This is a genomic window from Kribbella sp. NPDC104218, from assembly GCF_055584105.1.
Genome location: NZ_JBVJMQ010000002.1, coordinates 1,234,699 through 1,289,284, shown reverse-complemented (window position 1 = coordinate 1,289,284; position 54,586 = coordinate 1,234,699). Strand labels below are relative to the sequence as shown.

Genomic DNA, 54,586 nt, shown 5'->3' with positions numbered 1-54,586 from the left:
GGCGACGACGTACCGCTGCAGTACGGAGAACACGACCAGTAGGGGCAGCGCACCGAGCAGAGCAGCGGGGAAGAGTGTCGTGGGCTCGACGGTATTCGGGTCGATCAGGGCATAGGCGTTGGCCATGATCGTGCGATTTTGCTCGCCTTTGAGAAATACGAGCGGAACGATCAAGTCATTCCAGACGACCAGTGAGAGGAACGTCGACAGCGTCGCGGTGACCGGAGAGAGCAGCGGGAAGATCACGGTGAAGAACGTCCGGAGCAGGCCGGCCCCGTCGAGAGTCGCAGCCTCTTCGATCTCCGTCGGCACCTGCCGCAGGAAGCTGGTGTAGAAGAAGACGGCGATCGGCAGGTTCATCGCCGCGTAGACGAGGACCACGCCGAGATGGGTGTTGAGCAGCTGAAGGTCGCGCATCAGAAGATAGAGCGGCGCGATCAGCACATAGACAGGGATGGTCGTTCCGATGATGAAACACCGGTACACCGCAGTGGTCCAGCTCTTCGTGATCCTGGAAAGCGGGTAGCTGGCCATTGCCCCGACGACGATGGTGACAATGCAGGAGGCGGCCAGGATGACGACGGTATTGAGAACACTCTGGGCGTAGTCGATTCGGCGGAAGGCCTCGACGGTGTTCTCGAAGGTGAGCCGTCGCGGCCAGGCGAGCGGATCGGCGGCGACGTCGGCCGCCGGGCGAAGCGCCGTGAGAACAGCGAAGGTGAACGGCAGCATCAGCAGCGTCACCCCAACCAGCAGCGCGACGTCACCTGCGCGGCGCTTGAGCGTGTACCAGTGCGGCATGTTGAGCTCCTAGAGTCGCTTCTCGCGCAGGCGCAGAAGCGAGGTGGCGACGGTCCCGAGCGCGGCGACGACGACCAGCAACAACACCGCGACGGTAACGCCGTAGGCGAACTCTCCGGCGCCGCCGAAGATCTTTCGGTAGATGATCAAGGTGAGGGTGGTGGTCGAGCCGGCGGGACCGCCGTTGGTCATGACGAAGGGAAACTCGAACACCTTCAGCGATCCGATCAGCGACAAGGTGATGCTGACGGTGAGGGAGGGGGCAAGGAGCGGCCACTCGATGGACCAGACCTTGCGCCAGCCGGATGCGCCGTCGACATCGGCCGAATCCAGGACGTCACCTGGCAGGGCGAGATAGCCGGCCAGGAAGATCGCGGCCGAGTAGCCGCTGAACATCCAGATGTTCACCAGGGCGATCGCGCCCAGGGCGGTGTCGGGATCGCCGAGCCAGATCCTGGTCAGTGACTCGAGTCCGGCCTGGGTCAGGATCCGATTGACAGCGCCGTCCGGTGCGTACAGTGCCGAGAAGATGAAGGACGCCATGACGGGAGCGACAAGCGTCGGCAGCAGGACGAGAACGCTCACCGTCTTACGGATCCGGGGGCGCAAGTAGAGAGCTCTCGCCATCACGAAGCCGAAAGCATTCTGGACGATCACCACGACGAAGGCGTAAACCACCGTGACCATCGTCGCCCGGATGACCTCGCTGTCACCGAGGAGCCGGGCATACTGTTCAAGGCCGACGAAGTCGGCCCGCGGGCCGCCGCGGCTGTTGGTGAAGCTCAACCAGAGCCCGTTGGTGAGTGGATAGATCAGGAAGATTCCGTAGACCGCGACCGCGGGCAACAGGAAGCCGGCGGCCGCCAGCGGACGTTTGGTGATCACAGAATGCCCTCGAATGTGATGGAGGCGTCAAGGCGTGCGCGGTCGGTTGATCAGTTTGCGCGCTTGGCGACGGTGGCCATCTCTTTGAGGAAGGCGTCAACGCTCAGATCGCCGAGGAACACGGCCTGCAGCCGGGAGCCCAACTTCGACTGCACGTCGCCGGCCATCCAGGTGTTCGTCTGCATGAAGCGGTAGTTGCCCGCGACGTACGACGCGACGAAGAGACGGTTCGCGTCGGTGGTCGGGTGCCTGCCACCCTCGAAGGGAGAGATCGCGTTCTCGGCCTCGAGGAACTGACCGAGGTTCTCCGCTTTCGACCAGAAGTCGACGTACTTCTTGGCTGCGTCCTGGGCCTGGGAGCTCGCGTTGACCGCCCACATGGTGCCGACGAACAGTAGCTCGTTCGGAGGTACGCCGGCCGCACCGCCCGGCCAAGCCGTGAAGCGGGTCTGGAGATTCTTCATCCCCGACAGGTTCCAGGCTCCCTGCAGCCAGAAGCCGGTGTCGCCGGCCTTGAACTTCTCGGCGCCCGCACTCCACTCGTCCTCGCCGAGTGCGGTCTTCCAATCGATCAGACCGAGTCGCTGGAGCTCGAGGAGCTGCTCGACAGCAGGCTTGTAGGCGGAGAAGTCCGCGGCGCCGTCGTAGAACGACTTGTCCCAGCCTGCGTCGACCAAGGTTGCGGCAGCGTTGAGCAATGCGACGGATCCGGTCCAGCCGCCCTTGTTGGGCAGCGCGATCGGAGTGTGGCCGGCGGCCTTGAGCTTCTTGAGGGCGGCTACGAACCCGGGCCAATCAGTCGGAGGTGCACTGATACCAACCGATGCGAGCAGCTTGGTGTTGGAGTAGAGGCCGACGCCGATCGCCTCCATCGGCATTGCGACGACCTTGCCGTCGTGACTGGCGAACGGCTTGATTTCAGGAACGATCTGATCGGCCCAGGCGGAGGCCGAGAGGTCTGCCAGGTAACCGGATTCGCCCCAGGTCCCGAGCAGCCCGCTGTCCACCATGAGGACGTCGGCCGCGTCCCCCGCCAGGAGCTCTGGCTGAACCCGCTGTGAGTACGCGTCGTTGGCCGGAATCGGATCGAACTGGACGTCGATGCCGGGATGCGCTTGCTCGAAGGCCGCGTTGATCTCGGCGACCTTCGCCGGCTCGCCCTTGGTGCCCTTCCAGCCGTAAACCCGCAGCACGGTCTGACCGACGTCGTTCGTGGCGCCGGACTGTGGGGCGCAGCCGCTCAGCAGGAGCGTGCCAACGACTCCTGCTGCGACCATGCCGCGAATCCAGTGGCGAGAGTTGTGCAGAGTCATCCGATGTCCTTGCGATCAGGGGGCGGCTGTAGTGAGACGCAGACCCGTTAGGCAACCGGTTGCCTAACGCTGAAAACCGAGGTTAAGGTTGCGCCCTCAGCCTGTCAATACATCGGATCTGTTTCGGATTGTCGTCTCGAAGGGGAGTCATGTCAGCTGCCATCCCATCCGCGGACCGCTCGCTGCCGTCGTGGTTCCGCGACGCGTCGTTCGGGCTGTTCATTCATTTCGACCACGCGAGTCAGCAAGGGATCGATCTCTCCTGGCCGATGGTCGGCCTGACCTCCGATGACGGAACGGGCGCGCGCCGAGTCGACGTCGTCGACTATGCTGCGACCGAGTCGACCTTTGATCCAGTGAGCTGGGATCCCCAGGCCGTTGCCCGGCAGGCGAAGTGTGCGGGTATGGGGTACGCCGTTTTCACGACCAAGCACCATTCCGGCTGGGCGTCCTGGCCCAGCCGCGCCACGACCCGATCGATCGCGACATCGCCGTACGGACGCCGCGGTGGAGATCTGGTCCGCGACTTCGTCGAGGCCTTTCGTGCGGAGGGCCTACGGATCGGCTTGTATTACTCGTTGTCCGACTGGTCCGACCCCGACTATCCGGCCTGGCAGCCGGAGTTCCAGCCCTACTCCTTCGAGGGATACCCGCGGCCGGCTCCGGACAGCTGGGAACGCTACCTACGCGGGCTGCAGGGGGAAATCGGTGAGTTGCTGACGGACTACGGGCAGATCGACCTGCTGTGGTTCGACGGCGGCTGGGAGCGCAGTCCAGAGGAATGGGGAAGCCGCCGGCTCGAGGAGCAGGTCAGATCGCTTCAGCCCGATATCGTCATCAACAATCGGCTGCCTGGAGTGGGCGACTACGCGACACCTGAGCAGGCGGTGCCGGGGACGCCTGTGCAAGGTCCGTGGGAGACCTGCATCACCATGAACGGGACCTGGGGCTGGAGCCCGGAGGACACTGACTACAAGTCGGCTGCAACGATGGTCAGGACGCTGGCAGAGTGCGCTTCAGGTGGTGGGAACCTGCTGCTCAATGTCGGTCCTGATATGTCCGGCGCCCTGCCGGAGCTGGAGGTCGAGCGGCTTGCGGCGATCAGTGACTGGATGCAGGTCCACCGCGATACCGTGATCGGGACGCGTCCGGGACTTGAACCCTGGCAGTTCGCCGGCCCGACCACCCGCAGGCCGAATCGGATCTTCCTTCACCTGACGGCCTGGCCTCATGAGACGACAGTCGTCCGCGGTATCCCCGCCCGTCGGGTTCGCAGCGTCCGGCTGGTGACGACCGGGGAGGCTTTGAAGTTCCGGGTGGAGATCGATCCGGCCCATGCGCGCTCGGAGGATCCCTTGGGTTCGATCGTCATCGATGTTCCCGCCGCGCGTCCCGACACGCTGCTCCCGGTGATCGAAGTGCTGTCCGAATAGAACGTGTTCCCCGGCTGCTGCGGTTGTTCGATCACGACAGCAACGCCGGCGAGCCCGATCCCGGCGTCCGTCGACGGACTGGCAGCCCCGGGTCGTTTGCCCGGGGCTGCTCATCGTCATTGGCCGATGCCGTAGGAGATGTAGCGGGTTTGGCCGTCGGGCATGCGGAGGTGGAAGCGGCTTTCGCTGGGTCGGTAGATGCCGAGGTCCGTGATGCCATCGCCGGTCCAGTCACCGGTCACGGGGATGTCGCCGGGCGCGCCCCAGCTGAAGTAGGTGGGTTGGCCGTTGGGGAGCCGGAGGTGGAACCGGCTCTCGCTGGGACGGTAGATCCCGAGGTCGGTGACGCCGTCGCCGCCGAAGTCGCCGGTCACGGGGATGTCGCCGGGCGCGCCCCAGTCGAAGTAGCGGGGCTGGCCGTCGGGCATGCGGAGGTGGAAGCGGTTCTGGCTGGGGCGGTAGATGCCGAGGTCGGCGACGCGGTCGCCGTTCCAGTCGCCGGTCACAGGAATGTCGCCGGAGGCGCCCCAGTTGAAGTAGGTGGGTTGGCCGTTGGGCAGGCGGAGGTGGAACCGACTTTCGCCGGGGCGGTAAATGCCGACGTCCGCGACGCCGTCGCCGGTCCAGTCGCCGGTGACGGGGATGTCGCCGGCGGCGCCCCAGTTGAGGTGGAAGGTCGTGGCATCGGGCCGCCGGAGGTGGAAGCGGCTCTCACTGGGGCGGTAGACACCGACATCTGAGACCCGGTCGCCGCTCCAGTCGCCGATCATCGGGATGTCACCTTGGAGGCGGGCGGTCCACCAGGTCGTCTGCTTGCGCGCGCCGGCCCAGCTGAAGGTGAAATGGATGTGGTCGGTGTGTGGGCTCGGGCCGGTGTAGGGCTGCCAGGTGGCGCCCGGGCCGGAGATCTCGATAATGCGCCGGTTCCAGATCGCGTACCTGATGCCCAGCCGGCGGGCCATCGCGAACTGGTTGCCGTACTGGTCGGTTGCCAGCAGCCAGCCGAGTACATCATTGGCGTTGGCAGCGTCCGTCGCATTGTTGACATTGAAGTGGTAGTCGAGGGCGCGGCCCTCCTTGTGCTCGCTGGTGCCGCCATCGGCGCAGGCGCGGACGATGCCCGCGGTGTGATTGCCGTAGGTCTGGTTGAGCAGGTCCCGGAAGTCGAGTACGCCGGGCTTCGCCGTCGGGTCACAGGTGCGCTGCGGCTCGCTCGGCGGGTACGCGTCGATGCTCGGTCCGAAGCGTGGGGTGGCAGGGGCCGCGGCGGCCGGCGAAGCGACGGTCAGCAGCAGGGCCAGAACGATTCCGAGGATGAGAGCTTTCAATGATCGTTTCATGGTGTCCTTGATCGCTAGGACGGACGTTCCCGAGGCCGCTCAGCGTAAGAACGAAGTCACCCCCCGCAAGCGCGCCTGTCCTGAAGATGCCACTACTCCTGTCGGGGCGCCGATCGTCATTGGCCACTTGGCGCGCGAGGCGCGGGAGAACCGTCGTCGAGGGTTTCGAGGAGTTCACGCATGGCGGTGAGGGCTGCGCGGGCCGCGGCCGTCGTGCCGGGGAGGTCGCCGGCTTCGGCGCGGGTGATCAGTGTGTGGGTGCGGGTCAGGACGCTGTGGTGCAGGCCGCCGGCGATTCGCAGCCGTTCGGTGTGGACGTCGTACGCCGTCGCTCGCACCAGCTCCGCGAGTGTGGCGCCCGTCTGGTCCGACTCGCGGAGTCGTCGTCGCCGAATCAGTTCGCCGACCATCCAGCAAAGTCCGAGCGGAATCACCAGCGCGAACGTGCTCAGCAGACCCGTCATGACCGGGAACGCCCAGCTGTCCGGATCATCCGCAGCCGGAGCTACCGCAAGTAGCGCACCACCTGCCTGGCCAACTCCGGCCGCGGCGATGAGCACCGACAGCCAGGTGAGCTTCGGGACGCCGCCGTACGCCGCCACCGCGTAAACGGCGGCCGCTGACGCGAACAGGCTCAGCGCGAGAGCGGAGGCGAGTGCATCGGACAGCCACTCGAGGCCGATCATCAACGGCCACAGCCAACCCGCGGCGGCGACACCAGCCAGCACGGTCCATGGCCGTTGCCGGCGATCGCGCAGGAGCAGACTGGGGATCACCGCTACCAGCAATCCCAAGCTGAACGTCGCCGCGTCGACTTTGGCGTCGGCGAGCATCGCGCCGGTGCCGCCGACCGCGGGTGTCGCGACGGCGAGCAGGACGCCGGTCTCGGGCAACCATCGATCCCGCCATCGCCCGATGCCTTCGCGCGAACCAACGTCGGACGATCCGGCCGCGAACGAGCCATTCGAGGGGGAGCGCAGCCGAGCCTGCACCCGCCAGCTGCCGTCCGGCCCGGGGCCCGCGGTGAGCGTCCCGCCCAACGCCTCGGCTCGGTCCTTCATACCGGCGACCCCACGTCGACTGCCCTGACTGGACGCCGCCTCGGTCGCACGGCCGTTCTCGACCAGTACGTCGACCTGGTCGCCCGTCCGCGTCACCAGAACCCGTACGGCGGCGCCCGGTGCGTGCCGCAACGTATTGGTCAGCGACTCCCGGACAATCCCGAAAACGGCCTCGCCGACCGCTCCGGTCAGCTCTGGCGTGACGTCGACGACGATCTGCTGACCGAGCCGGCTGAACGCCTCGGCCAGCTCGGTGATCCGGCCGACGACCGGCTCCTCCTCATGAGCGTCCCCGGTCTCGAGGATGGCCACGAGCTCGTGCAGTGAACGCAAGGTCTCCCGTCCGGTCTCGGCGGCGTACGTCAGTGCGTCGTCCGACAGATCGGGGCGGGTCGCGGCCAGGCGCTCGGCGGCGCCGCCGCTGACCACGATGGAGGTGAGGTGGTGTGCGCTCACGTCGTGCAGTTCGCGGGCGAGCCGTCGTCGTTCGGACACAGCGGCATCGGCCCGTCGGGCCTCGGCAGCGCGGATCTGCTGCGCCGACTCCGCCTGCAGTGCGAGGCGAGGCCGGCGTCCGAACCCAAGCATCAGAACGAGGCCGTACCCGATCAGGCCGAGCGTGGCTTCCCCGACAAGCGCCAGCCCACCGAGGGAGGCCGCCATGGTCAGGGTGTTCACGACGGTCTGGACACTGACCGCCCACCAGCCAATGGCCGGTCGGCAGCGCGCCGCAACGGAGTACAAGGCAACGATCTCGGCCGGCAGCAGGAACAGGTCCTCCTGGGTGATCGAGAAGTAGGCGACCAGTTGGACTGCGGTCACTACCGCGAAGGTGGCCAGCGGGGCGCGGCGCCGAAAGCCCAGCGCGGCAGCCGTGACTGCGGACACCGCTGCGCCGGTGACGACCTCTGCAGTACTCAGCGGCTGGTTGAATACCTTCGCGAGTCCGGGTGACACCAGGATCCAGGTGATGCCCAGGACGATCGGCAGCAGCCAGTTGCGGACATGTTCCATCAGGGCCAAAGCATAGGCGTCTCTACCCGCCGAGCCTGTTTCTCTACCCAGCGATAGAGGCCGCCGATCGTGCTCCGGACGGACGCGGACGACGCCCGTCCGTCAGCATCCTGAAACCATGACAACCGCCTATGAGGTTCAGCAGGTCGGATACGAACGACTCGCCCGAGTGCAGGGCCGGCACAACTGGTGGCGGCCGATCGTCGGCACGGTCGTCATCGTCGTCGTATTCATGGTCGCGGCCTTCTTGGTCCTCGGCCAGTCGGCGCTGATCGGTTTGCTGCTGAAGATCCCGTTCGGGGATGACGAGCTCCCCAGATTCGATGCCCGTACCGCGCTCGTGTTCGACACGCTCGTGGTCGCGATCCTGCTCCCCGTGCTCGCGCTGACTGTCTGGCTGGTACAGCGGCGCACCTGGGGATCGATCACCTCGGTCACCGGCCGCCTGCGCTTTGCCTGGCTGGGGAGCTGCCTCGCCGTTGCCGCGGTCGTCTCCACACTCACCTTTGCCGTCATGGCGATTGTGGGCGGTGGAGTCTCGTCGGTGGTCGACGCGAGCGGTCCTTTGGTCGGTATTGGGCCGTTCTTGCTCAGCCTGGCTGTACTGGTCCTGCTGGTCCCGTTGCAGGCCGCGGCCGTCGAGTACATCTTCCGCGGCTGGTTCCTGCAGGCCATCGGCTCGTTCGTCCGCCGGCCGATTCTGGTGATCATCCCGCAGGCCCTGCTGTTCGGGGCAGCGGATGGCTGGGGCAGGCCGTGGACCTTCGCGGCCCTCACGGTCTTCGGACTGGGCCTCGGCTGGCTGACCATCCGCACCGGGGGCCTGGAGGCTGCGATCGCCCTGCATGTTGCGAGCAACCTGACCTCGATGACCCTGTCGGCGGCGTACCAGGACGGTCTGACCTTCGAGACCGCAGCCGACCTGCGCTGGGAGTTCGCGCTGCTTGAGATGACGATGGTCGCCGTCTTCGTACTCCTCATTCTTGGCCTCGCCAAGCGCCACAAGCCGGCCCGCTTCACTCCTCGTAGCGCGTCGGCATCCTCGGGCACAAAGTAGGCTCCGTCCGCGGGGCAAGTGGTCGTCAAGTTCGTACTGTTGCGCGAGGATGCTGAGGGAGGGGCGTTGGTGCAACGATGGCTGCCTTCTTCCGGTCCGGTGGGCCGGGTGATCATTTGGGGGGAGCAGTGTCGCCGACCGTGCGGGCAATGTTGCAGGGGTTGCTGATTTATGGCGCGGTTCTGGTGGTTGTGCCGTTCGTGACGCTGGCGTTGATGGCCCTGCTCAGTGGGGTGCTCACGCCGATCGAGAAATGGCAGCGTAAGCGGAAGCACCGGAGGGCTTACCGGCGTCGGAATCAGGCCTCGTAGGTGGGGTCGAGATGGCGGGGGAGTAGGCAGCGCCGGCAGCGGGCGCCGTCGGTGAAGTCGTGGTCCCAGCCTTGCCATTGGACGTAGCCGCAGCGAATGCAGAGCTCGATCTCGGTGCAGGTGTGACGCTTGATCGCAGTTCTCGGTGTCGGTGCGGCCGGCAGTTGGTCGCCGGCGTATCTGTGGAAGTCGTGCTGGGTCGAACGTTCTTGTTCGCCGCAGGTTGTGCAGGTCTTGGTGCTGGCGCACGAGGCTGGGTCGGGGCGTTGTTCGGTCCAGTCGTGAATCAGTGCTGAGCGGAGCTCGTGGCGGCAGCGTCGGCAACGCCGGACCCGGAGGCACGGGTTCGCCTCGTCGGCGGCGATCCAGCCGGGCTCCGGGCTGTGCAGGGTCAAGCGGCACAGCAGCGGCGGGCGGTCGGCACGGGGGACGGCGGCCATTCTCGGAGTATTCACGCGGTGCAGGTCCACGTCCAGCGCTGAACCTGCTCCGCGACTTCTGATGCGGGGATGATTGATCAGCTCGCTGCTGGGCTGCGAGAACTACGACGGCTGCCAACGGATCGGGTCTATCAGCTCAGGCTCCTCGACCGTACCGGTGCAGCGTGCTCGCTCGGACTTGTGAGCGGCGAAGCGACGAGCGACCAGCTCCGGGTCGTCGCCGGCGGAGTAGCCGGCGCCTCGGCATTCAGCCTGACGGTTGAGCCCCGGAACGGCTCGATCGAACCGACGCTGCCGCTGTCTGCCACCGTAGCCCTGACGTGACGTCAGGACGGCAGGTCCGGTCAATGAGGTTACCGCTGGGTTTCTCCTATCCGCGGTGACGAGGGCACCGAAGAAGCGATGAGTCGCCAAAGCCAAAGTTCGGGTGCGAACCCGCCGGTGAGGACCTGAACGGCGACGAGGTGCGGTATCTGTCGAAGGAGAAACTATTGCGATTGCGTCATCCTGCGAGTCGCTAGTCCGGCTCGCGGGGAACTGATCGACCAGCTGCCGGTGCGTCACCCGCGGCCTATCGCAGGCCTGGCCGGAGCCGCTGGTCGGTCGTCACGCCGGAGCGCTGAGGTGCTCCTGAGTGCACCACCGCGCGTACGGCGTGACGAACGCGTGCTTTCCCCGGACGTCGAGCCTCGGGTTCACCACAGCCGGCCTGCTCCCCGAAGGTCAGCCAGAGACGGTGTTGCGCACCGTCGGACCAAGAGGGACGTCCGGGGAAAGCGCCGCCGGACCTGGCCTGGCCGGACGATCCCGCCGGAGCGAGACTCGAGCTCGATGTGAATCTTGGCAGGCACCGGGAGCGAGGCAATCGGGATCTGGCCACCAGGAGCAAGCAGATGGGCGACGAGCGGGAACGTGGCGAAGTACCGCGCGCAACGTCGCAGCGCACTTCCTCGACTGACCCCTGGGCGGCTCGTGGGTGGGCTCTCACACCTGTTCGGCCGGATGGCGGTTGGTCAGGTCGAGGGTCATGACCGTGCTGCGGTAGGTCTTGCCGGGCCATTGGACGGAGTCGACCGGGGTGAAGCCCCCAGCGGTGATAGAGACAGACGAGGTCGGCCGCGGGGACAGCGGTGTCGACACCGATCGTCCGGGCCGAGAGATCGATTGCGGCCTGGCGGCCGATCTCCCAGAGACGGCTGCCGATCCCGGTGCCTTGATAGGGCGGAGCCACGGCGAGCTGGCTGAGCCACGCGCAGCGCGGAGTACGGGCGTGTTCGGTCAGCTCGACCAGTGCTGGTTCTGGCGGCATGCTGATGGTGATCGTCGCGATCAGCTCGCCATCTTGCTCGAACAGCCAGCAGTTGCCGCCTTCGGCTCGGCGTAGCGTCGTCTCGTCGTACTGGTCGACGGCAGTGAAGTTCAGTCCGCGGTGGCCGAGGTCGGCGTACGCGTCGTGCAAAGCTTGGTCAGGCGGGACGTGTCGGCAGGGGCGAAGGGGCGGACGACGGGACTTGCGGTGGTCATGAGCCGGCTCATGGGGACACGATGAGGACCAGCGACTGAGAACGAAGATGGCCGTACTTGTCGTCCCAGACGCCGCTAGCCAGGTCGTCGCGAAGGCGCCGCTCGAACCGCTCGTGCACCTCTGGGGCGACGAAGCTCCACGCGGAGTTGGCCTTGCGGGCTCCGGGGTCGAGTCGGATCACAGGTCAGTACAGCGACCGGTCCGTGGGTGACTCGGCGTACTTCGGCGAGGCCGGCCGCGAGATCGCTCCACTGGTGGACGGTGAATGTGGCCATGGCGGCGTCGAACGGGTTGTCCTCGAAGGGCAGGCTCTCTGCGGTTCCGTCGATGGCCACGACTCGGTACGCCGGACGCTGGGCGCGCATCTTCTCGGACGGCTCGATGGCCGTCACCTCGAGATCAGCGGGCTCGTACGAACCCGCGCCCGCGCCGATGTTGAGGACCGAGCGGGCATCGCCGAGCGCGCTACGGATCGCGGTTTCGAACTCCGGCTCAGGCCGGCGGTACGAGGTGTACCCAGCTCCGATCCGCGCGTAGTCCGCGTCGCCTGCGCTGCCGTCCGTGGAGCGTCTACCGGTCGGGTCCTGGGTGCTCATCAGGCTCCTTTGCTGTGGAGTTCCTGAGGCAGACCCTACGGTAGGACCAGTCCAGTCAGTGGCCTCATGAACGGACCACCGATGGGACTGGCAGACGGACCTCCAGCGCAACACCTAGCCCCGGCGCAGCTCGTCGAGCGCGCCGGGACCAAGCGGACGCCGCGCTCCGCGACCCGGAATTCCCCCGAATCACCCCGGTCCGCGCAGCGCTTGTCCGTACAACGGTCGCCAAGGCGCAGGGTTACGGGCGGCTGATCCGCTCGAGTCCACCGATCCGTCCAATGGGCGGCGGTTTGAGTCAAGCAGATCGTGACTGTACGCCGGTGGGCCGTGCAAGCTCGCGGAGCCGCCTGGTGGCACGCCATTGGAGCTGTTTGATGGCTCCCTCGGTGCGGTTCATGGCAGCAGCCGTTTCGCTGATCGACAGGTTGCTGTAGAAGCGAAGCGCCAAGCACTCACGCTGGTCGGCTGGTAGCAGGTCGACGACTGACCGCAGAGCGGCGGCGTCAAGACTCCTGATGGTCTCCGCCTCCGGCCCGGCTGCATCATCCACTTGCGGCTCGAACTCGTCGGTGACGAGGGTGAATCGCGACCAGCTGGAACGGTGATGGTCGATCACGACGTTCCGTGCGATGGTGATGACCCAGGCCACGAAGTTGAGGGTTCGTCGCGGGTCCCGGCTGACGGCCCGAAGCGCACGAAAGAAGGTCTCACCCGTCAGGTCTTCCGCAACCGCGTGAGATCCCGCCTTGCTGTAGACGTAGCGGTAAACCGTCATAAGGTATCGATCGTAGAGCAGGCCGAACGCTGCTGGATCGCCTTGCTGCGCTCGGCGGACCAATGCCGGCTCGTCTTTGCATCTCGTCCGATCGTCACTCATGTCGACGACCCATTGCGAACCGCAAAATGGCATGGCGGATTGACATGTGCTTCCCAAGCCCCGTTTCTCAGTAAGCGACAAACCGAAAGATCACAAAAAGGTTACCGCGCGCTGCGTTCCGTGTCACTACCAATGCTCAGAGCTACGGATCCACGATCACCAGCGCCGTTGCCGGGCCCGCCCCCGCTCTGACTCTGCTCCTCTGCCGTCCGGTTGAGTTGGGCCACCGAGTCTCTCGCCAAGACCGCGTTGCTCCGGCAGACTATGTCTGCTTACCGACGAGGGGACCTTGATGGGCTACCTGGAACACCGCCACTTCCTCGAGCTGGCGCTTCGCGATTGCACAGCGGCCCTGGTACGTATTCGCGCCGCCCGTGCCGAGCTGACCCCGTTGGCCGTGCAGCTCGATGCATCGAATCTTCTCGATGAAGTGAACCGCGCCCGCGTCGAAGCCACTCTGGTGTTAGTGGCCGCCGGCGACGATCTCGCCACTGCCTACGAGACCCATCTGGCTGGTCTGCTGAATGCGAAGCCTGCGGGAGCACTGGCGCGTGTGCGGCAGCGTCGTGCCGTCGGCAAGGACCTTCAGCGGATCAACACCAATGCCGCCACGGTCGAGGGTGCCCTGGAACGCTTCCGGAAGCTGGCCGATCAACGGTGAATCACCGGGAGTTCCTGCAGAGAGCACAAGACGACTGCCGCTGGGAGCTCGTCCGCATCCGAACCGTGATCGAGGACCTTACGTCCTTGACCGCCCGGCTCGAGGCCAAGCAAGCAGCCCCACCGGATTTCGACGCTGTCGAAAATGCCCTCAAGACGGCCGCGCTCACCGCGAACCTGGCCCTGGCCGACGTCAACTACATCGCCAGCATCCGTGACCGGACCGACGGCCCCCTCGGTCGTGTCCTGGCCCGAAGCGCCGTCCGAAAGAGCCTTCGAGACCTCGCGAAAAGCCGCGCCCGCTGCGAACTGACCCTCCTGGACCTCATCCCCTTGGCTCCGGAATGACCAAGTAGCACCAGCCGCCTCGCCGTTACGAGAGGTCGAAGTCGCCGAAGGCTTCGTCGGGGGTGCAGAGGGCGCTGTCGCGACGCGGTGTCGCGCTTCCTCACCGTCGCCTCCTGAGTTCGGAGGTCAGGACAGGTCGTGGGGTGTGAGATGGCGGCGACGTACGCGAAGCGTGCGGGCGATGAGGCTCGGAGACAGTAGCGCGGAGGGTTCGAGGTCGAGGTTGGCGACCTGGAGGAAGCGCCGGCCGAGCAGCGGGTCGACGGAGGCGGCGGCTCGGTAGCGATCGAGGTAGCGCGCCGCCAGTTTGTCGGTGAAGCTGCGATGGCCTTCGACGGCGGGGAAGCGCAGGTCGCCTCCGGTGGCCAGGGCCCAGGGGGTGTCGATCAGTTTCGCTGCGGAGTGGTGGAATCGCTCGGCGAGATTCTGGGTTCCGGGTGCGAGTAGTTGGGTGAGGAGTTCGGCCTCGAGGGCCGCGACCGTGATGCCTTGTCCGTAGATGGGGTTGAAGCTGCACAGTGCGTCCCCGATCACGAGCAGTCCGTTCGGCCGGGGTTCGGGTGTCTCGAAGTGCCATCGCTTGGACTCCGGGTACCGCATCCTGACCGGTTCGCTGACCGGGATCGCTTGCTCGACGACGTCGATGACCTCGGGTGTGCCTACCTGCTGCGCGAAGGCCTTCAGTCCTGCAGGGTCGGTCGGTACGGTTTCGCCGAGCATTCCGATCAGGAGCACGGCGACCAGGCCGTCTTCCTGACGGATGACGACGCTGCCGCGTGGGTTACCGGGGAAGGGCACTGTGGTGGCGCCGAGACCGCGCCCGTCCAACAGGTCGGCGGCTTGGTAGAGCCTGGTGACGTAGACGACGTCGGTGCGAACAGTGCTCTGGGCCGGCACAGAGTAGCCCGCGTGGCGCAGCCAATGAGCCGTTCGCTCCGATCGGCCTGCGGCGTCGACGACGAGTGCCGCTTCCAGGAACTCTTCCGTGCCGCCGTCGGTCATCGTGTTGATGCCTTTGACTGTGCCGTTGTCGAGGGCCAGGTCCAGTCCGGCGGTCCGAGTTCTGAACGTCACGCCGGACAGTGCGGCGACGCGCCGGCGGATGAGGTGTTCGAGTGTCGGGCGGGTGCCGGCGAAACCCGGGAGCCCGGCCGTCCCCGACGCCATGCGGTGACCATCGAGGTACCAGGTGAAATCCGCTTGTACATCGCCTTCAGGTAGCCCACGCGCCCGCATGTCCTGCCCGATACCCGGCAGGAGCGTTTCCAAGGCTCGAGTCCCACGGTGCAGCAGCGCGTGAACCTGCCGGCTCTGCGGGACGCCGCGTCGGGGTGCTGCGTGCTCGGGCAGCTCGTCGCGCTCCAGCACCACCACCTCTGAGTACGCGGTGCGTAACGCGCAAGCGGTCAGAAGTCCCGCGATACTTCCTCCGACGACGACGGCACGGTCAAGCATGAGACATCCTGTTCTGATCGTTCACGGGCAGAGTGCACCGGAGGGAGTGTCGCCGTACGTACCGCTCGATCAACAGGTCATTGACAGGTCATTCTTCGCCGCTGTGACCGCAACGGCCCCGGGCTGCTGGATGGTGGTGGCGTCGATGACGAACCGGTACCGGACGTCACTCGATCGCAGGCGTGCGTAGGCGGTGTTGATCTGGTCGGCGGTGATCAGCTCGATCTCGGCTCCCAAGCCGTGGTCGGCGCAGAAGTTCAGCATTTCCTGGATCTCTGCGATACCGCCGGTCATCGACCCCGTCAGCGACTTGCGGCTCAGCACGCTGAACAGATTGAGCGAGATCGGTTCTTCGGGTACGCCGACGTTGACCAGTACGCCGTCGGTTCTCAGCAATGCGAGGTAGTCGTCCAGCGGCAGGGGCGCCGATACCGTCGAGATCACCAGGTCGAACTGACCGGCGAGCTTCTTGAAGGTCTCTGGATCGTCGGTCGCCCGGTAGTCCTGGGCGCCGAACGCGAGTCCGTCCTCCTGCTTGCGCAACGATTGGGAGAGCACCGTCACCTCGGCGCCCATCGCTGCTGCGAGTTTGACGCCGATGTGGCCCAGACCGCCCATGCCCACGATGGCCACCTTGGTACCCGGGCCGGCACCCCAGTGTTTGAGTGGGGAGTACAGCGTGATGCCGGCGCACAGCAGTGGCGCTGCGACGTCGAGAGCAAGGTGGTCCGGGATGCCGACGACGTAGTTCTCATCGACCACGATCCCGCGGGAATAGCCTCCGTAGGTGACCTCGCCATGACGGTCGATGCTGTTGTAGGTCATGGTGTTGCCCTGTGCGCAGTATTGCTCGAGTCCTGCCGTGCAGTAGTCGCATTCGCGGCACGAGTCGACGATCACCCCGACGCCGACCCGGTCCCCGACGGCATACCGGGTGACATCGGTGCCAGTGGCAACGACAACGCCGGCGATCTCGTGGCCGGGGACCATGGGGAAGATCCCCTCGCCCCAGCCCTCGTCGACCAGGTGAAGATCGGTGTGGCAGATTCCGGAGTACTTGATGTCGATCAGGACGTCGTGAGCACCCACCTCACGACGGTCGATGATTGTGGGTTCGAGCGGTTCTCGGGCGGCCGGCGCGGCGTAGGCTGCGACTTTGCTCATGAAAAGTTCACCTCTTGATCGGGGGGACATCGTGAAGCTTGCCGCGCCGGCGAGGCCCCGCCAAGATCGCTGATTCTCGTACGTTCGCCGTTCCTACTACTGGCAGCAACAGGATGAGGGGGTACGTATCGGAGATACTGGAGGTATGGAAGCGGAGGCGAGCGCTGAGGTGAGCAGGTTCCTGCGCAGCCGTCGGTCACGGATCTCACCCGACGACGCGGGCCTGCAGCAGTACGGACGCCGTCGGCGAGTTCCTGGTCTCCGTCGGGAGGAGGTCGCACAGCTGGCAGGCGTTTCCGTTGCCTACTACACGCAATTGGAACAGGGCCGCGCCCGCAATGTCTCGCCCGAAGTGCTGGATGCGATTTCCGTGGCCCTGCGCCTGGATGATGCCGAACGAGCGCACCTACGTGATCTCGTGCTCCGTGGACCCCGCGATCGAGCCCAGCCCATGCAGCCGCACGTTCGACCGTCAGTGCGGTTCTTGCTCGACAGCGTCGGCGTACCCGCCTACGTGGGCGGCCCGCGGGCCGATCTCCTGGCGTGGAACCAGCAGGCTGAGGTCTTGTTCGGTGACTGGAGCGACTTGAAGCCGCGAGAGCGGAACTGGGCTCGGCTGATCTTCCTGGCGCCCGCCTACCGGGAGCTCTTCGTCGACTGGAACAGCAAAGCGTCCGACGTCGTCGCCCTGCTCAGGATGGACGTCGGCCGATTTCCCGACGACCCGGCACTCGAGGCGCTTGTCGCCGATCTCTCGATGAACAGCGAGTCGTTCCGACGCCTGTGGGCCAAACATGAGGTGAAGGCGAAGACGGGCGGCTACCAACTGCTGCGGCACCGGCTGGTGGGCGAGATGACCCTGTTTCAGGAATCCTTGATGCTCCCTGGCGAACCCGGCCTCTGTTTGACCACCTACCACGCCGAGCCAGGCACGCCGTCCGCGGAGGCACTGCAACTCCTGGCAAGCTGGGGGCCGCGAACCAACCGCACCGGCCCGCTGCCTGCATCGCCGGTGAAATCTCGCCATGCTGGGGGATCAGGCCTCGTAGGTGGGGCCGAGCTGGCGGGGGAGTAGGCAGCGCCGGCAGTTGGTCGCCGGCGTATCTGTGGAAGTCGTGCTGGGTCGAACGTTCTTGTTCGCCGCAGGTTGTGCAGGTCTTGGCGCTGGCGCACGAGGCTGGGTCGGGGCGTTGCTCGGTCCAGTGGTGAATCAGCGCTGAGCGGAGCTCGTGACGGCAACGCCGGACCCGGAGGCACGGGATTGTCTCGTCGGCGGCGATCCAGCCGGGCTCCGGGCTGTGCAGGGTCAAGCGGCACAGCAGCGGCGGGCGGTCGGCACGGGGAACGGCGGCTGGCCCGAAGCGCCGTCCGAAAGGGCCTTCGAGACCTCGCCGAAGACCGCGCCCGCTGCGAACTGACCCTCCTGGACCTCCTCCCGTTGGCTCCGGAATGACCGATACCACCAGATCTTGAATGGAGTTCATTCATGTCGCCGTATCGCGCGATGTAGCCATCGCCATTGCCGGGCACAATCACCTCGCCCGCCGAGAGGGGCAGACACAGAGCCTGGGATCTACTCCATACCCACGTGCTGGTGAGCCATCTCGTGCTGGACGGTCGGGCTATGGTGGGTGAGCTGTTCATGGTCGTCACGCTCGTCAGCCAGCTACGAAACAGCGTGAACCAGAGGGGCGGCAGCATCATCCGGCTGGGCTCCGCCGGACGAGTGGTCGGCCACTATCACTGGCTTGTCGGGATGTACGGGTGCAGCGCCCGTCCGGTGGTGGGTGAGCCGTCGGGACGGCTCACCCCGGGGAATCACGTTGCGGGAGTCTTCGAACCTTCGTTCTCGGAGGTCGAGCAGATGGCTGACCTCTGAGAGCGAAGGCGACGTAGTCGGGCTCCTGCACTTCCTGGCATCTGAGAAGGTCGGCCTCACCACCGGCCAGGTCATTCAGGTTAACGGCGGCTCCGCAAGCAGCCGATGACAAGGCGTTCGCGGGTGTTGAGAGCTTGGCGAAAGAAACGGAGATGGCGTCGGCTGCGGCAGGGGCGGTCATGCACTAGGCCGATACGCGATACGTAGGCACAGGTCGCTGACTCAAGGCGTGGGTCACGAACCGCGGCTCGGTCGTCCGGACCCCGGCCGGACCGCGCAAGTTCGACGCGATGGTGAGACAGAACGGCGCGGACAAGCAGACGTTGCCGAATTTCTCGATGACCGGCTTGCGGCGTCTCCTACGGAGAATCGACCTGACTTTGGACGCTGTTGAGCGCCCAGCAGTAATAACGGTCGGTGGAGAGATCCTGGCGGTCGTGGCCAGCGACGAGTTGCGGCGAGGTGGCGAGGCGCTGGGGCTCTTGCTCAGAAGTATTGCCACGTCAGTCAGGTCACGAGGTCCTTGAAGGTGACGAGTAGCACTCCTATCGCGGTGGCTCCCGCAATGGCCTTGTTGGTGGTGAGGTGGGGGCGCCGGAGGGTCCAGGCGCGGTGGTCAGCGAGGTCTGAGAGTGGCAGTCGATCAGGGCCAAGGACATCGAGGTTTCCCAGGACGGCGAGCTGGACGATTCGAGTGATGGCGATGTCCGAGTTGATGGCGGACGCCGGGAGGCCTGAGGTGGCCAGCCGGGTCAGGTCGGTGAAGAGCGGTTCTGTACTCCGGAGGATGGCGGTGCGGTCGAGCCACGGCCACCGTCGGAATCTGCGCCAGAGGACGGCGCGCAGTAGGACCTGCGCTCGTAGCAAGGCCGAGTGTTGTGGGCTGAGGCCGGCGTCGAAGATGTCCTGCGGAGTGTTGCGGGTGGGATCGGCTCGACGTCCGGCGTGGGGGAATCGACTCGTCGGTTCCTCGTCGGCCGTGCATGCGCGTCCTAGGACACGGAGTAGGGCGTCGGTCGGGTTGAGTGGGCCGATGATCAACGCCTGAAGCAGGTAGAGGCAGCCGAGCACTAGCAGAGCGATGGCGCCGGCGGCGAAGGCGGCTGGCGTGCGATGCGAGGGGTCCCAAATCAATGCGACCATCCATACGACCGGGAATAGGTTGCAGGCTATGAAGGTGGCTCCCGTTAGGTTGGCGAGTACGCGTGAACGGGCGAGATTGTGGAGATCAAGACCCGGTACGGAATGAGCGCTGAGCCATCGCAGCTCGGTGCGCTTGATCCGCCGGAGGGCGAAGAACGCGTATATCGCTGCGGCAAGGCCGAACACCACTAGTTCGGTGCCCATGGTGATCGCGATCGAGCGGGGCACCGATCCATCCAGCGCGCTCGCGATGAGGGTGGCAATCAGCAGAGCTGTCAGCCCGGTCGCTCCTGCCAGTCGAAGCCAGTGCCGTAGATGGTCTTGCCACGGGTCTCCCTGTCGGACCGGGCCGGGGCCGATAGCCGGTTCATGTGGGATGAGCGCGAAGACTGCGGGTAGGTACAGCATCACGAAAGCGCCGAGGAAGTAGCCAGTTATGAGGGCCATTCCTAGGAGGAACCAAAGGTAGGTGAGGAAGTCTGACACGGTTCTCCCGGGTGTCCTGAGGGTCGAACGAACCATCATCTCGAAGCGACGTCATGGGAGCAGTCCGAGTCGGAGCGTCACGCCTGGAACGGAGTCCAGGTTCTCTGGCTCAATGCTGGCACCGCGTGACGTTTGCAGAGTCCTGCCGGCCGATCCGTTGATTCCTGCGACAGGGACAACGGGAGGTGTGATGAGTCGGCTTCGAGTCAGTGACGATGATCTGCGGAGGGTTTTCGAGGCTGAGGTCGGTCGGAGGTTGTCGGCGGGCCGGTGGGTGGGTTGGCTGGATGCGTCGTCGGTGCTGCACGGTCACTCGTTCAAGAACGTCATCTTGATCCGTTTGCAGCTGCCTGGGGCAACCTGGGTAGGTGAGCGCGACGTGTGGCATCGCCGCGGCCGTCAGGTTTTACGAGGTCAGACCGGTATCCGCATCGTTGCTCCGAGATCGATCAGGGCGAGTCGGTCTGAGATTGGGATTCGTGGTGTCGAGATGGTCTGGGACGTTAGCCAGACGGACGGCCGGGATGTGGCGTTGCCATCGATCGTTGAGGCATCGAGGGTGGAGGCGCGGGAGCTGCTGCCTGCCGTGATGGGAGTGGCTGGTGAGTTGGGCTATGAGGTGCGATGGGACCATGCGCTTGATCGCGAGGCAGGATCTTGGATCGACGGTCGCCGGCGTCAGATCGTAGTGAGTTCGGCACTCGATGCCCGCGGAGCGCTGGCGAGGGTCGCTCACGAGGTCGCGCATTTACGCATGCACAAGGTCTCTAGAGGTTGGGCTTGTCACGGGTTGCTGGAACTCGAGGCGGAGGCTGCTTCTTACATCTTGCTAGCGCGGTACGGCTGTTTGGTCGATGGAGTCTCGTCGGAGCGGGTCCGTACGAGTGTTGCGGTACTCGGGACGCAACCTTCGGCCCGACTCGTCGCGACGTTGGGTAGCCGCGCGGTCAACGTGGCCAACCGTGTTGCCGACGGCGTCGATCGACACTTGACGACGGCTCGGCCCAACAGAGCTCAGGTCGCCCGTGGGGCCGGCGACCTGATGATCCCGACCTGGGATCTCGGACCTGGACTCTGACGTTCTGACCGACCTCCTTGAATTCGTATTCGGGGTTCTGCCCGGGGTGGTCGGGTGTCGATCGTCGAGTTCATGGACGAGAAGGATGCACCAGACGAGGTTCGTGGGCCGACCAGTTGGACGATCGGTCGGTTGATCGAGTTGCTTGACGCGGCGATCGACTCGGCGGGTGCCCAGCTCGCGCGGTCTGAGGGGTTGCGGTTCGACTGGACGGACGACGAGGCGGTTGTGCGGTCGGCTTGGCCGCGGCGCCCCGGGCCGACCCGGAAGCCCGACGTTTCGGCGTACGAGGACGAGCTGGAGGAGCGACGGGGGATCGACGTTCCGTGACTCCTTGATTTCGTGATCGGGGTTCTGTCGGCGCTGTGCCGGATTGACCTTCGTAGCTGTCGATGCACGACAGCTGAGTGGAGGTCTGGTGAACGAGTCTGGTTACAGGTTGTCTGCCGAGGAGAGGCGGCCGTTGCTTGAGGCAAACAAGGCGGCGGCGCAGTTCTATCGACGTGAGTTGCTGAGGATTCGGGACGGTTGGCCGGTTGAGTATCTGAGGTCTCGAGGTGTGGAAGAGGTACTCACTATCAGCTCGGACTGGAAGGTCGGGTACGCCAATGACACCTGGACCGGACTGACTGAACATCTCCGCGCCAAGGGGTTCGACTATGGGACGTTGGTGAAAGCCGGGCTGGTCGAGTGGACACCGGATGGGGATCCGGTCGATCGGCATCGCGACCGGTTGATGCTCGTGACACGAGATGATCGGTTGTCGCCGGTGGGTTTCGTCGGGATCGGGCCGGATGGACGGGCTCGGTCGGCGACGCCGGCTGGGGTGCTTCATCGGCCGACGAATGTGTTGGCGGGGATCGAGGAGCAGCTGGATCTGTTCGCGCAGGGCGCGGTTCCGGTGATCGTCGACGATCCGGTGGATGCGATTGCGGTGACGAAGCTGAGCCGCGAGTCGGAGTCGCAGTGGGCGGGTGTCCCGGTTTGCGGTGGTGGTTTGTCGACGGCGCAGGCGCGGCTGCTCCGACGATTCAGCTGCACGAGCAAGGTCATCGTGGTCGCGGCTGCGAGCGCGTCGGATCGTCTACGGGCGGCCGGATACGTGTGCGATCTCGGCCTCTTCTTCTCCCGGATGTACGGGGTCGAGATGTCGATGGGGATCGCGGAGGCGATGCGACGTGGCGGTGCGACAGACGCCTTGCGTGACCTTCTTTCGGGAAGCAGATCGGTGGTGACGTACAGGGTCTCCGAAGAGGGGAGCGGACGCCTGCAGACCACGGAGGTCGACCCGTCGGAGTCCGGCCTCGGGCTGGGATGAGTCGTGAGGCCCATCGCGGTGGAGTTGCATCTGCGGGCCCAGGCGTTCTATCGGCGTCAGTTGCTGAGCCGGCCGAACGGCTGGGCGGCGGCCCATCTACGGGGACGCGGTCTGGGTGCGGCGCTCGAGGATCAGTTCTGGGCGGTCGGTTACGCGCCGGACGCCTGGACGTCGCTGACCGATCACCTCCGGTCGTCGGGGTTCTCTGACGAGAGCCTGATCGGGGTGGGTCTGGCGGTGCCGTCGATGAACGGCTATCTGGTCGACCGCTTCCGCGATCGGATCATGTTCGCTGCCGAGAACGCCAACCTGGATGTCGTCGGGTTCTCCGGGCGTTCGCGGAGCGGTCGGGTGCGCTACCTGAACACCGCGAACACCGGGTTGTATCGCAAGTCGGAGGCGACGATCGGGATGGCGGCGCAGCGCGGGAAGCTGCGGGCCGGTGCGACGCCGGTTCTGGTCGAGGGCGCGATGGACGCCTATGCCGTGGATCAACTCGGCCGCGGCTGGGCCGGAATCTCGACGTGCGGGACGGCGGTGTCGTTGCAGCAGGCATCGACGATCAGGAAGTGGTCGATGGTCGACAAGATCGTGGTGGCCTTCGACCCCGATCTGGGCGGTCGGCTGGGAGCGGTGCGCAGCTTGGATGCGCTTGATCAGGTCTTCGGGAGTGTGCAGGCAGCGACGTTGCCGGAAGGGCACGATGTTGCCTCGCTGTTCCAGGCGGCGCCTGGACGCCTACGCGACTCCTTGGCCTCGGCGGTTCCGCTCCCGGAGTTCGCGATCGACGTCGAGCTCGCGAAGTGGGACCGCGTCCTGGACCACCTGAGCGGTCAGGTCAACGCTCTGCGGGCGATGGTGCCGTTCATACGGCGGCTGCCGGCCACGCAGGTCGCCCAGCAGATCACCCGGTTGTCCGAGCGGCTGGACATCGAAGCGGCGGTCGTGACGCGCGAGGTGGTATCGCCTGCGCTGCCTGATCACGGACGCCGTCCGCGCGGCGGCCGGGACCGCGGAAATGACGACTCCTTGAATCCGGAGCCCCCGGATTCAAGGACTCCTTGAATCCGTAAACGAGGTGTTGAGTCCGGTCCGGCGGCAGCAGATTGGTGGCACGGCAGTACGACGAGAGGAGCCGGAGCGATCCGCTTCTCCTTCCCCGGGATGGAGTGACTCATGAACGAGGAGTTGGAGGTACTCATCGCCGCTGCGGCTGATTCGGGTTGGGCGGAGGGTCCGTCCAGGCGGTTGGCCGAGGGGATCGAGGAGCGGATCGTGGCGCCGATGTCGAGCCGGTTGCGGACGGCGTTGGGCAGTGACGAGGCCGAGCAGCTGGCCCGGCTGATCGCCTGGGAGCGATGCCGCGAACTGGCGGTGGCGCCGCCGGCCCGCGGTATCTCGTGGGGTTACCTCGGCAACCTCGTGCGATGGCGGCTGACCGACATGCTGCGCAGTGAGCTGGCGCGTCGGCACAAACTGACGCTGTGGCCTGAGTTCCCCGAGGACGAGGTCGTGACGCCGCGGCTGGGTCACCACCTCGACCGGATCGTGGAAGAGCTCGAGCGTCGTGGGATGCGCCCGGCAACCGCTCGCGATCTAGTGCGTACGGCGGCCGACGGCCCGCCGTACTACCGGGCGGCAATGGTGCTGCGGCTGCGTCGAGTCGGTGCGACAGGGGAGCAGGCAGAAGCGTTCAGCTGGCTGCTCCGCGGCGGTGCCGGACGTCCGTCAGCGCTGGCTCGCCTGGCGAGCGGGCAGCCACCGAGCAAAGTTTTCGACGATCCCGACGTACGGCGCTGGATCTGGGCCGCGTCGGGGCGTGACCTGCGGTTTTTCGGGCGAGGCGGGCGCCTCGGCCACCGCCGGACTGTCGATGTGGGGCAGCTCAGAGCCGCCTGACCAGAAAAGTCTCCTGGGCTGATCCGTTGAGTCCGGGCATGACGCACAACTCCTCTCACGTACCCCGCCACAACTGGCTCGCTCGGTACTACCGCGCGCAGCTCAGGTTCAACCTGCATGTCTTGTCCGCGCTGCGCATCCTGCCGCCGCCGTTGGCGTCGGCCGGGTTCGCGTGGCTGCGGCGTACCGAGGTCCCCAAGAGAAAGAGAAGCAACGTGAAGCATCCGATCCGGTCCAAGATCGTGATTCCGACCGCTATCGCCCTCGGCGTCGCCCTGGTGGTGGTGCTGGCCGGCTGCGGCGAGCGTTCGTCGGGCGCGGGTTCGAACCCGCCCTACCCGGCCGGCTCGCGCGAGCCGGGCAGCACCGTCGACCTGAGCGGGAGGCAGCTTGATGAGTGGAAGCGGCCGGCCACGAAGGACCCGCACGCTTACGCGTTGGCGTTCGCGAAGGTGATCTGGACCTACGACACGACACGGCACGACTACTCCGACTGGCGCGATGGCGTGAGCACCTTCGCGGGGAACGCTCCGGGCGGGATCGCGGTCGCACGGAGTCTGTTGCCGACGTGGGCCGAGTTCGATCAGTTGTCGATCCAGAAGGCCCGCGGGGCGGTGTTCGAGGTCACCGCCACGACCACGCCGGAGCTCGAGAGCCTGCGCCTGCGTCAGGGCCTGCCGGCGGGCTGGCGCGCGTTCATCCTGCGCGGTAAGCAGTCCGTGGTCGCGGGCGACAAGTCGACGGTGATCGAGCGGCGCGCGTCGGTCAGTGTGGTGTGCACGTCGATCTGCAGCTTCTGGTCCGGGTCGGGCGAAATCTCGTCATGATCGTCAAGCTGACGCTGGCGGGCGCCCTGCTCGCCAGCGCGCTTGGCCTCGTCGCACCCCTGGCGGTCGCCGCCCACTCCAGCGGCACCGACATCTGCATCGCAACACCCACCGAACCGCCCCCGCCCGGCTGCACCACAACACCACCACCGGCCGGACCGGACACCGAGGCCTTGCCGGGCGCGGACGCCGCGGTGGCGCGGGCGCTGCGGCTGGTCGGCGGTCACGGCTACTACCAGCTGTGCGCCCGGCTGGCCGCGAACATCTGGGGCCGCCCGCGGTCGGGCTACTACTCGGCCGCCGTCCAGTGGCGCCACATGGTCGAGACCGGTCAGGCCCGCCGCGGCGACCGGAGTCCACCGGTCGGGGCGCTGCTGTTTTGGGACACCGGCGGTGTCTTCGGTCATGTCGCGGTCTACATCGGCGGCGGTCAGATCGTGTCCAACGACATCGGCGACCGCTTCGCCGGCGAAGGCGGCGTCTACCGGGTCCCGTTCGAGCGGATCGAGGCCCAGTGGGGCTCGCGGTATCTCGGCTGGTCCCCTCCGATCTACTCCACTCCCTGAATCAGTGAAGGATTCCCTCTCGTGCTCAGCCTTCTCATTACTGCCGATCCCGGCATCAAACCGAACACCGACGGGCTGCCCGGCCTGCCGGCGCTTCGGCACATGATCGGCGCGCTACTGCCCTTCGGTCTCGCGGTCTGTGTCGCGGTGTTCGTCATCTCCGCCGCGGCGTGGGGGATGGGCAGCATCAACGGCAACGCCGGCTACGCCAGCAAGGGCAAGTTCGGGTGCCTGGTCGCGGTCGGTGCGGCGATCTTGATCAGTTCGGCCAACGGGATCATCCGCTTCTTCAGCGGCATCCAGATCGCCTGACCGGCATGGACTGGCTTCAGTGTTTGGTGAACCCGAGCGCCTGCGTGGCCGCGGGTGCCGCGGAGACGGCGACGGAGTCGATGTGGCAGGGCTTCGTGCAGTGGATGGCCAAGGGCATGTCCGATCTGACGACGTACGTGTTCACCGCGTTCAGCGAGAGCACGTCACCGCAGTTCGATCAGGCGTGGTGGCGCGAGAACCTCGGCCTGATGGTCGCGATCTCGCTGCCGATCCTGGTGGCGATGTTCGTCTTCCAGTGCCTGTCCGCGCTCGTCCGCCGAGAGCCCGGACGCCTCGGTCACGCGGTCGTCGGTGCGTTGGTCGGCACGGCCGGCGTCCCGCTGGCGGTCGCGGTCGTGGCCGCGCTCGGCCGCGTGATAGATCAGATTTCCGGCGGGATCCTGCAGGGGACGCCGTCCGCGGTCGAGTCCCTCAAGAGCATGGTCACCTTGACGGCCGACATGGCCTGGCCGACGCTGGGCGGCAGCATGATGACCGCCGTCACGCTCGGTCTGCTGGCCGTGTTGTCGCTGTATTTCGTGATGCTGATCCGCGAGGTCGCGATCGTCGCGTTCGTGGTGTTCGCGCCGATCGCGATGATCAGCTGGACCTGGTCGGCGACCAGGCATTGGCTGCGGCGCTGGATCGAGATCGTCGCCGCGTTGTTGTTCTCCAAGATCGCGATGGCGATGATCTTCACCCTCGGCCTGTCGGCCACCGGCAACGCGACCGTGGACGGCGACACCAGCATCGGGACGTTCCTGACCGGGATCTTGCTGTTCGCGATGGCTGCGTTCGCCCCGTTGGCGACGTTCTCGTTCGTCCACTGGGCCGGTGACCATGCCGGCGCCGCAGCGCAGCTGTTCCAGCAGGGCGCAGTCGGTGCGACGTCGCTCAAGCAGCGCGCGGAACAGGGCTACGGCTGGGCGGCGCACCACTTCGGCGGCTCCACCGGCGGTGGTGGCGAGTCGGCGGCCGTCGTGGGCGATACGGCGGACGGCGACAAGTCGTCGGACGAGCAGACCGGGCTGACGGTGTCACCGGGCGCAGAGGTGGTCGTGGTCGACCATAGCGTCCCGGCGCCGGCGGCGTCCGGGAGCGATCACGACAGCGGTGGGAGCTCGGCGACCGCAGTGTCCACGAGCCAGGTCTCGGTCAGCGCGCAGGAACCGACCCAGCAGTCCGACACCGCGGGCGGCTCCGACACGGACGGCGGTGGATCGCGATGAGTGCGCTGTCGACCCGATTCCCACGCCCGGAACGCAACGCCGTCCTCCTCGGCCTGCGCCCTGTGCAGGTCGGTTTGATCCTGGCCGCGGTCGTCATCACGACCCTCGCGTTCGTGAACCAGTTGCCGACAGCCCCCATGATGGCCGCTCTCTCGGCCGCCGCGGGTTGCCTGGCCGTCGGGCTTCTACGCGCCGACGAGGTCCCGCTGTATCGGTGGCTGCTCCTGCGCCTGACGCATCTGGTACGGCGGCGCTCGTACCGGGCGGATGTCGTGGAGCCGCGCCGGCACGGCCGTCTGCAGTTGCCGGGCGGCGGCGGGGTGTTGCGGATGCTGACCACGAGCGCCGGCATCGGCGTCGTGCATGATCCGCGACGGCGCCGGCTGATTGCGGTAGCGAAGATTGAAGGCCCGGCGCATCTGTTGCAGAACACCGACGAGCAAGACCGCCGCGTCACCGCCTACGGGCAGCTGATCGCCGGCCTGTGCCAGAGCAACCGCATCGCCCGCGCACAGATTCTCGAACGGACCCTGCCCGATCCCGGCGACGAACTCACCGCCTGGGCCAACCAACGTCACGTCGACCCGAACTCACCGTCCGGCGCGATCTACACCGACCTGCTCCGCCAGGCGGCACCGGCGGCCGCGCGGCACGAGACCCTATTCAGCCTGGCCATCGACTTGGATGCGGCCGGGCGGGAGGTCCGCAAGCACGGCGGCGGCATCCTCGGCGCCACCGCAGTCCTAGAGTCCGAAGCCCGCGCGTTCCAGACCTCGCTCGCAGCGGCCGGCGTCGCCGGTTGCTGGCTCAACGCCCAGGAACTCGCGATGAGCCTGCGCGTGGCATTCGACCCGGCCGCCACCCGAACCATCCCGTCACCACAGGCGCTGGACGCGTCGGACGCCGGACCTTTGGCGGTCGACGAGGACTGGGACCAGCTCCGCACGGACTCCTCTTTCCACCGCGTCTACGTGATCACCGAATGGCCGCGCGTCCGAGCGAGCCCGTCATTCCTCAGCCCGCTGCTCCTCAAACCCGGCATCCGCCGCACCTTCACCCTCGTCCTCCAACCCATCCCCATGTCCAAAGCCCTCCGTGACGCCCGCCGGCACCAGGTCGAACGCGTCACCGACCGAGCGACCCGCGCCAAGATCGGCCAGCTCGAAACCGAAGAAGACCGCCAACTCGACGCCGACGTCGCACAACGCGAACGCGACCTGGCCGCCGGGCACGGCGACGTCCGGTGGCTCGGCCTGATCGTCGTGTCCGGCGACACCGAACAAGCCCTCGACGACGCCTGCATGGAGATCGAAATCGCCGCCACCCAAGCCCTGCTCGACGTCCGCCGCCTCGTCGGCCAGCAACTCGACGGGTTCATGGCCGCCGCGCTCCCGTTCGGGATTGGACTCTGATGAAACAACAACAATCGGCCTACTACGAACCCGACGGCGTCGACCGCGCCACCCAACGAGCCAACCGCGCCCGACGCGCCACCCGCGCGGCCCACCGCGGCACCACCGAGGTGCTGGAATCGACGGCCGGGCGGACGCCGAAGCTCCTGGTCGACAAACACCGCGCCACCACCCGCGTCCTGCAGGCCGCGTACCCGTTCCTGGCTGAAGGCGGACTCGGTGCCGACGGCACCTACATCGGCTCGGACGTCTTCTCCGGCGGATCGTTCGTCTACGACCCGTGGGTGCTCTACCAGAACCGCGTCATCACTAACCCCAACGTCCTGCTGGCCGGCGTTATCGGCAGTGGAAAGTCCACCACCGCTAAAGCCCTCATCACCCGCTCACTCGCCCTCGGCCACAAGGCCTACGTGCCCTGTGACCCGAAAGGCGAGTGGACGTCGGTCGCCGAGGCCGTGGGCGGCTCGACGATCAAGCTCGGCCCCGGCCTGCCGACCCGCCTGAACCCGCTGGACGCCGGTCGCCAACCGAGCAGCGTCGACGATGACGAATGGACGCGGGTCGTCTGGTCCCGGCGCCGTGCTCTCCTCGGCACCCTCGCCGAGTCGACGCTCGGCCGGCCGCTCGCCGCGATCGAGCACACCGCTCTCGACCTGGCCCTCGAAACCGCGTGCGCCCAGACCGGTGAGCCGACGATCCCGGACGTCGTGGTCGCGCTCTTCACCCCGGACTCCGCCCGCGCCGACCGCGCCGGGCTGCGGAGCGCGGCGCTGGTCGCCGACGGACGTGAAGTCGCCCACGCCATCCGACGCCTGGTCCACGGCGACCTGTCCGGGATGTTCGACGGGCCGTCGACCACCGAGTTCGACCCGGCCCTGCCGATGGTCACCCTCGACTCGTCCTGGCTGAGCAGCGGCGGCAACGACCAAGCACTCCGCCTCACCCTCGCCTGCGCGTCGTCCTGGCTCGAGGCCGCGGTCGCCGATCCGGCCGGCGGGAACCGGTTCATCGTCTACGACGAGGGTTGGCGCGTGATGCGCGATCCCGCGCTGCTGCGGCGGATGCAGGAACAGTGGAAGCTTTCGAGGGCCTGGGGTGTGTCCAACATTCTCATCGTGCATCGGCTGTCCGACCTCGCCGCCGTTGGTGACGTCGGCTCCGAAGCCCGCGCTCTCGCTGAGGGACTGTTGGCGGATTGTTCGACCCGGATCATGCTCCGCCAAGAATCCGACCAACTCGCCCGGACCGCCAGTCTCCTCGGCCTCACCGATGTCGAGATCGCGACCATCGCCAAGCTCCCGAAAGGCCGGGCACTGTGGCGGCTCCCGAGTCGGTCGTTCGTCGTCCAGCTCGTCCGGCACGCCCGCGAGGTCCAGCTCTTCGACACCGACGCCCGGATGTGACCCGCCCGATGAATCAACGCTCCGGACACGACCTGACCGACACGATCTTCATCGCCGGCGCCGTCTTGTTCGCCTTCACCGGCGTCCTCTACGCCGCCGGCGGCATCGCCAGCCTCCTCACCACCGGCGAATGGGTCACCACCCCCTGGATCGACGCCCTCCGCGCACCACTCAACCCCGCCAACCCAGCCGCCGCGTTCGGCATGACACCGGCACAGATGCCGCCGACGGTCTACTGGGCCACCGTCGCCGTCGTCCTCGGCGTCCCGATCGGCCTCGCCTACGCGATCCTGCAGATCTGGCAGAACCGCAAAGCCGGCACCGCCCACCGCGCCCGCGCAGTCGCCGGCCGCCCAGGACTCGCCACCCGCGGCGAAATCGAAGTCGCCGTCGGACGTCGCCAAGTCATCCGCCGGGGGAGAAGCGCCCGGCCCCAAGCACCTGCCGGGTCGCCATACGAGGTTGGCACCCTGCTCGGGCACTCCCGCGGCCGTGAATGCTGGGCCTCGGTCGAAGACTCCCGCATCGACGTCGGCCCACCCCGCTCCGGCAAAGGCCTCCACCAAATCATCGGCGCCATCATCGACGCACCCGGAGCCGTCGTCACCACCTCCACCCGCCCCGACAACCTCGCCGCCACCCTCGAACTCCGCCGAGCCATCGGCCCCGTCGCCGTCTTCGACCCCCAAGCCCTCGGCCGCACCGAAGGCATCCGCTGGTCACCTGTGCGCGGCTGCGAGAACCCCACCACCGCCATCGTCCGCGCCTCCGGCCTCGCCGCCGGCGCCGGCTTCGCCAAAGGCAACGTCAGCGACGCCGCCTTCTGGCACGGCCAAACCGAAATGGCACTCCGCGGCCTCCTCCATGCCGCCGCCCTCGACGACACCGGCATCGCCCAGCTCTACCGCTGGAGCCTCGAACCCGCCTCCGCCATCGAAGCCGTCACCATCCTCAACCGCGACCCTGACGCCGCCGAAGGCTGGGGCGACACCCTCGACGGCATCGTCCGCATGGACGGCCGCACCCGCGACGCCATCTGGGCCGGAGTCCGCTCCGCCCTATCCGCCCTCGCCGACCCCGCCGTCCGCACCGCCTTCGACCCACCACCCGGTGAGGGCCTCGACCCCGCTGCCTTCATCCAAGAGCGCGGCACCATCTACCTGCTCGGCACCGGAGCCGGCGCCTCCGCCACCTCCGCCTTCATCGCCGCACTCCTCGAAGACATCACGGAGTCCGCCCGGCAGATCGCCGCTCACAATCCCGGCGGCCGCCTCGAACCGCCCCTGGCTCTCGTCCTGGACGAGATCGCCAACCTCTGCGCGGTCCCGTCACTGCCGGGGTTGATGGCCGACGGCGGCGGCACCGGGATCTCGACCCACGTCGTCATCCAGTCCCTGGCCCAAGCGCGTGAGCGCTGGGGCGAACAAGCCGCAGCCGCCATGTGGGACGCAGCTACGTTGCGCCTCATCCTCGGCGGCTCCGCCCAACCCCGAGACCTCCAAGACCTCGCCGCCGTCTGCGGCGAACGCGACGAAGAAATCCGCAACTGGAGCCGAGACCCCAACGGCGGCCGCACCACCACAACCAGCACCCGCAGGCTCCCCATCCTCCCGCCCGACGTCATCCGCACCCTCCCCTTCGGCACCGGCATCCTCCTCGCCCGCACCGCCCCACCCATCCTCCTTAACATGACCCCCTGGACCACCCGCCCCGACGCCCACACCATCCACCACAGCATCACCCACCACACCGAGCACCCATGACCTACCCCAACAACCCCTTCAGCCTCCCACCCACCGACCCCACCATCGTCTGCTGGCGCGACCTCGATAGCGCTGACATCGAGAACGAGCTCGAACGCCTCGACGAATGGGTCACCTGGATCGCCGAACGCTACGGTCTCGACCACAAGGTCGTGCCGCCGTGCTGGAACCACCACGGCGCCGTCATCGAAGAACTCTCCGCACTACGCACCTTCTGGGAATCCTGCTACCAAGACGACGCCGGCCCCTCCGAACCCCTCGCCTTCCACCGCGACCTCACCCTCGCCGTGCGCCGCCTCCGCGACTGGACATCACTACTCGGCTGCTCCCGCACGGTGCACCGTCAGCAGTGAACCTTGGGACGTAGTGGCGGTGCTCCGGCCTTATCGTCATTGACGAATTGGCAGCCCGAAGACCGGCGACGAACGATGATCGGACGGGAAGGCTCCAGAGACCCGAGGTCTCCGGAGAGCGCAGGTAGCGTCCGCGCGCAAGTAGACCCAAATGCGTGCTTGGACTCCGGGCCCAGTCCATTTGGTGCACACCCGTCCGGCACGCCACGCGACTCCTTGCAGGGGACGACGCACGTGAGCAGAGCATCGCGAGCCGGTTGGCACGAAGGCACATGCCGTGACCCTACTGAACCGCTCGTCCGGAAGAGACAGGACGAACCCCTGCGTCGACAGAGCCATCGCATGGAGTCTGGAAGCAGACCGTCGGTGCCGGCACCTGAGCCTTTGTGTTGTCAGCCTGGTGTTGGCTCTCGTCAACGATCGTTGTGGCAATTGCAGATCGATAGCGCAGCTTCCCGCGGGCGCTCGTGGTGCTGCGTCTTGGCACATTTGTGCTGACGTACCGGTAGTCGCTAGCCAATCCGTTCGATGCGCGAAGCGGTAGTTGGGGTCGGCCTGGAAGGGACGACAACTAACGTGCCGTGAAGTGACAGTGCTGCGTGCCTGACAGCGCTGAGGCACCGGCGCTGTGGAGTTACGAGCTGGTGCGAGAGGCGAGCATCTCGAGGTAGTGCGGGTTCTGGTAGATGCCGAGGACGTTGCCGAACGGGTCGACGACCGAGGCGGTGAGATACCCCGAGCCGGCGCCGCCTTGCTCTGTGATGGGCTCGTGCTCAGTCGCACCCATCGCGAGCAGCCGCGTCATCGCGGAATTTACGTCGTCGATGTGCCAGGCGACAGCAGCGGCGCTCGCAGGTGGGGCTGGCGCGTAACGCCGGTCCAGGAAACCAAGCTCGACCTGGTCGTCACCGACGTGGAACTCGATGTAAGCCAGCTCCATGGCGACACCGCAGGCGGGGCAGCGATCGTCGCCGAAGCCGCGCTGCTGGCATGCCTGGCACAGGTACGCACGGAAGTACGGCGCGACACCCAGCAGCTCGCCGTACCACCGGCAAGCGGCATTCACGTCGTCAGCGAAGAAGCCGAGGGTACAGACACCTCGCAACATGGTCGTTCCCTTCCCCGGAAGCCGATACAACCATGTTCCGGCCAATAGCGGACGGCTCCTGGCCGCTACTCGAACCGTATGATGGGTTCGTGCGGCCCGTGGACGCCACGGCCACGATGACAACGCGCACCGCAGACGGCGCTGGGTGTGTCGCGGAGGCCGAAAACACAACGAGGTCTATCCCGTGGAGTACCGCGCCCGGGCGCCGTGAGCCAGCCGGACTTACTTGCCCGGCCGCGATGCGCCGGTTCAATGCCGCGATCACACACTGGGCGAGGTCGCCTGCTCCACCTGCCGACTCACGGTTGCACCGCTCATGGCCGCGGGCCTCAAAGACCTGGAGCCCTCGCACCCCTAGTCAGTCCGGCGGCTCCACCGGGCGGCCCTCGCTTCCCGAGGTGACGTCCTCGTCCCGCGGCGGACGGCGTCCCTCCTGCGGCACTGGGCCGGGAGCGCGCTCGCCCTCCTCATGATCGACCTTGTCGAAGTCAAGCGTGCCCTTCTCCAGCGCGCCGCTCTCCAAAGCATCGTTCAGCTCGGTGTCGGTCACGGTCTTCCGGTCGTTGTCCGGACTCGGGCGGTCGAAGCTCATCGTCGATCTCCAATTCTCGAGGAGGTTGGTCGGGTTAGGCGGCCGGCTCACTCGCCGGTCTGGTCGTTGGGTGCATGGACGGGTTTGGACTGCGACGACGAGCGTTGACGAAGGTAGACGGAGCCGCCGATGATCGCGGCGACCGCGAGAAATTCGCTCTGCCAGTTCTGGAACGATTCGAACCAGAACTGCGACGTCCGCAGGTACTGCCAGGTGGTGACCGCCTTGCCGCCGTACTGTTGCTGGTCCTCGCTGTAGGCGCCGGCTCCGGTCGTGGCGTGCAGCCAGAACGAGAGCAGAAAGACGATGCCGAAGGCAATGGCCAGTGAATTCTCGTAGAGCTTGAGCGACAGTTCGGAGCCGTGCCGAACTGGCCAGGGGGCGTGGGGATCGTGGCGATGGTCGCGGGGATCCTCGTCCTGCGGAGCGGTCTCGTCGATCGGTCTGGACTCCGCGGAGCCCTTCTGGACGAGGAAGGTCGTGAGCAGCACGTACATTCCCATTTGCAGGAACTCCGACTCCCAGTTCTCGAATACGGTCTCGCCGAACGACGACGAGCCGGCGTACTGAACGAGCGTCTGCGTCGGCTGCCCGTGCTCGCGGAGCTCGTCGTTCTCGTGGGCGTGCCCGGTGAGTAGAACGCCGATCAGGAAGAACGCGAACAGCCCCAGGTTGGCGAGGAGCAGCGCGCGAATCCGGATCCGTCTCATACCGCCCAAGTACCCACGGTGCTCCAGGTCTCATGCACGCATTGCGCAGTGCTGGGTCTTCAGGTCCGAGCCAGCCATACCGCGCCACCCCACAGACGTACTGCGCCGGCGGCGGGACCGGGATTCGGCAGACAAGCGCCAAGGCAGTGATTCGTGTCAGTGGGTCGATCATGCGCCGACGGCTGTGTAGCCGGCGATTTATACCTTTGAGGTGTTCGAGACCAGAAAGGTCACTGCGTCGGTGTCGTCACTGTCGCCGGTGACTATCCCGGCGATGTTTCCCGTGCCCGAGACACGCTGGTCTGCGACGCTGGTGCCCAGCCGGGCTTCGCCCAAGGGCCTCCGGACAGGCCGTTCAGAACGCCTTCAGCCGTTCGTACTCCGAACCGTGGATCGCTGACCTTCACCGGGCTCGAAGTGCCAGCACCAGCCCGGTCATCGAAGCGGCAACGGCGAGTCCAGCCACGAGCCAGACGACCAGAGTCTCGATCCGCCACCGCTGGTCAGGCGCAGCCGCCGGCCGCCGCGGCGGCACCGGCTTCACGGGCACCGGCCATTCCGCCACGGCGCGCGCGGCAAGCCTTTCCCAATTGCCCGCCGTGGCCCGCAACACCCGGTCCCCATAACGAAGCTGTGCCTCGCCCTTGGCGTTGATGGTCAACGTGATCGACACGTCTGCGTCCGGCGGCCGCTGGTCGTAGAGCACCCGACTGTGAACCCACCACCGATAGCCAGGTGTCACCGATACCACCCTTGCGCCCGCCCTGCCAGCGCGCCGCAGTGCGTCGACGTCGCCTTGCATCTCACGCACCATGTCCGGATCAAGCCCACTAGCGACCGTCCGGTACGCCAGTTGCGTATCCCGCGCATCAGTGAACAGCGGCGACGTACCAGCCGGCCAACTCACCCCAGCCAGCCGACGAACCCGCCCCTCGAGCATCCGAAAAGCCCCTTCAGCGCGCTCAGCAGCCAACTCCCAAGTCCGCTCGTCCTGCGGATCGTGCTCCGGCAAGAAGGCCCGACGGTCAGCACCCACCGTAGGCCGACTCCGCCGCCGCACACGCGTCGGTGGCCTCTTCTCCTTACGCGACCTCGACACCTCCAGCCCTTACCTCCCGTGACTACCCCCTAGCCTGCCCAACCGAACGCCTGGCTAGCGATCGATGTCCTGTTGCTGTCAGTCTCCCGCCGAAAATGCCGCCGGCGACTCCGCTCAGTGGCGCGATCGCTCCCGAGCGGAGCCGGCGACTCGCGCAAGCGTTTCGAGGTCCTGGTCGAACGCCTTCGACGCGGTCCGATCGTCATCACCGACGCGGAGACCGGCGAGTTGCAGTCCTTCACCTACAACGACGTCAGCGGGACGACGTGGTCCGCGCTCTACAACCCCGCGACCTGCCCCGGCCTCGCCCAGCTACTTCAGGACCTGTCGACCGCCGCAGATCGTCCGGCGCCGCCGTACCGGGAATCGCTTCACGCACGAACGCGCCGGCCGACTACCTGAACCTTCAACGACGTCACCGCGAACCCGGTTCACCGGAAGTTGCCCTTCTCGACGGCTCCTCGGCGGAAGGGTGCCGACGAGCCGCTGAGCACAATCGCCACGCGATAGGAGATCGTGGATGATGTTTGCATGGGTCACACAGATCTACCGGGTACCGCAGACGGGGTAGCTGGAGAGCCGGACGTTGTCGCGCTTGATCCGGCGGGACAGGCAGCGGCCGATGCCTTCGCGCGGCTGGCGGTCGAGATGCATGACGCTGAAGGCGTCGAAGAGACGGTTGAGACAGTTGTGCAGTTCGCGTTGCAGGCGCTGTCTTGTACATACGCCGGCGTCGCCCTCTACACCCGCGGTGCCCGTCCGGAGATCCCAGCGGTCACCGATCCGGTGGTCGCCGAGATTTACGGCCTGCAGCTGGAAAGTCAGGATGGTCCGATGATCGAATCGATGCGCGACCGCGCAACGGTACTGATCAGCGACACCGCGACCGAAACCCGTTGGTCACAGTGGTCCGCGAAGGTCGCCTCGCTCGGCGTCCGCAGCGTCCTCGATGTCCCACTGACACTCGGAGACGACTCGCGCACGGTCGGAGTGCTCGCCTTGTATAGTTCCGTCCCGGGTGGTTTCAACGACGATGACGTGGCGATCGCGCACATCCTGGCCCGGCACGTGTCGGTCGCCGTCGCCACGGCCCGGCAAGAGGCCAGCCTGGCGGCCGCCGTGGATGCCCGCAAACTGGTCGGGCAGGCGATCGGGATCTTGATGGAGCGATACGACCTCGACGGCGATCGGGCGTTCGCGATCCTGAAACGCTATTCCCAGGACACCAACCGCAAACTGCGTGACGTGGCTCAGGAGCTGATTGATACCCGCAAACTTCCTCGGCAGTAGGAATCGGCACAACCTCGCCGGGGTACCGGAACGGCAGAGGTCGACGTGGTCCCCGGGGACCACGTCGCTTCGAGGTCCGCGTCGTTCAGAAAACGCAGCGAGGCGTGACTGCTCAGAAATAGCGGCCCGGCGCAGCTGCCTCAGTCCGGAGATGAACTCTTCTCTGGGCGTCCGCCGTCGGTGTTGACCAACTGTTTTAGCGCCTCGACGACTGCCCGGCGTCTTGCCGCGATCGCAGACCGGCCGGCGGCTGTCGCCGGCTCGGGAGTGCCATCCGACCAGGCGGTGGCCATCGACACGATCAGGGTGATCAGTAGGCCTGGCGGCAGGGATGCCTTCACTGTGCCTGCGGCCTATGCCGCCGCATATCTGCCTCGCAAGTCTCAGGTAGCGGTCGATGATCAGCTGCGCCGCGGTTCGGGGATTGCCGGTCTGGGTGCTTCGCCGAGAGTGACCAGCTACGCCCATTTCACCTCGATGCAGGTCCGCGCCGGCACCGGCACGACGAGGCCGAGTACGAGGTGTGATCCATCATCGATCGCAACGGCTTCAGCGTCGACTCCCGGTGCCTCATGGAGCTTGAGGGCGTGCTGTGCGAAGACGGTAGCTGTAGCTGTGTCGCGGGGCTGTGACGCGACAGCTGAGAACGATGTTGAGAACTTGTTCCGGTACCCACAGATTTGCGCGATATGCGTCTTGCGACGCTGTTCCGTCAGATCCGGCCTGCAATCGGGTCTTACTCGATTTTGCGGCCATGACGACCGATCCGGGAGGCGCTCGGTGGCGAAGGCTTCTTATCGACCCGTCCTCGTGAGGAGATGGTCCGCGATATGAAGACCTGGAAGCCGGTCTATCGGTGGCTTGCGGCCAGTACGGCGTTCGCGGCGCTCGTCGCGATCGGGGTGATCGTTTTCGGACCCGGCGGTGACGAAGTGAGTCAGCCGGTCACCGCACGGCAGGCGCCGAAGGATCCGTCGTCCACGCCGGCTGAGCCCGAGCCGGAGGCGATGGTGAACCGGATGCTCGATCAGTTACGCAACGGGGAACCGGTCGAGTCGCAGTTCGGGCAGGGTGAGGGCAATCCGGCCGATGGGGTGCCGATCGAGGCGATCAAGGCCAAGCCGGGCGAGCAGTTACGACTCGGGCGACTGGTGATTCCGCGGCTGAAGCTCGATGACGAGCTCAACAACGGAGTCGACGAGGCCGCGTTGGTCCACGGTGTCGGGCACTGGCCCGGAACGCCACTGCCCGGCAGTGCCGGCAACGCGGTGATCAGCGGCCACCGGAGCACCAACGAGAAGCCCTTCCTGTATCTGGACAGGCTCCGGCCCGGTGACCCGATCACGGTCACGGTCGGAGCGCGGGCCACGACGTACAAGGTCTTCAAGACCACCATCGTGCCGCAGGCGGACTACGTGAAGTTCGTCCTGAGGCAGCCGGTCCGCGATGACGACAAGGTGCTCACCTTGTTCGCCTGCAACCCGATCACCGCCCACTACCAACGCATCGTCGTCCAGGCGCGCGCCGGCTGAGGAGGTCGAAAGTCGCCTGCCCCCAGAACGACCCCTTGCACCACTACTGAGGCATCAAGGAGAGTCATGGGTATCAAGGCAATTTTCGGGGGCCGTCCGGTCCTCGAGTTCGCCGACGAACACAGCCGGCGGAGTTTTCTGCGGAACGCCGCACTGATCGGCGTCGGAGCCACGTACGTCGCGTCCCGGATCGGTGACCCGATCGCCTTCGGGACCGCGGACCGCGGTTACGCCGGTGAGGCCGCCAAGAGTGATCTCGACATCCTGAACTATGCGCTGACGCTGGAGTATCTGGAGTCGGCGTTCTACACCGCGGGGCTGAAGGCCAAGCTGCTGAAGGGCCGCGAGCTCGAGCTGATCGAACCGATCCAGCAGCATGAGGCCAACCACGTCACCGCTGTCCGGACGACGATCACCGATCTCGGCGGCAAGCCGGTCGCCCAGCCGAAGGTGAAGTTCCCCGACGGGACGTTCACCAGCCGGGCGTCGTTCCTGAAGACCGCGGCGACCTTCGAGGAGCTCGGGGTGAAGGCGTACCACGGTCAGGTGCCGCTGGTGAAGGACGGCGCGATCCTGGCCGCCGCGGCGTCGATCGCCGGGGTCGAGTCGCGGCACGCGGCGATCATCGCCCAGATCAGTGGCGGGAACCCGTTCCCGGCGCCGATCGAGGCCAACCTCGGGATGGCGCCGGTGCTGAAGGCCGCGATGCCGTTCCTGGCGAAGTGACGAGGAGCAGACAATGACTGACACCATTCGGGATCTGGTCCACGGCAACTCCTCGCACGTCGAGGCAGGCGCCGCGATCGGCGCGCTGAGCCACGGTTTCCAGGTCACCACCGCCAAGGACTTCAACAGCGACATCGACGTCCTGAACTACGCGTTGACGCTGGAGTACCTGGAGGCCGAGTTCTACCGGCAAGGCAACAAGGCGAACCTTGTCACCGGCAAGGAGAAGCAGTACCTGATGCAGATCGGCGCCGACGAGGCGTCGCACGTCGCGACGCTGACCGCCACGATCCAGAAGCTCGGCGGCAACCCGGTCGGTGCGCCGGCGGTCGACTTCGGCGGCTCGTTCGAGTCCCGCAAGAGCTACCTGACCACGGCACACGTGTTCGAGAACAAGGGCGTCGGCGCCTATCTCGGTGCCGCCGGCTTCGTGAAGGACAAGATGATCCTGCAAGCCGCGGCCGGCATCTTCGGTGTCGAGGCGCGGCACGCGGCAGTCGTCGGCAACCTGCTCGGCCTCAAGGCCGAAGGCGGCGTCTACCTCGGTTCCACCGAGGTCGGCGTACCGAAGGCCGAGATCCTGAAGGCGGTCGCGCCGTTCCTTCAGGACCCGGACAAGGTGGTTGCCGCAATAACCTACTGACACAACACAAAAGCTCGGCCCTCCTTCAGATGGAGGGCCGGGCTTCGTCCGTCAGACCTTGCCTGGACAACAACCTGACCCGGATCGGGAGAGCTTGTCGAATGCAGAGGACTGTGAGCCGAAATGACCGGGCGGAGTTGTAGGCCGCGACAGCCCCGGTCAGGTGGCGGATTGGGACGCTCGGATGGTCCGTCAGGCGGGGGACGGCAAGCATCCGTGTCGCCGTGGCTGGACAGTGGCCAGGTAGGGGGCCGTATCGTTTCGCCACGTTGTGTCGAGAAGTCGAGTTGGAGCGAGGGAGGCGTAGGTGAGTGAGTTTGGCCCGCCGGCGCGGCGCCCGTGTGGTTCCTGTCCGTACCGGGCTGACGTGGCGTCGGGCGTGTGGGATCCGGAGGAGTACGCCAAGCTGGCCCTGTATGACGTCGAGACGCACGAACAGCCGCCTGGGCTGTTCTTGTGTCACCTGGTCGACCAAAGGGGGGACCGGAAGCGAGTTTGTGCTGGTTGGGCCGGATGCCACGACGGGGGCAATCTGCTTGCACTGCGCTTGGCCTCAGCGTTCGGCCGGATCAGCGCAGACACCGTTGAGGCGATCAGGGACTACGAATCACCTGTGCGCCTGTTCGCGTCGGGCGCCGAGGCCGCGGCGCACGGAATGCGCGACGTCGCCGACCCCGATCAGGCCGCGCAGCAGTCGATCGCCAAGATCGTCCGCGTGCGCACCGACATCATCGATCCGATCCACCGGCCGGGCCCTGACCGGGCAACAGGAATGATCGATCCAGTCCCCGAGGCTGGGGCCGGAAAGAGCCGTTCGTGAGCCGAACAGACGTGTTCACGGTTGCGCTGCTCAAGGGAGCGGCCGAGGGTGATGTCACTGCTCACTTCGGCTCGCTCGGCGGATTCGAGGCACATGTCGCGATGGCACAGGCGCTGGACCTGATCGCCGGCGACAGTCAGACACTGACCGGCCGAGGACGAGGGCTCTACGACAAATATCGCCTGGCTGAGCTCCCTCCCGGCAGGGCCTACCTGGCATGGACCGGTTCGCCGATTGTGGCAGCCGTGATTGCCGAGCTGACCACCTCGCAACCTGCCCCAACGACCGACACCCCGGAATCCTGAGATGACCGACAAGGAACCTGCCGCCGCACCGTTGCAATGGCCGGTCGATCGAGCTGTCCGTAGGCTCGACTACCGGCTGACTTTTGGACGCACGCTGGCGCCTCGCGCAGTCCGTCCGCATGAGCTGCGCGGGCCGGACATCCCTGACGCACGCCGTCCCGACAGGGTCCAGATCTCGGCGTGGTACCAAGAAGCCCCGCTGGAAGTCGAAGACCATGAGATCAGCCAGGACGACTGGCTCGAGCACTTCTTGTCGATGGCCCTGAACGAGGCCGTCCACGAAGTCCTGGAGTACTTTCGCGTCGACGACGAGCTGTTCCTCGATCCGCACGGCGAACACGAGGACCGGATCTACGCCGCGGTCAACACGATGGCCGCCCGGTTGGCCGAGCTCAGACATCTCACCGCTGAGCAGTGAACACCTAGAGCCCTGTGCACGGCACTTGGCGTCGCGCCAGCTGCCATCGACACGCGCAACTTGCCGACCAGGGCCTCACCCGGGGAACATGCGGCCATGTCCACCTACCGCATCCCCGTTCACTTCACTTCCAATCCCCTCACCGACGGACCCGCCAAGTTCCACGGCCTGCCGGACTTCCTGAACCAGTTCAGCGATCGGCTCGGCGCGTTCGGCCGCCTCATCACCGGCGACAGCGTGGTCCAGGTCGACGAACTCACCTACCAGCTGTACGTCGAGATCACCGACCCCGCCCTCAACGGACTACCCGGCGAACCGGCCGCCGCCGCACAGCGCGTCGCCGTGAACGCCCTGGTCCAGCTCGGCTACACCGCAGCGACCGCGACCGTCCACATCGACGACATCACCGAACTCACAGAAGTACACGGCAACTGAAGCCATCTAGACGCTGTGGCTGTGTGGTAGCCACCAGGCCCTGAAGGCCGCTGACGGCCTGGCAGCACGGCAGGCATGGAGCCCTTCAGGTACGCGGCGCTCTTGGTTGAGCGCGGTCAGGACAGGCAGCTGAACGCCGGTCGGGAGATGCTGAGCTTGGACTGGGCGCGGCTCGGTTGGCTGAGTTGCTATCCGTCCGGCGGGTTCGGCCAAGAAGTAGGTGTGGAAGTGAAGACGATGCCTGAGGGTGCTGATCTGGATTTGCTGTGGCGTGTCCACAGCGCCGCGGTGGTGGCCTACTTGTTGCGGCATACCTGGAACATCGAGCAGAGCCGTGGCCCCTGGCCCAGGAGGTGCTCTTGGTTGCGGTCCGGCGCGCGGACGCGACTCTGGCCCGCCGGGAGCGGCGCTGGTTGTACAAACGTGGCTCATCACGTCGTGGGGGAGTGGCTGCGGCACCGCGATTGAACCCAGAGTGCGCTGGCCCAGCTCGGCAACGACCTGGTCGTTCAGGAGCCGGCTGGCCCGGTCGACCCGATGGGCGAGCGGGTCGTGGCTGGCTCGTTCGCGGCCAAACGAAACTGCGGCGGATGCGCTGCCATGACGGCATCGACTGCCTTTCGGGCCAGACAACCACGTCCGAATCGGGTACCGCCGGCCGCTTGACTTGCCTGGACCGAGCCGGGCTCCGCTTGATCGTTCCGTCCTCGACGGGCCAACTCCAAACACCCGAACAACATCAGAAACGCACTCCGTGCCGTCGAGTTCTCATGCGGCAACTGCTTGCTTGTCAGGTCTATACGTGGCCACTGACCGGGCAGCTGGCCATGATCGCGGGGACTGGCGAGTTGGCCTTCACCGCAGGCGCGGCGCCGACTGCTCCTCGTCAAGTTGCGACTCCCGCGTTCTTTCGCCGGGGTGATGAATCCGGCGAGGGGCCGGTTCACGGAAGAAACTCCTGGCGGGGGCTGGTCGCAGTGGTTATGTTTCGCGTGTGCTGATCTCTGAGGGTGGCGATGGGCTGTCGGGGTTGATCCGGGATGCGTTGGGATCGGGCGCTCGGGTAACAGAGGTGGAGCGGTTGCGCGGGGGGACCAGGAAGGGGGTGTACCGGATTGGTGTGGAGGGTTCTGATCGCGTCAGCGTGGTCGTGTATAGCTGGGCCACTGAAGAGAACTTCTGGCCTCAGACGCCATCGGACGACGATCCAATGGATCCGTTCACTCCGGCCTCGGGGCTGGGCCCATTTCTGGCCGCAGGGCGTGCTCTGGGATGTCTTGACGTGCGCACCCCGCGGGTGATCTTCGCCGACGATAGCCGGCGGCATTGCGAGGCGGACGTCGCGGTGGTCGATGACGTTGTCGGAGGTACGCTCGAGTCGTTGTTCAGCACTGATCCGAAGCAGGCTGCGGTGACCTTGGCCGAGCTCGCGCGGGCGCTCGACTCGATGCACCGGCACCTGAGCCCCCGCTACGGCAAGGTGGAGCTGCTGCGGCAACGCGACTCGGCGTTGCAGGGTTCTTGTGAGCGACGCGTACTTGCCCGTGCTTTGCGTGATCTGCAGGAGGCAGCCGGGCGCGAAAGGCGAATCGCGGAAGCCGCTGCGGCGTTGCACGACCGGTTACTGGAACTGGCCGGCCGGGTGGATCCACGAACCCAATACGGGTTGGTTCACGGAGAGCTCGGTCCGGACCACGTGCTGGTCGGTGCCGATGGGAGTCCGGTGCTGATCGACATCGAAGGGCTGATGTACTTCGATGTCGAGTGGGAGCACGTCTTTCTCCGTCTCCGTTTCGGCGAGCGGTATGCGGCGCTGAGTCAACATGGTCTAGATCCGCGACGGCTCGACTTGTACATGCTTGCGATGCGGCTGTCGCTGGTGGCCGGTCCGCTGCGCTTGCTCGATGGTGACTTTCCCGACCGATCGTTCATGCAAGACGTCGCTGATCAGAATGCGACAGCTGCTCTGGCGCTTCTGCCTTCTATGTAGTCGCGGCCGATCGACAACGTCGCGTCTCATGACGGCCGGAGCTGGCATCGATGTTTGTTGAAGTTCCGGGAGCGTGCCTGGTCAGAAGCTCGACGTAACCCAGGGGAGGCCCTGGTGGCCTCGATCAGCTGTGCGATGGATGAGTGCCGCAGACGGGCTGTCCGAGCTGCACGGGTACTCCCCGGTGAACAGCTGGAACCGCTCAACCCTCTTCGCTCGAGGCTTGATCGTGGGGGATCGCCAGACCTTTGGCGAGTATCTGCGTATGCCAGCCGTCGACCATCGCCTCGACATCCGATCGTCGGTGCGGAACAGCGTGACACCAGGGTCGCGGTGCTGGCGCGCAGGCCGCAGCGCCGACGGCACCACCAACCGGAGTTGCACACACGTAGGGTTGCCGTATCCCCGGCCGGCCACTGCAGAAACTCGGTCACGACGCCTCGCTCGCACCCGCGACCGGGACCGCGGTCAGCCGCGGCGCCAACGCACCTCGCCGGACCCGGCGTCCGAACGCCCGCCTGCCATCCGAGCTCTCCCAGCCACGCTCCACCCGCTGATTCTCACTGAACTGAAACGCCGAACCAGCCACCTCGAACACCTCCAGATCACCGTCTTGTCAGCATTCGACATCCGCATCCACTAGCCGCGCAGGCGCCCGGGTAGCGGCCGCTGCTCGGCTCTCCTGCGCGAGGCATACGAACCGCCCGCGCGGCGGCGGCACGGTGGGGTGGATGGCCGGGAAATGTCCGAGCCCCCAGCTAGCGTCTGCGCGATGAGCCACGATCCGGCCGCCCAGGCGACTGCGAACCGCCTGCGCCTTGCCCTTGTCGACGAAGTCGTTGCCGAGGGCTGGCTGCGTACGCCGTCCATCAAGGCGGCCATGGCGACGGTGCCTCGCCATCTGTTCGTACCAGATGCGAGCGTCGAACACGCGTACGCCAACTCGACGGTCGACATCAAGCGCACCCTCGACGGAACAGTGATCAGCTGCGCATCGCAGCCGAGTGTCGTGGCAATGATGCTGGAGCAGCTGCAAATCGCGCCCGGCCACAACGTCCTCGAGCTCGGTGCCGGCACCGGCTACAACGCCGGACTCCTCGGCCATCTGACCGGGCCGACCGGACACGTCACGACCATCGACGTCGACCAGGACATCGTCACCGGCGCACGCACCCACCTGGCCGCCGCCGGCATCGGCAACGTCACCGTCGTCCGCGGCGACGGCGCCCTCGGCCACGCCGCAACCGCACCCTACGATCGAATCATCGCCACGGTCGGTGCCCACGGCGTGCCACGCGCCTGGCTCGACCAGGTCGCACCAGGCGGACGACTCGTAGTCCCGCAAAGAATCAGCGGAAGTGTGTCCCGCTCGATCAGCTACGAGCACCGGCGCGGCACCTGGGTCTCGGTCGGCAGCGAGATGAACAGCTTCATGCCGCTGCGCGACGGCGCTGCTGCCGACGACCGGCGCCTCATCCCGATCGCCGCCGACGGGTCGGTGCGCCTGCAGACCCACAGCGGCCAGACCGTCAACGCCGCGGCTCTCGCTGAGGTCCTCGACCGGTCCGGCAGCATCGCGTGGACCGACGTGCTCTTCCGCGGCAATGAATCGCCGGAGTGGATGGAACTCTGGCTGACCTGCGCCTTCCCTGGCGGCCTCAACCGGATGACGTTCAGCGCCGAGGCGGCCCGGACGCATCTGGCTGAGCAGCCCTACCCCAGCTCCACCGCGGTCACAGAAGGCGGTGCCTTGGCCTACCTGGCCCGGCGGCTCTCAGAACATCGCAGCCTCGAAGGCGGAAAACTGTGGGAGTTCGGAGTGGTCGGACACGGCCCTGGCGGTGACTATCTTGCCGCGCGGGTGCGCGAGTCGATGCGAACCTGGAACCGGGATTATCGCGGCTGCGAAGCCCGCTTCGAACTTAGAAGCCACACAGCTGCGCCCACGACGCCCTACGAGGACCGATTCGTCGTCACGACGCCAACCACCCAACTGATCGTTGACTGGCACCAACAGGCGGCCAAGTGACGAGAACCTGGCAAGGCCCTTCGTCCCGTTGTGGCCTCAGGCAACACCCCGGAGAGATCGATCATTGCTGGGGATGCTTTCTCGTTGAGGGGGAATCGATACGCCGCAAGACCACCTGCCGCCATCAGCACCAGCTAGCGCATAGAGTCGACGTAGGCACCGAGGAAGCCGTCGATCGCCTGGGCTTCCGTGACGGCCGCGTCAGCGTCCCGTATCACGCCTGGAGTTCCCGGGTCCGGCGCCCAGGTCATGTCTCGCACGGCGCGCTTCAGTTGCTCGCCCAAATCGAGCCTCCCGCGTCCGTCCTGCCAGATTCTTGCAGCAGGCACGAGCTCCGCTGCCGTCAAGCTCACGAGGAACAGCCGCTTCTCGGCCGCACAGGCCTCCGGCGTGATCGACGTATCGTCACCCGAAATTCGGACGGTCCCATAGCGCGACTGACTCAATGCCTCGGCCGCCGTTCGAGCCGTGTCGGCCTCGGGCCCTTCATTGCGCGCGATCGCCTGCTCTACCAACGCCCAGTGGCTCTGAAGCCAGGCGGCGCCAGCTACGACAACCTCGCGCTGAACGCTACGCGCCCGCTCCCGCTCGGCCAGCCGGTCCTGATGGTTCTGCAGCTTCTGACGCTGCTGACCATAGCGGTCAACTGCCCGGTACACCGCGAGGATTGACAGCGCCCACAAGCCGGCGAAGCAGAGCTGCATCGAGACAGGCATAGGGCGATCCTAGTGAGATAGACGTCTGTAGGGCCGGATGCACCGCGGCCGGTCGATCACGTGAGAGGCGAAGGGCAACGGCTGGCTACGCCTGTCAACTGGCGAGCGGTTCCGTTCGAAGGCCATAGTCTCATCGCAGGCCCGATCGACGGACGACGAGAATTGCCGCTATCGCGTTAGCCGGCTCGTGCGGTAGTTCAGCTGATCCGTATCAGCTCTGGTCGCTCTTGTTCGAGCGCCGGCGAGGGCCGCCCGCCGCCCGGATCCCGAGGGCGATGCACGGACCGACGAGGACGCTGAAGATCACCGAGCCCCAGATCGACGACGGAAAGTACGACGGCAGAACCGCTCGGCCGATCAAACTCAGCACGAAGGACACTCCACTACCCCACAGCACGAGTAGCCACCAAGGAGACTCGGAGCTCAAGTAGTTGCGCATTGGGAGGTTATAGCCGACGTACAGGTCACCCCCGCCGACTCTTGCGGTAGTTCAGCAGGCAACTGACGGAGGTCCCCAGCAGAGCAACCGTTCTCAGCCAGCCTTCCTTTGTGGGTGGATCTCAAGACTTGGCAGGTGGCGATCCATACCGTGGCAAGCGTAGTGACATTGCTCCTGTTGGTGCTCTTGGAGAATGCCTCGCGGCGCTCCGAGGAGGCTGCTCAGGAAAAGCTCAATGTCATTGCTGAGGCCCTCGGGGCGTTGATGACTTCACAGGCCCGCAACGATCCAGCGCTGCGAGATGCGACCCAGAAGCTCCACGACGCGATCGGCCTCGAGCAACGCCACTGAGAGCCCTCGCTGGTCAAGAGTTCGTGAGCAGACGTAGGTGCTCGATCATGGTGTCGACCGCGGTCCGAAGTGGCTCGGGATCGCGGCGTACCTGGCTGAGGAGCAAGCCGCCTTGGACGGTCGCCAGCAAGGTCGTAGCCAGAGCGTCGGGGTCAGCGGACGCCGCGAGCTCTCCGCGTTCCTGCATCCGGACAAGGCCGTCGCGGATCAGGCGCTGCCAGGAGGTGAAGGCGTTGGCGAGTTGAACTCGGGCGACCGGGTCCGATTCGGCGAGGTCGCTGGCGAGTGATCCGAGAGGGCAACCGCCGACGCACTGCATCTCCGCGACAACAGTCAGCATCAGGTCCCGCCAGTTGGTCAGGGCGTCCAGAGAGTCGAGTTGCCCCAGCCCTTGATGCTGTACGTCGAGTACGCGGCCGGCCTGATAGTCGATCACGGCCGAAACCAGCGCGTCTTTGCCGGGAAAGTAGTGGTAGAGCTGCGAAGGGCTGACCGCGGCGGCGGCTTGAATGTCCTCGATCGTCGTTCGAGCTACGCCGAATTCCGCCATCAGCTGTGCTGCCGCGGCCACGATGCGGTCGTGCGTGACCTGTCCTTTACGGGTGAGCGGCCGTCGCGTCGGGTCTGCTGCCGTCATCCGGCAACCCTAACCGTTTTGGAGTTGATACTCCATTTTCGCCTCTCGAATATTGGAGCAAATACTCCAACTAGCTTGGGAGCTGGACATGACGAAGGACTTCGCCGGGCGGACGGCCCTGGTCACCGGTGGTAACAGTGGCATCGGCCGGTCGGTCGCGGACAGCCTGGCCGCGCGTGGCGCGTACGTGGTCATCAGTGGCCGTGATCGGGGCCGTGGCGAGAAGGCGGTCGCGGAGATTGCGGCCGCCGGCGGCCGCGCCGAGTTCGTTCAGGCCGATCTCGCGGATCTGAGTAGTGTGCGGATGCTGGCCAAGCGGGCCATCGGGATCGGCGGCGGCACGGTCGACGTTCTGGTCAACAACGCGGCGATCTTTCCCCTGGGGCTGACCGCAGAGGTGCCGGACACGGATTTCGATGCGGTTTATGCGGTGAACGTACGGGCGCCGTTCTACCTGGTGGCGGAGATCGCTCCGTTGATGGTTGCGCGTGGCCGCGGTGCGATCGTGAACCTGACGACGATGGTTGCCTCGTTCGGGATGTCCGGTATGGCGGCCTACGGGTCGAGCAAGGCAGCTCTGCAACTGTTGACCAAGGCGTGGGCTGCGGAGTTCGGTCCGGCTGGCGTGCGGGTGAACGCGGTCAGCCCCGGGCCGACCCGGACTGAAGGGACGGCCGTCTTGGGAGACGGTCTCGACAGCCTTGCCGGGACGACGCCGCTCCAGCGTGTGAGCTCGCCGGCGGAGGTTGCGGCAGGCGTCGTATTCCTGGCGTCCGACGAGGCTGCGATGATCCACGGCGTCACACTGCCTGTGGACGGCGGCCGCCTCGCGGTCTGATGATCACGGCGGCGACGGGGGCGCTGCCTGATCCGTCTCTCTGGTCGTCCGGAGCGAGGCGTTGCTCGTTCGGCAGGTGTCAGTTTCCGGCCATCCGGTGCCTCGGGCATGGACAACGAATCTACCGTTGGGCCTGACTACTGACCGTTGGGCTGGGAGCGAGGGATGGGACATTGCTGAGATTGCTGAGGCGAGGTGCTCCGGTGGTGCTCTTGACCGCAGTGCTCGGGCAGTGTCTCCTCGCCGCCGGTCCGGCGAAGGCTGATGGCCGCGTCGACGCCGACGCCGTGGGTGAGTTCGTCCAGCAGAAGAGTCGTGCGGCCGGGGTGCCAGGGGCTGCCTACGCCGTTGTCGAAGCCGACCGTGTGCAACTGCAGGGTGCTTTCGGCGTTGACGGCGATGGTCAGCTGGTCGGCCCACGGACGCCGTTCCTGTGGGGCTCGGTCTCGAAGCCGGTGACGGCGACGCTGGTGATGCTGCTTGCCCGGGATGGTCTGCTGAGCCTCGACGCCACGGTCGGGAAGCTCGTTCCGTCCTTCGCCTCGGCCGGCCAGATCACCGTGCGCCAGCTTCTCGAGCACACCAGCGGACTACCGGAAGGGCTCGAGCTCACCGACCGGTACGACGCCGGCCGCAGCATCTCTTCGCTGCTCCCGCACATTGCCGACCTCGAGCCGACCGCGGCGCCCGGCAGCAAGCACAGCTACTCCAGCCTGAACTACATCGTGCTCGGCGCCGTCGTCGAGTCGGTGACCGGAAAGCCCTTCGCCCAGGTGCTGTCCGAGCGCCTCCTCCAGCCCGCAGGTATCACCGCGCCACTCGCCGATCCTGCCCAGACCGACCGAGTGCTTCCCGCCGGCCACCGATTCGTATTCGGCAGCGCACGGGCGTTCGAGTCGCGCGTCGACCCGGCGACGGTCCCAGCGGGCTACCTGGTGGGCTCGGTCGAAGACCTCGCGGCCTATACGCGGACGCAGCTGAGCGGAGGTCCCGTGCTGGATGAGAAGGAACGCACTCTCCTCCACACCTCGAAGGTCATGGTCGGCAACGACAGCGGCTACGCCTTGGGATGGCGGACCTCGAAGGTTCCCGGTACCGACGAGCCGATGCTGTGGCACGGTGGCGCGGCGCCGGGTTACCAGGCGGCGATCGTCCTGCTCCCCAAACGTGATCAAGCAGTTGTCGTCCTGCAGAACGCCTACGGCCCGTTCCACGACACCGCCTTGATGGACACCGCCATGGGTGCCGCCGCGATCTTGGCGGCCGCCGAGCCCGAGCGGCACGGCATCGACCCGATCTACCCGATCCTGCTCACGACTCTCAGCGTCCTCGCCGTGCTCCTCCTCGTCCTCATCCTCGCCTCCGCCCGTCGCCTTCGCAGCCGGTCAACGCCCCCTCCCTCCCGCCGTCGATGGGCCGGCCTAGCTCTAACCTTGCTCCTCCTGAGCGCGCTCGTCTACGCACTCGTCGGCGTCCTCCCCAGCTCAGCCGGCGTAACTCTCGCGCAACTCACCCTCTGGGCACCCGACCTCTCCGCGCTCATCCACCTAGTCGTGATCCTGTCGGCCCTGCTCGCCGCACTCCGCCTCCTAACCACAGCCCGCCAACCCCGCGGACACACCTCCCCCTCGGCATAACCTCGCGCACTGTGCTCACCCAGGCGTCGGAAGCCGATGACTTGGTCCCGACCGCAACAACCGAACCCACGGCACCGTCCAGCTCGATGCCGGACGTCGCCTACGGCTACGACAAGCCCAAGTCCGTGATCTCGCAGGCGTCGAACGACCCGACCAGGCCTGTCCCAGGCGTGAGCGCAGTCCTCCTCAACTCCCAGCGGGAGAGGCGCGACTGAGCCGTCTTCGCTACCGGCGATACGTGACCCCTGGGGGCTGAGAGCGGGCGACCTCGCTCACGACCCCAGGGCCTTTCCATTCTTCCCAATCCACGACATCGCGACGCGCGCTGGCAAGCCACCCTTGTAAGTCACCCATGCCCAGCCGCCAACCCTCGAACAGTTGCTCCGTGCGTTACGAAGGCTCGACCAGTGCCGCGGAAGCTTCAGACTCCGGGTGTCGTGTGCTTCGCGCCAGTTCATTCGAGGTGATTGCGATGCCGTCGCCGAGCAGCCTGTTGAGCCGCAGGCCCTGCGGGTGGCGGACCACATCGTCGGCTGAGGGTGGAATCAGTACAACGCGTCAAAGGCTGGAGTACGCCCTGGCGGCGGTGCCAGCTCGCGGGGTCTTTCCGTGTCCGAGGCCGAGCACGCACCTTAGTCACACGCCTGGAGCTCGAACTCGATCTTCGGGGACCAACGCCGTAGGTCACTGACGGCCGATCAGTGCTGCCAGGCCTGGCCCCAAGCCACCGATGACGAGTTCGCTCCCGACGCCCTGAAGCTCGAAGAGGCTACTCCTAGGTACGGCGACGGCGAGCAAAGCGGCCTAACCTAAGTCGCCGGGAACTCCTACATCGTGTAGGTGCCTGGTGTGAGGCGACTCGGTGCAGGATGCGCTCCGGTTGTCAGCCGGCGCGCTCGAAGGGCCGGCCCCGGCCCGACAGCCGATGACCGGGCACTCTCGCGGACGCATCGTCGAAGTGGCACGCCAGGTCATAGCCACCGCGACGATGGCGCCGCAGTGCTCGTGCCGCCTGTCCAGGGTGACGAGACTGACCATCTCGATCGAGCCCCACAGCCGGATGGCAAAGGTCGCTACGTTCAGCGAACCTCATCAGGTGGTCACCGCCGCGCGGCCGGCGCGAGCCCTCATCACCTCCTCTTCGGTGTGAATGGAGAGAGGAGGTGATGAGGGCACACCCCAGGCCATCGTGCCGGGGCATTGCACGTCCAAGCCCGGAATCGCCGCTGCTCAGCGCGGGCTGGTGGCCAGCACGGCGTCGAGGTCGTTCTGTGCGTACCCGTCGGCCTGAGCAAGGGTTCACCAAGCCGCAGCTACCGCCTCATGGCCACGCCGACGATGTACGGCGGTCAGGTAGACGATGCTGTCGCCGATCTGGTGCCCGTAGGCGACCCGGAGCATGAAATCAGCCAGCAGCAAATCGCCATCACGGAACGCCTGGATGCCGAACTCCAGCGCTTGGTTGGCAAAGCTGGCGGCGGTCACCTCGGCAGCCAGCTCTGCATCAATGTGGTCCCCTGTACTCGGCATGCACTCAATCTAGGTGTGCGGTACGGAGCCGAGCTTCTCAACAGCCCGTCGATCCTGGAACCGCGCCGGACGGTGCTAATGAGGGGGCGGCATCAACTCGTTCGCTCGTCATGAGCGAATCGGCAGGTCCGACGAGCCCGGGCGCGATTGATGGTCAAGGTGGTCCGGCGGGGTCCAGCGCCCACCGATCGCGGCTCCATCGAGCTGGCGTGCGGCTGCCGACCGGATGATGACACTGGTGGGTTGATCTCGTTCCCGAACGAACGTACGACGACGCGCCCTCCCGAGGACACCTTGCCCACTCACCCCTCACAACCAGATAGCCGCAATCCACTGGGCCCGCTCCGCTCGAGCGGGCCTAGTGCACGCTGCGGAGGCAGGTGCCGATGAAGCGCATGACGCGTGGCGCCGCTCGGCGCTACGTGGTCTGCGTTCACCGGAAGGCTGGTCATTCTCGATGTCTGTCGGGTCCTCAAGACCGATGGCCGCCATTCTCGGCCGACCGATGCCGCTGAAACCCTGGGGCCATGACTCTCTCGGTTGATGAAGTACAGGCGTTACTAGTGATCGCTCAGGATGTTCCGGTGGCTGATGAGCTTGACGGTGACGGAAGATCCATCTCGAGGTTTGGAAAGACCGCTGCTTCTGAGGCGGCGATGGTGGAGTTGCTCGATGCGTTCCGTGGGGTGATCTTGCGGGCGGCGAGGTCCAGATGTCGGCTTGACCCGGAGGATGCCTACGCGATCGCCTGCGATGAGTTCATTGCGGCGGCGAGACGACACGACCTTGCGTCGGACGTGCCGTTCCATTTCGTGATTGCGAATGTTCTGCTGCAGCGAGTCTCCAGGGAGTCTCGAACCTCCAGCCTCGTTTCGGTCAATGAGAACTCGGCAGCGCGCTACGGACGACTGATGGAGCGGTACGGCGCGGACCTGGCTGCCGCGTATCACAACTGCCGCGATGAGCTGCTTGCGCCGGCAACCTTTCTAGCAACGCACAATGCTCTGGCGCCGACGTTGAGTACGTCCAGTCCAGTGATGGCTGATTTTGCGGCTGAGGCGCGTTTCGAGGAGGCCATCGTCGATCGCCAGTTTGTCGAATTCATGCTTGGGTTGGTCAGTGACGAGCAGGCAGCCATTTTGCGGCTGCACTGTGGGTTCGGTGATGCGGTGACGTTGCAGTACCTCGCCGGTACGTCGCACCGATCCGGAGACAACCTGACAATGACTCAGATCGGAGCCCTGCTGGGAGCGTCGCGATCGAAGGTTCAGCGCGAACGAGCGTCGGCGCTAGCTACGATCCGCGCGGCGCTTCGATCGGCCGATGAGGACTACTGAGGGCGCGTTGGGCCGGGTGGCCGGCGAACGGCCGATGACGAGCGACGCGATTGCACGGATAGATAGTCGTCGCTGCTCGACCAGGCCCGAGAGTGTGGCGCAGATGAACTCGTGGCGTGTTGTTGGATTCCGGGCGATGACTTGCTGCAACGCTTGGCCGACTTGTCCCCGATAAGCTCACCGTCACGCATCGTGCAGTCAGGTGGACGTCACGCGTGTGGCGGCACGCTGGCATGGGATTAGTTGGAGAAACGGATCGTTGTAGGCGGTATTGCTCGACGGCCTGTTCGGGGCGGTACTCGCCGGCGTTGTGACCGTTGTCGCAGTGCGTATGACGACTTGTCATGAACGCGACTTGAGCAGCGAGCTGCGGCTGCAGGCCCGGCCGCTCGCCCGTGGCGGTCTGGACGAACTCCTCGACGAAGGCTGTGAGTCGGCCGGAGAGTTCCTGACGCACTGTGCGGCCGCGGCCCGCGATCTGCGGGTGCCGCAGCGCATTGCGGCCGCCGGATACGACGGTGCCACCGACATCCTGAATCAGTTGCTCAGCTCGAACTGATTCGGTCCGCTCGTATAGGTGTACGAGGTCTAGGCTGTGGTGCCATGGATACTGGGGCGCCATGGTGGGGTAGCGGCGTGTTCGTGCTGGGTGTTGGGGTTCTCGCGGCCTTCGTGAACTGGTGGACCTGGAATGCGAATCGGCGTACGGACCGCCGGCGCCTCAACCGGGAGGCGCTCGAGAAGGCCTTCTTCGGGGTCGAGGAAGCGGCGGAGGCTCTCTTGGAGCTTTCGGTCTGGCCGATCGAGACGGGTGACCCGAAGGAACTGCTGCGAGTTGTGCAGCGAGCGGCCCGGCGGCTCGCGTACTACGCCGACGAGCGGATCGGCGATCCGTTGGCGGAAGTAGCGCGAGCAGCTGCCGACTTGGCGGGCTGCGTCGGAGAGATTCGCGAGACGACCTCGCCGGGCCGTGCTAATTCGGTCGATGTGCGGTCCCGGGCGGAGGTGGACACGGCGCGGGATCAGCTCGGGGACGCGTTGGACCGGTTCGTCGTTCAAGTACGGCGAGGAATGGAGATCGAGGGCCGGTATCGTTCGTTGCGTGCCGAAGCCGAGCCGGGAACACCTCCGCGCGGAGAACTGCCGCCCAGGTCGTGAACGCCGCCTGGTGACGGCGCGGGCTCTACATTGCAGTCTTACTACACTTCGTTCACGCGCCGTGCGTCCGAAGCCCTCCCTCGCTGGTGCTATACCGTTGGCCCGTTGGCCCGTTGGCCCGTTGGCCCGTTGGCCCGTTGGCCCGTTGGCCCGTTGGCCCGTTGGCCCGTTGGCCCGTTGGCCCGTTGGCCCGTTGGCCCGTTGGCCCGTTGGCCCGTTGGCCCGTTGGCCCGTTGGCCCGTTGGCCCGTTGGCCCGTTGGCCCGTTGGCCCGTTGGCCCGTTGGCCCGTTGGAC

Annotated in this window: 59 protein-coding genes and 1 pseudogene (1 of these 60 cut by a window edge); 38 read left to right on the top strand and 22 right to left on the bottom strand. The window is 66.3% G+C overall.

Going from position 1 to position 54,586, the window contains the following annotated elements; translation table 11 throughout:
- The 3 genes in view from ACZ6ZD_RS21905 to ACZ6ZD_RS21895 are tightly spaced (at most 50 nt apart) and all read right to left on the bottom strand, a layout consistent with a single transcriptional unit that may run on beyond the window.
- Window positions 1-801 carry the 5' portion of a carbohydrate ABC transporter permease gene (locus tag ACZ6ZD_RS21905; protein ID WP_465674858.1) on the bottom strand. It extends 30 nt beyond the left edge of the window, so 801 of the gene's 831 nt are visible here — the first part of the coding sequence; it begins with the start codon at window positions 799-801; its stop codon lies beyond the left edge, outside the window.
- A 9-nt stretch (window positions 802-810) separates the two neighbouring features.
- On the bottom strand, window positions 811-1,686 hold the full coding sequence (locus ACZ6ZD_RS21900) for a carbohydrate ABC transporter permease (protein WP_465674856.1): 876 nt from the start codon (window positions 1,684-1,686) through the stop codon (window positions 811-813).
- A 50-nt stretch (window positions 1,687-1,736) separates the two neighbouring features.
- Entirely contained in the window at window positions 1,737-2,999 is a 1,263-nt protein-coding gene (locus ACZ6ZD_RS21895) for an ABC transporter substrate-binding protein (protein WP_465674854.1), read from the bottom strand.
- Between the two features lie 149 nt (window positions 3,000-3,148).
- On the opposite strand from ACZ6ZD_RS21895, the gene ACZ6ZD_RS21890 reads away from it, so the two are divergent.
- Window positions 3,149-4,432 carry an alpha-L-fucosidase gene (locus ACZ6ZD_RS21890; RefSeq protein WP_465674852.1) on the top strand — a complete coding sequence of 428 codons (1,284 nt, stop codon included), beginning with the start codon at window positions 3,149-3,151 and terminating at the stop codon, window positions 4,430-4,432.
- Window positions 4,433-4,548: 116 nt separating this feature from the next.
- Here ACZ6ZD_RS21890 and ACZ6ZD_RS21885 read toward each other — a convergent pair whose 3' ends face one another.
- Window positions 4,549-5,772, bottom strand: a complete 1,224-nt coding sequence (locus tag ACZ6ZD_RS21885) for a VldE C-terminal domain-containing protein (protein WP_465674850.1) — start codon at window positions 5,770-5,772, stop codon at window positions 4,549-4,551.
- A gap of 116 nt (window positions 5,773-5,888) precedes the next feature.
- A complete protein-coding gene (locus ACZ6ZD_RS21880; protein ID WP_465674848.1) occupies window positions 5,889-7,847 on the bottom strand; it encodes a sensor histidine kinase in 1,959 nt (652 codons plus the stop codon).
- Window positions 7,848-7,965: 118 nt separating this feature from the next.
- Here ACZ6ZD_RS21880 and ACZ6ZD_RS21875 point away from each other — a divergent pair, with 118 nt between their 5' ends.
- Together ACZ6ZD_RS21875 and ACZ6ZD_RS21870 are read left to right on the top strand one after the other, a co-directional pair.
- The gene (locus ACZ6ZD_RS21875) at window positions 7,966-8,904 is read left to right on the top strand and encodes a lysostaphin resistance A-like protein (RefSeq protein WP_465674847.1); all 939 of its coding nucleotides are present in this window, start codon (window positions 7,966-7,968) and stop codon (window positions 8,902-8,904) included.
- A 77-nt stretch (window positions 8,905-8,981) separates the two neighbouring features.
- Complete coding sequence (locus ACZ6ZD_RS21870; RefSeq protein ID WP_465674845.1) at window positions 8,982-9,215, top strand: hypothetical protein; 234 nt, start codon at window positions 8,982-8,984, stop codon at window positions 9,213-9,215.
- Here the strand turns inward: ACZ6ZD_RS21870 and ACZ6ZD_RS21865 are convergent.
- On the bottom strand, window positions 9,203-9,655 hold the full coding sequence (locus tag ACZ6ZD_RS21865) for a hypothetical protein (RefSeq protein WP_465674843.1): 453 nt from the start codon (window positions 9,653-9,655) through the stop codon (window positions 9,203-9,205). The two genes, ACZ6ZD_RS21870 and ACZ6ZD_RS21865, sit on opposite strands and share 13 nt — an antisense overlap.
- A gap of 69 nt (window positions 9,656-9,724) precedes the next feature.
- Between ACZ6ZD_RS21865 and ACZ6ZD_RS21860 the strand changes: the two genes are divergently transcribed.
- Window positions 9,725-9,979: an anti-sigma factor gene (locus tag ACZ6ZD_RS21860; protein ID WP_465674841.1), complete on the top strand. Its 255-nt coding sequence runs from the start codon at window positions 9,725-9,727 to the stop codon at window positions 9,977-9,979.
- 660 nt (window positions 9,980-10,639) lie between these two features.
- Here ACZ6ZD_RS21860 and ACZ6ZD_RS21855 read toward each other — a convergent pair.
- The 4 genes and pseudogenes from ACZ6ZD_RS21855 to ACZ6ZD_RS21840 all read right to left on the bottom strand — a co-directional run bounded on the left by ACZ6ZD_RS21855 (window position 10,640) and on the right by ACZ6ZD_RS21840 (window position 12,656).
- Entirely contained in the window at window positions 10,640-10,795 is a 156-nt protein-coding gene (locus ACZ6ZD_RS21855) for a hypothetical protein (protein WP_465676105.1), read from the bottom strand.
- A 4-nt stretch (window positions 10,796-10,799) separates the two neighbouring features.
- A pseudogene (locus tag ACZ6ZD_RS21850) lies at window positions 10,800-11,114 on the bottom strand (GNAT family N-acetyltransferase); the annotation flags it as partial.
- A 140-nt stretch (window positions 11,115-11,254) separates the two neighbouring features.
- Window positions 11,255-11,776, bottom strand: a complete 522-nt coding sequence (locus ACZ6ZD_RS21845) for a class I SAM-dependent methyltransferase (protein WP_465674839.1) — start codon at window positions 11,774-11,776, stop codon at window positions 11,255-11,257.
- A gap of 298 nt (window positions 11,777-12,074) precedes the next feature.
- A complete protein-coding gene (locus tag ACZ6ZD_RS21840) occupies window positions 12,075-12,656 on the bottom strand; it encodes a sigma-70 family RNA polymerase sigma factor (protein ID WP_465674837.1) in 582 nt (193 codons plus the stop codon).
- Between the two features lie 292 nt (window positions 12,657-12,948).
- On the opposite strand from ACZ6ZD_RS21840, the gene ACZ6ZD_RS21835 reads away from it, so the two are divergent.
- The gene (locus tag ACZ6ZD_RS21835) at window positions 12,949-13,317 is read left to right on the top strand and encodes a hypothetical protein (RefSeq protein ID WP_465674836.1); all 369 of its coding nucleotides are present in this window, start codon (window positions 12,949-12,951) and stop codon (window positions 13,315-13,317) included.
- An 86-nt stretch (window positions 13,318-13,403) separates the two neighbouring features.
- Window positions 13,404-13,664 carry a hypothetical protein gene (locus tag ACZ6ZD_RS21830; protein ID WP_465674834.1) on the top strand — a complete coding sequence of 87 codons (261 nt, stop codon included), beginning with the start codon at window positions 13,404-13,406 and terminating at the stop codon, window positions 13,662-13,664.
- A gap of 126 nt (window positions 13,665-13,790) precedes the next feature.
- Here ACZ6ZD_RS21830 and ACZ6ZD_RS21825 read toward each other — a convergent pair whose 3' ends face one another.
- Window positions 13,791-15,119: an FAD-dependent oxidoreductase gene (locus ACZ6ZD_RS21825; protein WP_465674832.1), complete on the bottom strand. Its 1,329-nt coding sequence runs from the start codon at window positions 15,117-15,119 to the stop codon at window positions 13,791-13,793.
- Window positions 15,120-15,188: 69 nt separating this feature from the next.
- Window positions 15,189-16,283: an NAD(P)-dependent alcohol dehydrogenase gene (locus ACZ6ZD_RS21820; protein ID WP_465674830.1), complete on the bottom strand. Its 1,095-nt coding sequence runs from the start codon at window positions 16,281-16,283 to the stop codon at window positions 15,189-15,191.
- Window positions 16,284-16,428: 145 nt separating this feature from the next.
- Between ACZ6ZD_RS21820 and ACZ6ZD_RS21815 the strand changes: the two genes are divergently transcribed.
- On the top strand, window positions 16,429-17,358 hold the full coding sequence (locus ACZ6ZD_RS21815) for a helix-turn-helix transcriptional regulator (RefSeq protein WP_465674829.1): 930 nt from the start codon (window positions 16,429-16,431) through the stop codon (window positions 17,356-17,358).
- A 519-nt stretch (window positions 17,359-17,877) separates the two neighbouring features.
- The gene (locus tag ACZ6ZD_RS21810; RefSeq protein ID WP_465674827.1) at window positions 17,878-18,162 is read left to right on the top strand and encodes a hypothetical protein; all 285 of its coding nucleotides are present in this window, start codon (window positions 17,878-17,880) and stop codon (window positions 18,160-18,162) included.
- Between the two features lie 507 nt (window positions 18,163-18,669).
- On the opposite strand, the gene ACZ6ZD_RS21805 is transcribed toward ACZ6ZD_RS21810, so the two are convergent.
- The gene (locus ACZ6ZD_RS21805; RefSeq protein ID WP_465674825.1) at window positions 18,670-19,791 is read right to left on the bottom strand and encodes a hypothetical protein; all 1,122 of its coding nucleotides are present in this window, start codon (window positions 19,789-19,791) and stop codon (window positions 18,670-18,672) included.
- Window positions 19,792-20,923: 1,132 nt separating this feature from the next.
- Here ACZ6ZD_RS21805 and ACZ6ZD_RS21800 point away from each other — a divergent pair.
- The 12 genes from ACZ6ZD_RS21800 to ACZ6ZD_RS21745 all read left to right on the top strand — a co-directional run bounded on the left by ACZ6ZD_RS21800 (window position 20,924) and on the right by ACZ6ZD_RS21745 (window position 31,951).
- Complete coding sequence (locus tag ACZ6ZD_RS21800) at window positions 20,924-21,199, top strand: hypothetical protein (RefSeq protein ID WP_465674824.1); 276 nt, start codon at window positions 20,924-20,926, stop codon at window positions 21,197-21,199.
- 88 nt (window positions 21,200-21,287) lie between these two features.
- Complete coding sequence (locus ACZ6ZD_RS21795) at window positions 21,288-22,187, top strand: hypothetical protein (RefSeq protein WP_465674822.1); 900 nt, start codon at window positions 21,288-21,290, stop codon at window positions 22,185-22,187.
- 3 nt (window positions 22,188-22,190) lie between these two features.
- Window positions 22,191-23,252: a toprim domain-containing protein gene (locus ACZ6ZD_RS21790; protein WP_465674820.1), complete on the top strand. Its 1,062-nt coding sequence runs from the start codon at window positions 22,191-22,193 to the stop codon at window positions 23,250-23,252.
- 111 nt (window positions 23,253-23,363) lie between these two features.
- A complete protein-coding gene (locus tag ACZ6ZD_RS21785) occupies window positions 23,364-24,086 on the top strand; it encodes a hypothetical protein (protein ID WP_465674818.1) in 723 nt (240 codons plus the stop codon).
- Between the two features lie 38 nt (window positions 24,087-24,124).
- Window positions 24,125-24,913 carry a hypothetical protein gene (locus tag ACZ6ZD_RS21780; protein WP_465674816.1) on the top strand — a complete coding sequence of 263 codons (789 nt, stop codon included), beginning with the start codon at window positions 24,125-24,127 and terminating at the stop codon, window positions 24,911-24,913.
- On the top strand, window positions 24,910-25,479 hold the full coding sequence (locus ACZ6ZD_RS21775; RefSeq protein WP_465674815.1) for a CHAP domain-containing protein: 570 nt from the start codon (window positions 24,910-24,912) through the stop codon (window positions 25,477-25,479). Before ACZ6ZD_RS21780 ends, ACZ6ZD_RS21775 begins: the two co-directional genes overlap by 4 nt.
- A gap of 21 nt (window positions 25,480-25,500) precedes the next feature.
- Window positions 25,501-25,791 carry a DUF6112 family protein gene (locus ACZ6ZD_RS21770; RefSeq protein WP_465674813.1) on the top strand — a complete coding sequence of 97 codons (291 nt, stop codon included), beginning with the start codon at window positions 25,501-25,503 and terminating at the stop codon, window positions 25,789-25,791.
- A gap of 5 nt (window positions 25,792-25,796) precedes the next feature.
- Window positions 25,797-27,020 carry a hypothetical protein gene (locus tag ACZ6ZD_RS21765; protein ID WP_465674811.1) on the top strand — a complete coding sequence of 408 codons (1,224 nt, stop codon included), beginning with the start codon at window positions 25,797-25,799 and terminating at the stop codon, window positions 27,018-27,020.
- Window positions 27,017-28,432, top strand: a complete 1,416-nt coding sequence (locus tag ACZ6ZD_RS21760) for an SCO6880 family protein (RefSeq protein ID WP_465674809.1) — start codon at window positions 27,017-27,019, stop codon at window positions 28,430-28,432. The genes ACZ6ZD_RS21765 and ACZ6ZD_RS21760 overlap by 4 nt, the downstream gene beginning before the upstream one ends.
- Complete coding sequence (locus tag ACZ6ZD_RS21755; RefSeq protein WP_465674807.1) at window positions 28,432-29,835, top strand: ATP-binding protein; 1,404 nt, start codon at window positions 28,432-28,434, stop codon at window positions 29,833-29,835. The genes ACZ6ZD_RS21760 and ACZ6ZD_RS21755 overlap by 1 nt, the downstream gene beginning before the upstream one ends.
- An 8-nt stretch (window positions 29,836-29,843) precedes the next feature.
- Window positions 29,844-31,598: a type IV secretory system conjugative DNA transfer family protein gene (locus ACZ6ZD_RS21750; protein WP_465674805.1), complete on the top strand. Its 1,755-nt coding sequence runs from the start codon at window positions 29,844-29,846 to the stop codon at window positions 31,596-31,598.
- A complete protein-coding gene (locus tag ACZ6ZD_RS21745; RefSeq protein WP_465674803.1) occupies window positions 31,595-31,951 on the top strand; it encodes a hypothetical protein in 357 nt (118 codons plus the stop codon). The genes ACZ6ZD_RS21750 and ACZ6ZD_RS21745 overlap by 4 nt, the downstream gene beginning before the upstream one ends.
- A 634-nt stretch (window positions 31,952-32,585) precedes the next feature.
- Here ACZ6ZD_RS21745 and ACZ6ZD_RS21740 read toward each other — a convergent pair.
- From ACZ6ZD_RS21740 to ACZ6ZD_RS21725, 4 genes are all read right to left on the bottom strand, one after another.
- Entirely contained in the window at window positions 32,586-33,059 is a 474-nt protein-coding gene (locus ACZ6ZD_RS21740) for a VOC family protein (protein WP_465674801.1), read from the bottom strand.
- Between the two features lie 358 nt (window positions 33,060-33,417).
- On the bottom strand, window positions 33,418-33,651 hold the full coding sequence (locus ACZ6ZD_RS21735) for a hypothetical protein (protein WP_465674799.1): 234 nt from the start codon (window positions 33,649-33,651) through the stop codon (window positions 33,418-33,420).
- Window positions 33,652-33,698: 47 nt separating this feature from the next.
- Window positions 33,699-34,361, bottom strand: a complete 663-nt coding sequence (locus tag ACZ6ZD_RS21730) for a DUF6766 family protein (protein ID WP_465674798.1) — start codon at window positions 34,359-34,361, stop codon at window positions 33,699-33,701.
- Window positions 34,362-34,764: 403 nt separating this feature from the next.
- Window positions 34,765-35,397 carry a hypothetical protein gene (locus ACZ6ZD_RS21725; RefSeq protein WP_465674797.1) on the bottom strand — a complete coding sequence of 211 codons (633 nt, stop codon included), beginning with the start codon at window positions 35,395-35,397 and terminating at the stop codon, window positions 34,765-34,767.
- Window positions 35,398-35,577: 180 nt separating this feature from the next.
- Here ACZ6ZD_RS21725 and ACZ6ZD_RS21720 point away from each other — a divergent pair, with 180 nt between their 5' ends.
- A complete protein-coding gene (locus tag ACZ6ZD_RS21720; RefSeq protein ID WP_465674795.1) occupies window positions 35,578-35,862 on the top strand; it encodes a hypothetical protein in 285 nt (94 codons plus the stop codon).
- Between the two features lie 246 nt (window positions 35,863-36,108).
- On the top strand, window positions 36,109-36,750 hold the full coding sequence (locus tag ACZ6ZD_RS21715; RefSeq protein ID WP_465674793.1) for a GAF and ANTAR domain-containing protein: 642 nt from the start codon (window positions 36,109-36,111) through the stop codon (window positions 36,748-36,750).
- Window positions 36,751-36,890: 140 nt separating this feature from the next.
- Here ACZ6ZD_RS21715 and ACZ6ZD_RS21710 read toward each other — a convergent pair whose 3' ends face one another.
- On the bottom strand, window positions 36,891-37,091 hold the full coding sequence (locus tag ACZ6ZD_RS21710; RefSeq protein WP_465674791.1) for a hypothetical protein: 201 nt from the start codon (window positions 37,089-37,091) through the stop codon (window positions 36,891-36,893).
- 489 nt (window positions 37,092-37,580) lie between these two features.
- Here ACZ6ZD_RS21710 and ACZ6ZD_RS21705 point away from each other — a divergent pair, with 489 nt between their 5' ends.
- The 9 genes from ACZ6ZD_RS21705 to fxlM all read left to right on the top strand — a co-directional run bounded on the left by ACZ6ZD_RS21705 (window position 37,581) and on the right by fxlM (window position 45,648).
- A complete protein-coding gene (locus tag ACZ6ZD_RS21705) occupies window positions 37,581-38,282 on the top strand; it encodes a class E sortase (protein ID WP_465674790.1) in 702 nt (233 codons plus the stop codon).
- A 66-nt stretch (window positions 38,283-38,348) separates the two neighbouring features.
- The gene (locus tag ACZ6ZD_RS21700) at window positions 38,349-39,008 is read left to right on the top strand and encodes a ferritin-like domain-containing protein (RefSeq protein ID WP_465674788.1); all 660 of its coding nucleotides are present in this window, start codon (window positions 38,349-38,351) and stop codon (window positions 39,006-39,008) included.
- A 13-nt stretch (window positions 39,009-39,021) separates the two neighbouring features.
- The gene (locus ACZ6ZD_RS21695) at window positions 39,022-39,651 is read left to right on the top strand and encodes a ferritin-like domain-containing protein (protein ID WP_465674786.1); all 630 of its coding nucleotides are present in this window, start codon (window positions 39,022-39,024) and stop codon (window positions 39,649-39,651) included.
- 307 nt (window positions 39,652-39,958) lie between these two features.
- The gene (locus ACZ6ZD_RS21690) at window positions 39,959-40,471 is read left to right on the top strand and encodes a DUF6283 family protein (protein WP_465674784.1); all 513 of its coding nucleotides are present in this window, start codon (window positions 39,959-39,961) and stop codon (window positions 40,469-40,471) included.
- Window positions 40,468-40,776 carry a hypothetical protein gene (locus tag ACZ6ZD_RS21685; protein WP_465674782.1) on the top strand — a complete coding sequence of 103 codons (309 nt, stop codon included), beginning with the start codon at window positions 40,468-40,470 and terminating at the stop codon, window positions 40,774-40,776. The genes ACZ6ZD_RS21690 and ACZ6ZD_RS21685 overlap by 4 nt, the downstream gene beginning before the upstream one ends.
- 1 nt (window position 40,777) lies before the next feature.
- Window positions 40,778-41,194 (top strand): hypothetical protein, encoded by a 417-nt coding sequence (locus tag ACZ6ZD_RS21680; RefSeq protein WP_465674780.1) that lies wholly within the window; start codon window positions 40,778-40,780, stop codon window positions 41,192-41,194.
- A gap of 96 nt (window positions 41,195-41,290) precedes the next feature.
- A complete protein-coding gene (locus tag ACZ6ZD_RS21675; RefSeq protein ID WP_465674778.1) occupies window positions 41,291-41,629 on the top strand; it encodes a hypothetical protein in 339 nt (112 codons plus the stop codon).
- A 994-nt stretch (window positions 41,630-42,623) separates the two neighbouring features.
- On the top strand, window positions 42,624-43,619 hold the full coding sequence (locus tag ACZ6ZD_RS21670) for a phosphotransferase (protein ID WP_465674776.1): 996 nt from the start codon (window positions 42,624-42,626) through the stop codon (window positions 43,617-43,619).
- Between the two features lie 772 nt (window positions 43,620-44,391).
- Entirely contained in the window at window positions 44,392-45,648 is a 1,257-nt protein-coding gene (gene fxlM, locus ACZ6ZD_RS21665; RefSeq protein ID WP_465674774.1) for a methyltransferase, FxLD system, read from the top strand.
- A gap of 134 nt (window positions 45,649-45,782) precedes the next feature.
- Here fxlM and ACZ6ZD_RS21660 read toward each other — a convergent pair whose 3' ends face one another.
- Window positions 45,783-46,364 (bottom strand): hypothetical protein, encoded by a 582-nt coding sequence (locus ACZ6ZD_RS21660; protein WP_465674772.1) that lies wholly within the window; start codon window positions 46,362-46,364, stop codon window positions 45,783-45,785.
- 211 nt (window positions 46,365-46,575) lie between these two features.
- The gene (locus tag ACZ6ZD_RS21655; RefSeq protein ID WP_465674770.1) at window positions 46,576-46,803 is read right to left on the bottom strand and encodes a hypothetical protein; all 228 of its coding nucleotides are present in this window, start codon (window positions 46,801-46,803) and stop codon (window positions 46,576-46,578) included.
- A 114-nt stretch (window positions 46,804-46,917) separates the two neighbouring features.
- On the opposite strand from ACZ6ZD_RS21655, the gene ACZ6ZD_RS21650 reads away from it, so the two are divergent.
- The gene (locus ACZ6ZD_RS21650; RefSeq protein WP_465674768.1) at window positions 46,918-47,154 is read left to right on the top strand and encodes a hypothetical protein; all 237 of its coding nucleotides are present in this window, start codon (window positions 46,918-46,920) and stop codon (window positions 47,152-47,154) included.
- Between the two features lie 13 nt (window positions 47,155-47,167).
- On the opposite strand, the gene ACZ6ZD_RS21645 is transcribed toward ACZ6ZD_RS21650, so the two are convergent.
- Window positions 47,168-47,791, bottom strand: coding sequence for a TetR/AcrR family transcriptional regulator (locus tag ACZ6ZD_RS21645; RefSeq protein ID WP_465674766.1), 624 nt, complete (start codon window positions 47,789-47,791; stop codon window positions 47,168-47,170).
- Between the two features lie 88 nt (window positions 47,792-47,879).
- Between ACZ6ZD_RS21645 and ACZ6ZD_RS21640 the strand changes: the two genes are divergently transcribed.
- The 3 genes from ACZ6ZD_RS21640 to ACZ6ZD_RS21630 all read left to right on the top strand — a co-directional run bounded on the left by ACZ6ZD_RS21640 (window position 47,880) and on the right by ACZ6ZD_RS21630 (window position 50,481).
- Window positions 47,880-48,629 (top strand): SDR family NAD(P)-dependent oxidoreductase, encoded by a 750-nt coding sequence (locus ACZ6ZD_RS21640; RefSeq protein WP_465674764.1) that lies wholly within the window; start codon window positions 47,880-47,882, stop codon window positions 48,627-48,629.
- A gap of 203 nt (window positions 48,630-48,832) precedes the next feature.
- Window positions 48,833-50,266, top strand: a complete 1,434-nt coding sequence (locus ACZ6ZD_RS21635; protein WP_465674763.1) for a serine hydrolase domain-containing protein — start codon at window positions 48,833-48,835, stop codon at window positions 50,264-50,266.
- A gap of 86 nt (window positions 50,267-50,352) precedes the next feature.
- Window positions 50,353-50,481, top strand: coding sequence for a hypothetical protein (locus ACZ6ZD_RS21630; RefSeq protein WP_465674761.1), 129 nt, complete (start codon window positions 50,353-50,355; stop codon window positions 50,479-50,481).
- Between the two features lie 1,084 nt (window positions 50,482-51,565).
- On the opposite strand, the gene ACZ6ZD_RS21625 is transcribed toward ACZ6ZD_RS21630, so the two are convergent.
- The gene (locus tag ACZ6ZD_RS21625; RefSeq protein WP_465674759.1) at window positions 51,566-51,796 is read right to left on the bottom strand and encodes a hypothetical protein; all 231 of its coding nucleotides are present in this window, start codon (window positions 51,794-51,796) and stop codon (window positions 51,566-51,568) included.
- A gap of 527 nt (window positions 51,797-52,323) precedes the next feature.
- Between ACZ6ZD_RS21625 and ACZ6ZD_RS21620 the strand changes: the two genes are divergently transcribed.
- The 3 genes from ACZ6ZD_RS21620 (at window position 52,324) to ACZ6ZD_RS21610 (ending at window position 54,291) form a co-directional block, all read left to right on the top strand.
- On the top strand, window positions 52,324-53,133 hold the full coding sequence (locus tag ACZ6ZD_RS21620; RefSeq protein ID WP_465674758.1) for a hypothetical protein: 810 nt from the start codon (window positions 52,324-52,326) through the stop codon (window positions 53,131-53,133).
- Between the two features lie 331 nt (window positions 53,134-53,464).
- Window positions 53,465-53,692, top strand: a complete 228-nt coding sequence (locus ACZ6ZD_RS21615; RefSeq protein ID WP_465676079.1) for a hypothetical protein — start codon at window positions 53,465-53,467, stop codon at window positions 53,690-53,692.
- 44 nt (window positions 53,693-53,736) lie between these two features.
- A complete protein-coding gene (locus ACZ6ZD_RS21610; protein ID WP_465674756.1) occupies window positions 53,737-54,291 on the top strand; it encodes a hypothetical protein in 555 nt (184 codons plus the stop codon).
- Window positions 54,292-54,586: the final 295 nt, after the last annotated feature.

Bases quoted from the DNA above. Each gene is read 5' to 3' on its own strand.
- ACZ6ZD_RS21655 (WP_465674770.1), bottom strand. From the start codon at position 46,803: ATGCGCAACTACTTGAGCTCCGAGTCTCCTTGGTGGCTACTCGTGCTG.
- ACZ6ZD_RS21880 (WP_465674848.1), bottom strand. From the start codon at position 7,847: ATGGAACATGTCCGCAACTGGCTGCTGCCGATCGTCCTGGGCATCACC.
- ACZ6ZD_RS21750 (WP_465674805.1), top strand. From the start codon at position 29,844: ATGAATCAACGCTCCGGACACGACCTGACCGACACGATCTTCATCGCC.
- ACZ6ZD_RS21735 (WP_465674799.1), bottom strand. From the start codon at position 33,651: ATGAGCTTCGACCGCCCGAGTCCGGACAACGACCGGAAGACCGTGACC.
- ACZ6ZD_RS21875 (WP_465674847.1), top strand. From the start codon at position 7,966: ATGACAACCGCCTATGAGGTTCAGCAGGTCGGATACGAACGACTCGCC.
- ACZ6ZD_RS21740 (WP_465674801.1), bottom strand. From the start codon at position 33,059: ATGTTGCGAGGTGTCTGTACCCTCGGCTTCTTCGCTGACGACGTGAAT.
- ACZ6ZD_RS21815 (WP_465674829.1), top strand. From the start codon at position 16,429: ATGGAAGCGGAGGCGAGCGCTGAGGTGAGCAGGTTCCTGCGCAGCCGT.
- ACZ6ZD_RS21820 (WP_465674830.1), bottom strand. From the start codon at position 16,283: ATGAGCAAAGTCGCAGCCTACGCCGCGCCGGCCGCCCGAGAACCGCTC.
- ACZ6ZD_RS21675 (WP_465674778.1), top strand. From the start codon at position 41,291: ATGTCCACCTACCGCATCCCCGTTCACTTCACTTCCAATCCCCTCACC.
- ACZ6ZD_RS21755 (WP_465674807.1), top strand. From the start codon at position 28,432: ATGAAACAACAACAATCGGCCTACTACGAACCCGACGGCGTCGACCGC.
- ACZ6ZD_RS21700 (WP_465674788.1), top strand. From the start codon at position 38,349: ATGGGTATCAAGGCAATTTTCGGGGGCCGTCCGGTCCTCGAGTTCGCC.
- ACZ6ZD_RS21785 (WP_465674818.1), top strand. From the start codon at position 23,364: ATGAACGAGGAGTTGGAGGTACTCATCGCCGCTGCGGCTGATTCGGGT.
- ACZ6ZD_RS21695 (WP_465674786.1), top strand. From the start codon at position 39,022: ATGACTGACACCATTCGGGATCTGGTCCACGGCAACTCCTCGCACGTC.
- ACZ6ZD_RS21890 (WP_465674852.1), top strand. From the start codon at position 3,149: ATGTCAGCTGCCATCCCATCCGCGGACCGCTCGCTGCCGTCGTGGTTC.
- ACZ6ZD_RS21835 (WP_465674836.1), top strand. From the start codon at position 12,949: ATGGGCTACCTGGAACACCGCCACTTCCTCGAGCTGGCGCTTCGCGAT.
- ACZ6ZD_RS21625 (WP_465674759.1), bottom strand. From the start codon at position 51,796: ATGCCGAGTACAGGGGACCACATTGATGCAGAGCTGGCTGCCGAGGTG.
- ACZ6ZD_RS21620 (WP_465674758.1), top strand. From the start codon at position 52,324: ATGACTCTCTCGGTTGATGAAGTACAGGCGTTACTAGTGATCGCTCAG.
- ACZ6ZD_RS21760 (WP_465674809.1), top strand. From the start codon at position 27,017: ATGAGTGCGCTGTCGACCCGATTCCCACGCCCGGAACGCAACGCCGTC.
- ACZ6ZD_RS21610 (WP_465674756.1), top strand. From the start codon at position 53,737: ATGGATACTGGGGCGCCATGGTGGGGTAGCGGCGTGTTCGTGCTGGGT.
- fxlM (WP_465674774.1), top strand. From the start codon at position 44,392: ATGAGCCACGATCCGGCCGCCCAGGCGACTGCGAACCGCCTGCGCCTT.
- ACZ6ZD_RS21615 (WP_465676079.1), top strand. From the start codon at position 53,465: ATGACGACTTGTCATGAACGCGACTTGAGCAGCGAGCTGCGGCTGCAG.
- ACZ6ZD_RS21865 (WP_465674843.1), bottom strand. From the start codon at position 9,655: ATGGCCGCCGTCCCCCGTGCCGACCGCCCGCCGCTGCTGTGCCGCTTG.
- ACZ6ZD_RS21825 (WP_465674832.1), bottom strand. From the start codon at position 15,119: ATGCTTGACCGTGCCGTCGTCGTCGGAGGAAGTATCGCGGGACTTCTG.
- ACZ6ZD_RS21745 (WP_465674803.1), top strand. From the start codon at position 31,595: ATGACCTACCCCAACAACCCCTTCAGCCTCCCACCCACCGACCCCACC.
- ACZ6ZD_RS21730 (WP_465674798.1), bottom strand. From the start codon at position 34,361: ATGAGACGGATCCGGATTCGCGCGCTGCTCCTCGCCAACCTGGGGCTG.
- ACZ6ZD_RS21780 (WP_465674816.1), top strand. From the start codon at position 24,125: ATGACGCACAACTCCTCTCACGTACCCCGCCACAACTGGCTCGCTCGG.
- ACZ6ZD_RS21630 (WP_465674761.1), top strand. From the start codon at position 50,353: ATGCCGGACGTCGCCTACGGCTACGACAAGCCCAAGTCCGTGATCTCG.
- ACZ6ZD_RS21660 (WP_465674772.1), bottom strand. From the start codon at position 46,364: ATGCCTGTCTCGATGCAGCTCTGCTTCGCCGGCTTGTGGGCGCTGTCA.
- ACZ6ZD_RS21840 (WP_465674837.1), bottom strand. From the start codon at position 12,656: ATGAGTGACGATCGGACGAGATGCAAAGACGAGCCGGCATTGGTCCGC.
- ACZ6ZD_RS21640 (WP_465674764.1), top strand. From the start codon at position 47,880: ATGACGAAGGACTTCGCCGGGCGGACGGCCCTGGTCACCGGTGGTAAC.
- ACZ6ZD_RS21885 (WP_465674850.1), bottom strand. From the start codon at position 5,772: ATGAAACGATCATTGAAAGCTCTCATCCTCGGAATCGTTCTGGCCCTG.
- ACZ6ZD_RS21715 (WP_465674793.1), top strand. From the start codon at position 36,109: ATGCATGACGCTGAAGGCGTCGAAGAGACGGTTGAGACAGTTGTGCAG.
- ACZ6ZD_RS21860 (WP_465674841.1), top strand. From the start codon at position 9,725: ATGATTGATCAGCTCGCTGCTGGGCTGCGAGAACTACGACGGCTGCCA.
- ACZ6ZD_RS21705 (WP_465674790.1), top strand. From the start codon at position 37,581: ATGAAGACCTGGAAGCCGGTCTATCGGTGGCTTGCGGCCAGTACGGCG.
- ACZ6ZD_RS21870 (WP_465674845.1), top strand. From the start codon at position 8,982: ATGGCTGCCTTCTTCCGGTCCGGTGGGCCGGGTGATCATTTGGGGGGA.
- ACZ6ZD_RS21680 (WP_465674780.1), top strand. From the start codon at position 40,778: ATGACCGACAAGGAACCTGCCGCCGCACCGTTGCAATGGCCGGTCGAT.
- ACZ6ZD_RS21765 (WP_465674811.1), top strand. From the start codon at position 25,797: ATGGACTGGCTTCAGTGTTTGGTGAACCCGAGCGCCTGCGTGGCCGCG.
- ACZ6ZD_RS21845 (WP_465674839.1), bottom strand. From the start codon at position 11,776: ATGAGCACCCAGGACCCGACCGGTAGACGCTCCACGGACGGCAGCGCA.
- ACZ6ZD_RS21645 (WP_465674766.1), bottom strand. From the start codon at position 47,791: ATGACGGCAGCAGACCCGACGCGACGGCCGCTCACCCGTAAAGGACAG.
- ACZ6ZD_RS21895 (WP_465674854.1), bottom strand. From the start codon at position 2,999: ATGACTCTGCACAACTCTCGCCACTGGATTCGCGGCATGGTCGCAGCA.
- ACZ6ZD_RS21775 (WP_465674815.1), top strand. From the start codon at position 24,910: ATGATCGTCAAGCTGACGCTGGCGGGCGCCCTGCTCGCCAGCGCGCTT.